Source organism: Gudongella ferriphila (assembly GCF_046224405.1).
GTDB lineage: Bacteria > Bacillota > Clostridia > Tissierellales > Tissierellaceae > Gudongella.
On sequence record NZ_JBJXRK010000008.1, the window covers coordinates 1 to 56810 of the forward strand.

General features: G+C 43.8%; 63 protein-coding genes, 1 tRNA gene and 1 riboswitch (1 of these 65 running past the window's edge). Of the genes, 12 read left to right on the plus strand and 52 right to left on the minus strand.

Going from position 1 to position 56810, the window contains the following annotated elements; genetic code table 11:
- Positions 1-103: 103 nt before the first annotated feature.
- The 6 genes from amrS to ACKVDP_RS06565 all read right to left on the minus strand — a co-directional run bounded on the left by amrS (position 104) and on the right by ACKVDP_RS06565 (position 5466).
- Positions 104-1078 (minus strand): AmmeMemoRadiSam system radical SAM enzyme, encoded by a 975-nt coding sequence (gene amrS, locus ACKVDP_RS06540; protein ID WP_409228012.1) that lies wholly within the window; start codon positions 1076-1078, stop codon positions 104-106.
- Between the two features lie 11 nt (positions 1079-1089).
- A complete protein-coding gene (gene amrA / locus ACKVDP_RS06545; RefSeq protein ID WP_409228013.1) occupies positions 1090-2496 on the minus strand; it encodes an AmmeMemoRadiSam system protein A in 1407 nt (468 codons plus the stop codon).
- A gap of 67 nt (positions 2497-2563) precedes the next feature.
- Entirely contained in the window at positions 2564-3196 is a 633-nt protein-coding gene (locus ACKVDP_RS06550) for a 50S ribosomal protein L25 (protein ID WP_409228014.1), read from the minus strand.
- 79 nt (positions 3197-3275) lie between these two features.
- Complete coding sequence (locus ACKVDP_RS06555; protein ID WP_409228015.1) at positions 3276-3404, minus strand: hypothetical protein; 129 nt, start codon at positions 3402-3404, stop codon at positions 3276-3278.
- Between the two features lie 162 nt (positions 3405-3566).
- Positions 3567-4736, minus strand: a complete 1170-nt coding sequence (locus tag ACKVDP_RS06560; RefSeq protein WP_409228016.1) for a YibE/F family protein — start codon at positions 4734-4736, stop codon at positions 3567-3569.
- 52 nt (positions 4737-4788) lie between these two features.
- Positions 4789-5466: a hypothetical protein gene (locus tag ACKVDP_RS06565; RefSeq protein ID WP_409228017.1), complete on the minus strand. Its 678-nt coding sequence runs from the start codon at positions 5464-5466 to the stop codon at positions 4789-4791.
- Between the two features lie 143 nt (positions 5467-5609).
- Here ACKVDP_RS06565 and ACKVDP_RS06570 point away from each other — a divergent pair.
- Positions 5610-5685 (plus strand) — tRNA-Val (locus ACKVDP_RS06570).
- 555 nt (positions 5686-6240) lie between these two features.
- Here ACKVDP_RS06570 and ACKVDP_RS06575 read toward each other — a convergent pair.
- The 29 genes from ACKVDP_RS06575 to ACKVDP_RS06715 form a co-directional block, all read right to left on the minus strand.
- Positions 6241-7416: a M24 family metallopeptidase gene (locus tag ACKVDP_RS06575; RefSeq protein WP_409228018.1), complete on the minus strand. Its 1176-nt coding sequence runs from the start codon at positions 7414-7416 to the stop codon at positions 6241-6243.
- A gap of 37 nt (positions 7417-7453) precedes the next feature.
- The gene (locus ACKVDP_RS06580; RefSeq protein ID WP_409228019.1) at positions 7454-8185 is read right to left on the minus strand and encodes an aspartate/glutamate racemase family protein; all 732 of its coding nucleotides are present in this window, start codon (positions 8183-8185) and stop codon (positions 7454-7456) included.
- Positions 8186-8215: 30 nt separating this feature from the next.
- On the minus strand, positions 8216-9493 hold the full coding sequence (locus ACKVDP_RS06585; protein ID WP_409228020.1) for a TRAP transporter large permease: 1278 nt from the start codon (positions 9491-9493) through the stop codon (positions 8216-8218).
- Between the two features lie 15 nt (positions 9494-9508).
- Positions 9509-10180 (minus strand): TRAP transporter small permease, encoded by a 672-nt coding sequence (locus ACKVDP_RS06590; RefSeq protein ID WP_409228021.1) that lies wholly within the window; start codon positions 10178-10180, stop codon positions 9509-9511.
- 68 nt (positions 10181-10248) lie between these two features.
- Entirely contained in the window at positions 10249-11391 is a 1143-nt protein-coding gene (gene dctP / locus ACKVDP_RS06595; protein WP_409228022.1) for a TRAP transporter substrate-binding protein DctP, read from the minus strand.
- A gap of 86 nt (positions 11392-11477) precedes the next feature.
- Complete coding sequence (locus tag ACKVDP_RS06600; protein ID WP_409228023.1) at positions 11478-12656, minus strand: M20 metallopeptidase family protein; 1179 nt, start codon at positions 12654-12656, stop codon at positions 11478-11480.
- Positions 12657-12686: 30 nt separating this feature from the next.
- Positions 12687-13508, minus strand: coding sequence for an IclR family transcriptional regulator (locus tag ACKVDP_RS06605; RefSeq protein WP_409228024.1), 822 nt, complete (start codon positions 13506-13508; stop codon positions 12687-12689).
- 116 nt (positions 13509-13624) lie between these two features.
- A complete protein-coding gene (locus ACKVDP_RS06610; RefSeq protein WP_409228025.1) occupies positions 13625-14860 on the minus strand; it encodes a Glu/Leu/Phe/Val family dehydrogenase in 1236 nt (411 codons plus the stop codon).
- A 15-nt stretch (positions 14861-14875) separates the two neighbouring features.
- Positions 14876-15814: a hypothetical protein gene (locus ACKVDP_RS06615; protein ID WP_409228026.1), complete on the minus strand. Its 939-nt coding sequence runs from the start codon at positions 15812-15814 to the stop codon at positions 14876-14878.
- Positions 15815-15881: 67 nt separating this feature from the next.
- Positions 15882-16730, minus strand: coding sequence for a 3-methyl-2-oxobutanoate hydroxymethyltransferase (gene panB / locus ACKVDP_RS06620; RefSeq protein ID WP_409228027.1), 849 nt, complete (start codon positions 16728-16730; stop codon positions 15882-15884).
- 527 nt (positions 16731-17257) lie between these two features.
- Positions 17258-18436 carry a M20 metallopeptidase family protein gene (locus tag ACKVDP_RS06625; protein ID WP_409228028.1) on the minus strand — a complete coding sequence of 393 codons (1179 nt, stop codon included), beginning with the start codon at positions 18434-18436 and terminating at the stop codon, positions 17258-17260.
- Positions 18437-18571: 135 nt separating this feature from the next.
- Complete coding sequence (locus tag ACKVDP_RS06630) at positions 18572-19456, minus strand: VOC family protein (RefSeq protein ID WP_409228029.1); 885 nt, start codon at positions 19454-19456, stop codon at positions 18572-18574.
- 162 nt (positions 19457-19618) lie between these two features.
- Entirely contained in the window at positions 19619-20260 is a 642-nt protein-coding gene (locus ACKVDP_RS06635; protein ID WP_409228030.1) for a V-type ATP synthase subunit D, read from the minus strand.
- The gene (locus tag ACKVDP_RS06640; protein WP_409228031.1) at positions 20261-21649 is read right to left on the minus strand and encodes a V-type ATP synthase subunit B; all 1389 of its coding nucleotides are present in this window, start codon (positions 21647-21649) and stop codon (positions 20261-20263) included.
- Positions 21642-23405, minus strand: coding sequence for a V-type ATP synthase subunit A (locus ACKVDP_RS06645; protein ID WP_409228032.1), 1764 nt, complete (start codon positions 23403-23405; stop codon positions 21642-21644). Before ACKVDP_RS06645 ends, ACKVDP_RS06640 begins: the two co-directional genes overlap by 8 nt.
- 16 nt (positions 23406-23421) lie before the next feature.
- Entirely contained in the window at positions 23422-23730 is a 309-nt protein-coding gene (locus ACKVDP_RS06650; RefSeq protein WP_409228033.1) for a V-type ATP synthase subunit F, read from the minus strand.
- Positions 23723-24724, minus strand: coding sequence for a V-type ATP synthase subunit C (locus ACKVDP_RS06655; RefSeq protein ID WP_409228034.1), 1002 nt, complete (start codon positions 24722-24724; stop codon positions 23723-23725). Before ACKVDP_RS06655 ends, ACKVDP_RS06650 begins: the two co-directional genes overlap by 8 nt.
- Positions 24725-24734: 10 nt before the next feature.
- Positions 24735-25292: a V-type ATP synthase subunit E gene (locus ACKVDP_RS06660; protein WP_409228035.1), complete on the minus strand. Its 558-nt coding sequence runs from the start codon at positions 25290-25292 to the stop codon at positions 24735-24737.
- A gap of 21 nt (positions 25293-25313) precedes the next feature.
- On the minus strand, positions 25314-25793 hold the full coding sequence (locus ACKVDP_RS06665) for a V-type ATP synthase subunit K (protein ID WP_409228036.1): 480 nt from the start codon (positions 25791-25793) through the stop codon (positions 25314-25316).
- Between the two features lie 17 nt (positions 25794-25810).
- Positions 25811-27757, minus strand: a complete 1947-nt coding sequence (locus ACKVDP_RS06670; RefSeq protein WP_409228037.1) for a V-type ATP synthase subunit I — start codon at positions 27755-27757, stop codon at positions 25811-25813.
- A complete protein-coding gene (locus tag ACKVDP_RS06675) occupies positions 27744-28070 on the minus strand; it encodes a hypothetical protein (protein WP_409228038.1) in 327 nt (108 codons plus the stop codon). Before ACKVDP_RS06675 ends, ACKVDP_RS06670 begins: the two co-directional genes overlap by 14 nt.
- A gap of 128 nt (positions 28071-28198) precedes the next feature.
- A complete protein-coding gene (locus tag ACKVDP_RS06680; protein ID WP_409228039.1) occupies positions 28199-28645 on the minus strand; it encodes an MOSC domain-containing protein in 447 nt (148 codons plus the stop codon).
- A 71-nt stretch (positions 28646-28716) separates the two neighbouring features.
- Positions 28717-28971, minus strand: a complete 255-nt coding sequence (locus ACKVDP_RS06685) for a hypothetical protein (RefSeq protein ID WP_409228040.1) — start codon at positions 28969-28971, stop codon at positions 28717-28719.
- Between the two features lie 110 nt (positions 28972-29081).
- Positions 29082-29903: a c-type cytochrome biogenesis protein CcsB gene (gene ccsB / locus ACKVDP_RS06690; RefSeq protein WP_409228041.1), complete on the minus strand. Its 822-nt coding sequence runs from the start codon at positions 29901-29903 to the stop codon at positions 29082-29084.
- Between the two features lie 2 nt (positions 29904-29905).
- Complete coding sequence (locus ACKVDP_RS06695; protein ID WP_409228042.1) at positions 29906-31156, minus strand: cytochrome c biogenesis protein ResB; 1251 nt, start codon at positions 31154-31156, stop codon at positions 29906-29908.
- A gap of 56 nt (positions 31157-31212) precedes the next feature.
- The gene (locus ACKVDP_RS06700; protein WP_409228043.1) at positions 31213-32280 is read right to left on the minus strand and encodes a multiheme c-type cytochrome; all 1068 of its coding nucleotides are present in this window, start codon (positions 32278-32280) and stop codon (positions 31213-31215) included.
- Between the two features lie 33 nt (positions 32281-32313).
- Positions 32314-32583: a hypothetical protein gene (locus ACKVDP_RS06705; protein WP_409228044.1), complete on the minus strand. Its 270-nt coding sequence runs from the start codon at positions 32581-32583 to the stop codon at positions 32314-32316.
- Between the two features lie 39 nt (positions 32584-32622).
- Positions 32623-33585: a rhodanese-like domain-containing protein gene (locus ACKVDP_RS06710; protein ID WP_409228045.1), complete on the minus strand. Its 963-nt coding sequence runs from the start codon at positions 33583-33585 to the stop codon at positions 32623-32625.
- Positions 33586-33716: 131 nt separating this feature from the next.
- On the minus strand, positions 33717-35267 hold the full coding sequence (locus ACKVDP_RS06715) for a glutamate synthase-related protein (RefSeq protein WP_409228046.1): 1551 nt from the start codon (positions 35265-35267) through the stop codon (positions 33717-33719).
- A gap of 193 nt (positions 35268-35460) precedes the next feature.
- Here ACKVDP_RS06715 and ACKVDP_RS06720 point away from each other — a divergent pair, with 193 nt between their 5' ends.
- Positions 35461-35664 carry a glutaredoxin gene (locus tag ACKVDP_RS06720; protein WP_409228047.1) on the plus strand — a complete coding sequence of 68 codons (204 nt, stop codon included), beginning with the start codon at positions 35461-35463 and terminating at the stop codon, positions 35662-35664.
- 35 nt (positions 35665-35699) lie between these two features.
- On the opposite strand, the gene ACKVDP_RS06725 is transcribed toward ACKVDP_RS06720, so the two are convergent.
- Positions 35700-36317 (minus strand): GNAT family N-acetyltransferase, encoded by a 618-nt coding sequence (locus tag ACKVDP_RS06725; RefSeq protein ID WP_409228048.1) that lies wholly within the window; start codon positions 36315-36317, stop codon positions 35700-35702.
- 200 nt (positions 36318-36517) lie between these two features.
- Here ACKVDP_RS06725 and ACKVDP_RS06730 point away from each other — a divergent pair, with 200 nt between their 5' ends.
- Together ACKVDP_RS06730 and ACKVDP_RS06735 are read left to right on the plus strand one after the other, a co-directional pair.
- Entirely contained in the window at positions 36518-36907 is a 390-nt protein-coding gene (locus ACKVDP_RS06730) for a cytochrome b5 domain-containing protein (protein WP_409228049.1), read from the plus strand.
- 18 nt (positions 36908-36925) lie between these two features.
- On the plus strand, positions 36926-37318 hold the full coding sequence (locus tag ACKVDP_RS06735) for a hypothetical protein (RefSeq protein WP_409228050.1): 393 nt from the start codon (positions 36926-36928) through the stop codon (positions 37316-37318).
- A gap of 24 nt (positions 37319-37342) precedes the next feature.
- Here ACKVDP_RS06735 and ACKVDP_RS06740 read toward each other — a convergent pair whose 3' ends face one another.
- On the minus strand, positions 37343-38731 hold the full coding sequence (locus tag ACKVDP_RS06740; protein WP_409228051.1) for a dipeptidase: 1389 nt from the start codon (positions 38729-38731) through the stop codon (positions 37343-37345).
- An 18-nt stretch (positions 38732-38749) separates the two neighbouring features.
- Positions 38750-39961, minus strand: coding sequence for an L-lactate MFS transporter (locus ACKVDP_RS06745; protein ID WP_409228052.1), 1212 nt, complete (start codon positions 39959-39961; stop codon positions 38750-38752).
- Positions 39962-40097: 136 nt separating this feature from the next.
- On the opposite strand from ACKVDP_RS06745, the gene ACKVDP_RS06750 reads away from it, so the two are divergent.
- Positions 40098-41441 (plus strand): SLC13 family permease, encoded by a 1344-nt coding sequence (locus ACKVDP_RS06750; protein ID WP_409228053.1) that lies wholly within the window; start codon positions 40098-40100, stop codon positions 41439-41441.
- A gap of 72 nt (positions 41442-41513) precedes the next feature.
- Positions 41514-42524, plus strand: a complete 1011-nt coding sequence (locus ACKVDP_RS06755) for a DUF4349 domain-containing protein (RefSeq protein WP_409228054.1) — start codon at positions 41514-41516, stop codon at positions 42522-42524.
- Positions 42525-42547: 23 nt separating this feature from the next.
- Here ACKVDP_RS06755 and wrbA read toward each other — a convergent pair whose 3' ends face one another.
- The 5 genes from wrbA to ACKVDP_RS06780 form a co-directional block, all read right to left on the minus strand.
- A complete protein-coding gene (gene wrbA, locus ACKVDP_RS06760) occupies positions 42548-43156 on the minus strand; it encodes an NAD(P)H:quinone oxidoreductase type IV (RefSeq protein WP_409228055.1) in 609 nt (202 codons plus the stop codon).
- Between the two features lie 119 nt (positions 43157-43275).
- Positions 43276-43689 carry a Fur family transcriptional regulator gene (locus ACKVDP_RS06765; protein WP_409228056.1) on the minus strand — a complete coding sequence of 138 codons (414 nt, stop codon included), beginning with the start codon at positions 43687-43689 and terminating at the stop codon, positions 43276-43278.
- A gap of 75 nt (positions 43690-43764) precedes the next feature.
- Positions 43765-44484, minus strand: coding sequence for a thioredoxin-dependent peroxiredoxin (gene prxU / locus ACKVDP_RS06770; RefSeq protein ID WP_409228057.1), 720 nt, complete (start codon positions 44482-44484; stop codon positions 43765-43767).
- 169 nt (positions 44485-44653) lie between these two features.
- Positions 44654-44962: an AzlD domain-containing protein gene (locus ACKVDP_RS06775; RefSeq protein ID WP_409228058.1), complete on the minus strand. Its 309-nt coding sequence runs from the start codon at positions 44960-44962 to the stop codon at positions 44654-44656.
- A complete protein-coding gene (locus ACKVDP_RS06780; RefSeq protein WP_409228059.1) occupies positions 44955-45656 on the minus strand; it encodes an AzlC family ABC transporter permease in 702 nt (233 codons plus the stop codon). Before ACKVDP_RS06780 ends, ACKVDP_RS06775 begins: the two co-directional genes overlap by 8 nt.
- 167 nt (positions 45657-45823) lie before the next feature.
- Between ACKVDP_RS06780 and ACKVDP_RS06785 the strand changes: the two genes are divergently transcribed.
- The 5 genes from ACKVDP_RS06785 to ACKVDP_RS06805 are packed head-to-tail and all read left to right on the plus strand — an operon-like array spanning position 45824 to position 49073.
- A complete protein-coding gene (locus ACKVDP_RS06785) occupies positions 45824-46576 on the plus strand; it encodes a SagB/ThcOx family dehydrogenase (protein ID WP_409228060.1) in 753 nt (250 codons plus the stop codon).
- A gap of 17 nt (positions 46577-46593) precedes the next feature.
- Positions 46594-47043, plus strand: coding sequence for a YaiI/YqxD family protein (locus ACKVDP_RS06790; protein ID WP_409228061.1), 450 nt, complete (start codon positions 46594-46596; stop codon positions 47041-47043).
- Positions 47033-47911: a hypothetical protein gene (locus ACKVDP_RS06795; RefSeq protein ID WP_409228062.1), complete on the plus strand. Its 879-nt coding sequence runs from the start codon at positions 47033-47035 to the stop codon at positions 47909-47911. Before ACKVDP_RS06790 ends, ACKVDP_RS06795 begins: the two co-directional genes overlap by 11 nt.
- Complete coding sequence (locus tag ACKVDP_RS06800) at positions 47912-48508, plus strand: hypothetical protein (protein ID WP_409228063.1); 597 nt, start codon at positions 47912-47914, stop codon at positions 48506-48508. It begins immediately after the preceding gene.
- Positions 48462-49073 carry a DJ-1/PfpI family protein gene (locus ACKVDP_RS06805; RefSeq protein WP_409228064.1) on the plus strand — a complete coding sequence of 204 codons (612 nt, stop codon included), beginning with the start codon at positions 48462-48464 and terminating at the stop codon, positions 49071-49073. The genes ACKVDP_RS06800 and ACKVDP_RS06805 overlap by 47 nt, the downstream gene beginning before the upstream one ends.
- A 25-nt stretch (positions 49074-49098) precedes the next feature.
- Here ACKVDP_RS06805 and ACKVDP_RS06810 read toward each other — a convergent pair whose 3' ends face one another.
- The 5 genes from ACKVDP_RS06810 to ACKVDP_RS06830 form a co-directional block, all read right to left on the minus strand.
- Positions 49099-50391: a DUF4179 domain-containing protein gene (locus ACKVDP_RS06810; protein WP_409228065.1), complete on the minus strand. Its 1293-nt coding sequence runs from the start codon at positions 50389-50391 to the stop codon at positions 49099-49101.
- On the minus strand, positions 50375-50902 hold the full coding sequence (locus tag ACKVDP_RS06815) for an RNA polymerase sigma factor (protein ID WP_409228066.1): 528 nt from the start codon (positions 50900-50902) through the stop codon (positions 50375-50377). The genes ACKVDP_RS06810 and ACKVDP_RS06815 overlap by 17 nt, the downstream gene beginning before the upstream one ends.
- 99 nt (positions 50903-51001) lie before the next feature.
- A complete protein-coding gene (locus tag ACKVDP_RS06820) occupies positions 51002-51346 on the minus strand; it encodes a tRNA-binding protein (RefSeq protein WP_409228067.1) in 345 nt (114 codons plus the stop codon).
- Position 51347: 1 nt separating this feature from the next.
- Positions 51348-51854: a dihydrofolate reductase gene (locus ACKVDP_RS06825; RefSeq protein WP_409228068.1), complete on the minus strand. Its 507-nt coding sequence runs from the start codon at positions 51852-51854 to the stop codon at positions 51348-51350.
- Between the two features lie 10 nt (positions 51855-51864).
- Complete coding sequence (locus ACKVDP_RS06830) at positions 51865-52959, minus strand: RtcB family protein (protein ID WP_409228069.1); 1095 nt, start codon at positions 52957-52959, stop codon at positions 51865-51867.
- A 139-nt stretch (positions 52960-53098) separates the two neighbouring features.
- On the opposite strand from ACKVDP_RS06830, the gene ACKVDP_RS06835 reads away from it, so the two are divergent.
- On the plus strand, positions 53099-53677 hold the full coding sequence (locus tag ACKVDP_RS06835) for a GerMN domain-containing protein (RefSeq protein ID WP_409228070.1): 579 nt from the start codon (positions 53099-53101) through the stop codon (positions 53675-53677).
- 40 nt (positions 53678-53717) lie between these two features.
- On the opposite strand, the gene ACKVDP_RS06840 is transcribed toward ACKVDP_RS06835, so the two are convergent.
- From ACKVDP_RS06840 to thrB, 4 genes are all read right to left on the minus strand, one after another.
- Positions 53718-54569, minus strand: a complete 852-nt coding sequence (locus ACKVDP_RS06840; protein WP_409228071.1) for a VOC family protein — start codon at positions 54567-54569, stop codon at positions 53718-53720.
- A gap of 63 nt (positions 54570-54632) precedes the next feature.
- Positions 54633-54824, minus strand: a complete 192-nt coding sequence (locus ACKVDP_RS06845; protein WP_409228072.1) for a hypothetical protein — start codon at positions 54822-54824, stop codon at positions 54633-54635.
- A gap of 20 nt (positions 54825-54844) precedes the next feature.
- Positions 54845-56029, minus strand: a complete 1185-nt coding sequence (locus tag ACKVDP_RS06850) for a cation:proton antiporter (protein WP_409228073.1) — start codon at positions 56027-56029, stop codon at positions 54845-54847.
- A gap of 54 nt (positions 56030-56083) precedes the next feature.
- A riboswitch (Fluoride riboswitch) is annotated at positions 56084-56142 on the minus strand.
- Positions 56143-56186: 44 nt separating this feature from the next.
- Positions 56187-56810: the 3' portion of a homoserine kinase gene (gene thrB / locus ACKVDP_RS06855; RefSeq protein ID WP_409228074.1), read on the minus strand. It continues 231 nt past the right edge of the window; only the last 624 of its 855 coding nucleotides appear in the window; the start codon falls outside the window, past its right edge; it ends in the stop codon at positions 56187-56189.

The following is a 56810-nucleotide window of genomic DNA, read 5'->3' on the forward strand; positions in this document are numbered from 1 at the left end:
AGTCTATTGTTGAATAACGTAATTATTATAGCGTAGCTCACAATATAAGTAAACTATTATTTTACTATTTGTAAACTTTTTCTTGTTTTTTTGCATGCCTTTTTTAAAGCACCATTGAAACCTTCTCTCCGCAATTGCTGCAGTGACCATTCTCTATTCCAACCACCTTGGTTTCAGGGAATCTCCTTACCAAAATATTTTTACAGCTAGGGCAGGTGGTATCGTTGTTTATTCCCCATACATTCCCTATATATACATAATTGAGATGCTTTTGGGCAACATTCCTAAGCCTTTCCAGGGTCTCAATCTCCGTTGGGGGATTATTCATCCTGTTATGTGGAAAATACCTGCTTAAATGAAGTGGGATATCCCTGTCAATCTCACCGATAAAGGATGCCAGGTTTTCCATCTCCTCGCTGGTGCTATTCTCTCCATCGATTATTAGCGTGGTTATTTCAACATGTGTCTCTCCAGATACAAGTTTAATTGTATCCAGTACAGGTTCAAGGCTACCCTTGCAAAGTGTGGCGTAATAGCTTCTGCTCATGGACTTCAAATCGATGTTCATGGCATCAATATGGGGCAGCAGCTCCTTCATTGGTTCTCTGTTAAGAAAGCCATTTGTCACCATGACATTCTTTTTCCCTATTTTGTGGACCTCCTTGGCAAGGTCCAAAACCATTTCATAGAAGATGGATGGTTCATTGTAGGTATAGGCGATCCCAATGGACCCGTTGATGGATGAAAGCTCCAGAAGCTGAGAATTGTCCATTTCTACATAAAGATTGGAGTCTTCAACAATCTGCCAGTTCTGGCAGAAATCACATCTGAAATTGCAGCCAAAGGTTCCAAAGGAAAATACGGTACTTCCTGGATAAAAGTGAAACAAGGGTTTCTTTTCAATTGGGTCAAATCCATAGGAGGTGACCTTCCCGTAGTTAAGGGAATAAAGCTTGCCACCTATGTTTTTTCTGGCCATGCACCTTCCTGTTTCTCCCTCTGGCAGCTTGCAGTAATGGGGACACAATACACAGTAGACATACCCGTCATGGTTTGAACAATACATAGCTTCCTTCATGATATCAGCTCCTAATGGTGGCGGACCACCCTAAACCTTTGAATTGAAAAATCCTCATCTGGACCAATTCCTGCCTTGTTAAGGGCAATTCGCAGCTGCTCCTGTACAGTATCGACTCCATCCAGGTTTGGCAGCAGCAAACCTCTTCTATGTCCTTTTTGTACTATTACCCCAAATATGGAAGGGTCTAAACCTGACTCATCCTCAACAGGCTCCGGCTTCATAAGCACATCCACCGAATATGTCAAATCGTCAAGTTCCTCTTCCTCTATTGATGGAAATCTGGGATCTTTTGTTCCAGCCTGGACACTGTAATAGATTATCTCCTTTCCCAGGTTATCCATGGTGGGTTCAGTTGCCCCTATGCAGCCCCTCAAAGACCCGTTTTTCTTGACGGAAACAAATACAGGGTATTTTTCCTTCAGTAGCTCCTCAGGCAGATCCTCCGGCAGTTTCAGGTATTTACCATTCCTTATGAAGTGCTCAAGGCTTTTTCTGGCAAGTCTCACAAGGGAATCCTCCCCTTTTCTTCGCTCTTCTAAGGAACTCCTTTCCCTACTGGAAATCTCCTCCAGGATTTTCTTCTCCGATTCCCCTGCTATGGAGAATATTGCAGTTCCATATCCCACTCCAAAGGGTCCTTCGTATGAAAGCACCCTTGTGGATATCTCATAGACCGACAGAATTCCTGCCAGTATCTGAAGGGATCTCAAGCCACATTCTCCCGCCTTCTCTGCAAGATTTTGGGGGAAGCCTCCAATTTCCACCAGGTCCCCTTCTCTGATCGCTTCCATGATTCTCTTGTCAAACTCAGGTCCTTCCTTTGCAAAGGCATAGGGCCCCTTGCTTTTGAGCTTATGGGACAGATCACCGCTAGCTATTACGCATACATCATCCTTTCCAGCCTTTATGGCACTTTCAATAGACCTTCCGAAGACATGAAGGTCCACAGGGGATAAAAGACCGTAGGTTATGGGGATAACCTTGAAATCTGTATGGTGCTTATCCACAAAGTGTAAAGGTACCAGCACTCCATGATCCAGTTTTCCATCTACTCCGTATCTCTTGTTCATTTCCCTTGTCATCTGGGCAATTGATATCCCCTCATTCAGGGAGCTCTTTACAATCCCGTATGTAAGGTCCAGATTGTTGCGGAAGGAGTAGCTTAACTCAGGGTGTCCAAAGGCTCCAAAATCTCCCTTAAGATTCTCTTCCATGGCTATTGAGTGGGCATCGGAAAACAATGGACCATGGGGAGTGATTACAATTATGGTTTCCGGTTTTCTTTTCTCTATGTCCCTTCCAATTTCCTCCATTGCAGCCAGGGTATCTCCGGCAAGCTTTTCCTGCCCCTGGCCAATCTCATGGATCAACACTGGAGGATGTGGAGTCAGGTATGCTGACAATATTCTTCCCATTGTTATTTCCACCTTTCTCAATGTAAAAAAAAGACAGACACTATGGTCTGTCCCCGTTTCGCTGTTATTATTCCTCGTCCTCTTCACCAACAACTGGCACGGACATTGCATCTTCAACTTCTTCCTCTTCTTCCTCTTCCTCCATTGTAGGCTCGTTAAGAGTACAGATGATTGCCTCCGGATCTGAAAGAACTTCAACATGTTCCTCATTCATGATATCAAGATCCTTCACATAAAGTGGAGTCTCAAAGTCCATTCCTGATACGTCTATGCCTACAGACTCAGGAATGTCTCCTGGCAGACACTCGATCTCAATTGTATCAAGCATTTGCATAAGTACTGATGGCTGAAGCTTTATGCTGTCTCTGTGTAGAAGATACACTGGTACTGTAATCTTTATCTTCTGCTTCATGTCAAGCTTCTGGAAGTCTATGTGAATAACCTCTCCCTTGACCGGATCCCTTTGAACCGTCTTAACGATAACAGGTAGGACCTCTCCGTCAACCTCCAGCTCCATAAGGGATGATGTTCCAACGATTCTAAAGACCTTGATAAAATCAATCTGATCAACCTGCACGTGCTTTGTATCTTCACCCTTGCTGTACACGATACCTGGAACCAGTTTCTCTCTTCTCATTTTTTTTGCACTACCTGACCCTGTCTCTTCTCTCAGAGCGGCCAGCAATTTTTTATCACTCATACTATAATACCTCCTGGTTTTCTTATTTGATATAAGTCATATCTACCCTAATGAAAGGGCTGATAATCATATTTCTACCCTAGTAGCGAATGCCTTTGGCCGTTAGGCTCTTGGCAATTAAATAGTTTGTAAGGTTTATTTCAACCTTGTTGTCTGGTATCCTCATGCCCTTCATAAGGTAAACCTTGACCCCGTTGTCCTCATACATGTCAAACCGTTTTCCGTCACCTTGATTTCCTATCCTGACCGATAGTTGATTTGTCTGACATCAGCCGGATGCAACGGATACCACGGCAACTGTTACCTCAGCATCTCCCTCAGACTTGTTCCTGATGAAGTCCCTTGCCTTGTCCGTTACTGTCACTTTCATCTATATCACCTCATTTTCCTTGTGGCCTTTTTTCTTAGTCACCCGATTTTCCTTTGCATAATAGCTGGCTATCATGGCTGTTATTGGTATGGTCAAGATCAAACCGATGCTTCCCGAAAGAGACCTTACAATTTCGGTAGCTATCACATCCAGATTAAAGACCTTGCTAAGGTCTGTCTCATAGGCCATGAAAAGAAGCAGCATTGGTATTGACGTACCAGTGTATGCAAGAATAAGGGTGTTGACCATTGTACCCATTACATCCTTTCCCACGTTCATTCCAGACCGGAACAACCTTCTTGAGGAAAGTTTGGGGTTGGCCTTGTGTATTTCATCTATTGCAGAGGCTATTGAGATTCCAACATCCATAGCGGCACCAAGGGCACCCATGATGATCCCTGCAAATAGAAGATGTCTGAAGTTAAACTGTATTCCCTGTGGAATGTACATGAGCATGGTGGCTTCCTCCGCAGACAGCCCCGAAAGACTGGCCTGATTTCCTACAATGTAGGATATCACACCTGCCACTATTACGCCAATTGAGGTCCCTGCAATTGCAGAAGCGGATTTGTGATTGATTCCTGCCACCAGGAATATGGTCACCACTGTAACCAGTACTGCGGTGATTACACTTACAAATATGGGATTGAAGCCCCTGAGAATAAGTGGGAGCATAACAAATAAAACAGCTGATATTGTCACTCCCAGCGAAACAAGGGATTTGATCCCCTTGGATCTTCCCACCAGAACAACAAGGAGTATGAACGCCCCCAAAAGGTATATGATGCTGTCCATCCTGTAGTAGTCGGATATATATACGTTATAACCTCCGTCAGGGTATTCCTCGATCATAAGTGAAACCTTCTGACCCTCCTCCACTATTATATCATAATAGGCATGGTCAGACAGCACGTTTTCAATTTCATGGACCTCTCCCCTGAATTTCCCTGATTCGATTCTTACGGTGATGCTCTGGGTACTGAAATAGTCCTCCGGCCTTTGAACAATTTCAGATGCCTGGAGCACGAGTCCCTTTTCAGTGTAGTTTATAAATTCTGTCTCGGGTTCAAATCTATCCATATCCATATCCATATCCATGTCAGCCGCCATGGTTGTTTTACCTGATGTCAAAGCCATTACAAGAAGTAACAGCAAAATCACTCTTTTCATAATTTCTCCCTTCAAAGCAAAGGAAGGCTTTCGCCCTTCCTAAAAAATTTCACTAATATCTACTGAGTTCGTTGGCCTTTCTAACTTCCCTATATCCTATAAACACAATTCCCAGTAGCAGCAAGCCTCTTACAACTGACTTCATTAACAGCATGATATATGATGAATTCTCAATTAGCTCCGGTTCAACCGTAAAGCCCAGGGGGACAAGCATCATTGCAAGCAGGGGCATTCCCCTGACCCCTCTTTTCCATGAGCATATTATTATAACAATGGCTACTATTATCAGGTATGCAATCAATGGAATTGTTCTAAGCAAAAGAAAGGTTCTGTCCGGCTCCAGCTGAAAATGACCATTTTGCGGAAACACTCCTATTACAACCCTGAATACCAGGAGCCCGTAGAGTAGCTTGTCCAATGGGACCTTTCTTCTCAGTCCGAAGCATTCCTTGTTCAGATCAATCAGCATCGAAAAGAACAGCGTCATCACAACAAGGTGCCCGATCCTTCCCCAACCCAGCAGCATGAGGTTTTCTTCAAGTCCGGTTGTAATAAGGGCGTATATTCTAGGAATTAAGTAAATGCTTTCTCCGATGGCAAGGGTTATTGCCAGTGACCCAAAGGCCATATGGACCCTGTTGCCATTGTGGTTTCTGTATATGTATATTCCCATGTAGATTAGGATGACCATGTAAACAAGGAATCCCAACGGCTCTACTATCTTCTGCAAGAAAATCCCCCCTTGGCTTGTGTTCCTATGTTAAGTTTAATATTAATCACTCGCAATGTAAATACTTTCACCCATATTTAGTGGGCCAGGACAGTTTATTTTTGTTGAAAAGACGTTAAATTTATGCTAATATATGTTTACATGGGCGGTTAGTTCAGCTGGTAGAACGCTACGTTGACATCGTAGAGGTCGTTGGTTCGAGTCCAATATCGCCCACCAATTCTAATTCTCAATTCACGATTCACAATTCACAATTGAAAAGAAGCTGTCACCCCGACCGAAGTGGAGGGGTCTTTTTTATGTCTAAAATGCATGAGATGTCTCGACAAGCTCGACATGACAGAAAGGAAGCAAGATTCTTCGCCATGCTCAGAATGAGACATCCTACAAGGAAAGTCCTAATAATTGAGCGAACATATGGAAAGATTAGGTTGGGTTATCACACGAAGCAAAAAAATTGCTCTGACTTGCGTGATTTCCAACTATTCTACTGGCGTCTTAATAGTCAAAGAACGAAAAAGAACTTTAGGACTCAACTTCAGGCTTAATCGATAGCAAGTCAATTTTTGAAGCAAGTGTGTTAAACCACTAATCTTGAATCAGTGAGCGGTTTTATTATGACTTTCCGGTTCTCAAAATGACGTTCCAAAAACAAGATTCTTCGCCATGTTCAGAATGACACATAACACAGGGAAAGTCTTAATAATCGAGCGAAAACATTAGAAAAGATCCCATCACAAGTGGGATCTTTCCATATTAGGGGGTGCTACCGTTTTACTTTTTTACGAGAATCTCTCTTGAGTCGTCAAAGAAATGCTTCACTCCATCCTTTGTTACATAGAAGGATGCGTCAACTTCAAATCCAACATCATCGAGCCAAATACCAGGAATCAAGTGCAGAGCCATGTTTTCCTGAACGACAGTCTTGTCTCCAGGTCTAACGCTGATTGTCTGCTCACCCCAGTCAGGTGGATAGTTGACTCCTATTGAGTAACCGATTCTTGACTCCTTCACTAGACCAGTCTTTTCAATTGTCCTTCTCCAGGTTTCCTCTATCTCTTCCACCAGCACTCCTGGTTTTATCATATCAAGAGCTGCATCAAGGCCCTCAAGAACGGTCTTTCCTGTATCAACCATAAGCTTTGGTGGTTCCTCTCCCAGATAGAGGGTTCTTGCTATTGGCACGTGGTAGTGTCTATACACTCCACAAAGCTCCAGAAGTACAGCTTCGTCATTCTCATACTTCTTCTCGCTCCAGGTAAGGTGCGGGGTCTTTGTAGCCTCTCCAGCCATCATTAGAGGTACTATTGCAGGATAATCCCCACTGAACTCTCCAACGCCCTTGTACTGAGCCTTGGCGACCTCTGCTGCCACGTCGCACTCCCTTACTCCAGGTGCAATATGCTTCTGGGCAGTCTTCATGACATTGGATGCAATCTGTCCGGCTATCTTCATAAATTCGATCTCATTGTCGGATTTGATTACGCGAACCCAGTTTACCAAGGTGTTTGCATCCTTGAAGGTTGCGTTTGGAAGGGATTTCTCAAGCTCAACAAATGCTCTGTGAGTGAAGTAGAACTGGTCCATCTCAACTCCGATAACCTTCTTTTCCCATCCGTGCTTTTTGATTATGTCAGCCATGTAATGCATTGGGTGCTTTATCAATGAATGAACATAGTCGTCTGCATATTGGTAAATATTCTCGTCAGCCAGCATGCTGGTTATCCTGGCACCGTTTGCATCCATTCCACGGCCAATCCACACTGGCTCTTCTTTATCAAGGGAAACCAATAGGCACTGATGCACATAGAAGCTCCATCCATCATAGCCTGTCAGATAGTTCATATTGGCTGGCTGAGAAACGAACAGAAGCTCTATTCCCCACTCCTCCATTTTTTTCTTGGTTTTTGCAATGCGTTCCTGGTACTCTTCTTTTTTGAATACATGCATAAAATTATTTCCCTCCTCGTAATTTGTAAATTGCAACCTACATAAAACCTCTGCCTGACTCCCGTACAACCGCTGAAAACACATACTTTATCATGGTTACAAAGTCAAACACAGGCAGTCCAGTGGCCCTTTGAACGGCCTCCGCATATGGGGGTAGGACACTGCATTCCAGAAGAATGGCTCCAATATCCGGATTTTCCCTTTGAAGCCCAAGAGCCTTGTCCACCACTTCCCTTTCAACCTCGACCGTGTCAACATAACCCTCCTCAAGCAGGAAGGCGCTGGAGAAGTTGGGCTCATTCTCAAGACCGGCAATGACCAGATTGCTTACATCTTCAATGCCACACATTCTGATCACATCCGCTGTCAAGGAACTGCCGTTGGCAGTAATTATTCCAATCTTCCTTCCACTTGGGATTATTTCTCCAATAAATGGAATCTGCAACAGACTGGATAAGAATACTGGTATATCAAGCCTTTCCCTCAAATCTTTTTGGTAAAGAGCCATAAAACCGCAGTCGCTAGTTATGGCTCTTACTCCTTCTTTCTTAAGCAGCTCTGCCGCTTCAATTACCTTTTCAAGACTGGACCTGTCATGGTCCATCATCTTCTGGACAGTAAGCCCCTCTACCCTTTGAAACCTAACAGGAAAGTCGTAGGTTGTTGCATTGGCAACATCTCCTGGGACATAGGGGGCCTCGCTATCAAGAAGAATAATCCCTATGGCCTCTCCGTAGCTTACCTGTCCTTTTTTTCGGTGATACTTCATCCGATACACCTCCCATATTTATACCCTCTCTTAGATAAGAGCGGCATTTGGCAAGAACAGCGCAATCTGTGGGAATGCAACCAAGAGTGCAGTTACTAGCAACAGAATAAATATAAAGGGTGGTGTATGACTTATTATTTCCATGTATGGCCGCCTGAATATTAGTTGTGCTGTAAATATGTCACATCCAAATGGTGGTGTAGCTGAACCGATTGCAGCCTGTAGTACGACAAGTACTCCAAGAAGAACTGGGTCTACGCCAGTCTGTAGTACATATGGTGCAAATATTGGACTAAGTACGTATATTGCAACTATTGGGTCTACAAACATACATGCTATGAAGTAAGCAACCACTACAATGAATATTACATATAACTGTGATGGATTTTCACCAAACAGCGGTGGCAGGTATGTCTGTGGAATACGTAGGAAGCTAAGCAGGAAAGAAAATGCATTACCCGCTCCAACAAGAACAAATACTACACCTGTAACTACTCCCGTTTGCAGGAAGTGGTCAATCATGTCACTGAACTTGATAGTCTTGTAGATAAGCCCTTCCAGGATCAATGCATAGGCAACTGAAGCCGCCGCTGCCTCTGTAGGACTGAAGATTCCTCCGTAGATTCCACCTATTATTATTACAGGGAATCCCATAACAAGTATGCCGCTTTTTACTGAGTCAATCTTTTCTCTCCAAGTGGCCTTGGCAGGACTTACAATATTGTTTCTTTTTGAATAGATGTATGCGTACAAGGAAAACAGTAAAAAGATTAGAATTCCAGGTCCAACCCCTGCAAGAAACAGCTTTCCTACAGACGTTCCTGTAACAACTCCATATACTATAAATCCAATACTGGGTGGTATAAGAAATGCTATGTCACTTGCATTGATTATCAGCGCAAGGGTGAAGGGGCTTGAATATCCCGCTTCAAGAAGCATTGGTCTCATGGTTCCACCGATAGCGGCCACTGTCGCTTGGGTTGATCCTGATACAGCTCCAAACATTGTACAGGCAGCATTTGTAGTTATTGCAAGTCCTCCCGGGATATGTCCCAGAAAGGCCTTGGTCATTCCTATAAGTCTCTTTGCAGCCTGGCCTGATGTTATTATGTTTGCGGCCAGAATAAACATTGGAACTGCAACCAGTGAAGGTGGAATGATTCCTGTGACCACCTGCTGGATTATTACATTCATGCTAAAATTCGGCATATATACTGTCAGGTATAGAATCAGCGATCCCAAAAGAACAACCATAAAGGGAAAGCCAAAGAGTAATTGGATAATCATTGATGATACTAATAGTAACATATGGCAACCTCCCCCCTAAGTGTCAAACTCGTCTTCGGAATCATCTGAAACATCCTTTCCAGTTTCCTCCTTACCATCAAACAGCTCCTTTGACAGCTGTTCTCCTGCGTTCCCGTATTCCTCCGCTATATGAGCCAGCTCCTCTGCTTCGTACTCTCCCTGCTGCTCAGGTGAAAGCCAAACATCATACTCGGATATATTCTTGATTATGGTACGAAGGTACTGTACTCCAGCCAGGAAGAACCCCACAGGAATAATGATCAGAGTATACCAGTATTTCATCCTTAGGGCTGGAGTAACGTGTCCCATTACCCTGGCCTGGTCCATATATGAATATGAGTAGCTGGCGAGCAGGAACATCACAACGGCACTTACACCGCATATTATGAATATCATTGCCTTTTGTACCTTGTATGGAACAGCATCGAAAAATGCTCCCATACGAATGTGCCTTGCCTTCCGAACAGCATAACTTACTCCTGTAAAGGTTATGAGTATTGTGAATACCTCAGTTAGTTCCTCTGCAAAGTAGATGCTCCTGTAAAAGGTTCTGGCTATGACATTGACTATAACCAGACTGGCCATTGCAAAGACAGATATCGATAATATAAATACCTCAAAGTTCTCCACTAGTCTTTCAAACTTTTCATAGACCAATAAGAGACCGGATGATCCTTTGTCTTTCATGTCAACACCCCTTTCTAAAACCTCTGCAACCACCTGGGTGGTTGCAGAAATTTAAAATCCTCTTGTGATTAATCAATGCCTAGTTCAGCTTTTGCATTCTCTATATCATTAAGAAGTGTATCTAGTATCTCTTGACCTTGTGGTCCTCCAATATTAGCAAAATTCTCATGAACTTTTCTTCCAGCTTTCTTGAACTCCTCAAGCTCAGCACCTTTTACCTCATGGTATGTGATACCAGGTCTCTCAGCAAGCATTTCCTCTAGCTCTGCTTCATGACGAGAATCTATCCACTCAGCTGCAGGAATTATAGCGTCTGCCCAGTAATTCAACATTTCCTCTTGTATTTCTGCAGGAAGTGAGTCAAAATGCTGCATGTTTATAACTGGAATTCCAAGGAAAGGCTCAGCATAAATCTGTGTGAAATAATTCTGAACCTCGTAGAAGTTCATACTCTTTATTGCGAAAATAGGGTTGATTTGTCCGTCTATAAGATTTGTCTGTAATCCACCATAAATCTCGCCGTATGCCATTGGTGTTGGGTCTGCTCCATATGAAAGGTAGTTTTGTGTCAGCAGTGCGGATCCCATGATCCTAACCTTGAATCCATTCATGTCTGATACGGTTTCAATTGGTTTGTTTGATGTGATTGTCTGCCATCCTTCATAAAGTACTCCCAATGGAACCAGCCCGTTTCTTCTAAAGGCCTCCTCCAAAACATTCATGAATTCACCGTTCTTTACTACCCACTCAAGGGTCTCAGGCATTCTCTCCTCTGGCCAGATATAGTGAAGAGCCAGTACCTGAGCCTCTGGTACAAATGAACTTATCCAAGCGTAATCAGAGAATACGTACTCAACTACTCCAAGCTGTGCCAACTCGTTTATATCTCTTGTGCCCCCAAGAGTACCGTAAGGATACACATCAAGATCATACTTTCCATCAGTAACCTCTCTCATATGATCTCCATAATTTTCTGCCCAAACGGTCATGAAGTCTCCTTCAATCTCCTCCGATGCAAGTCTTGGCATAAGTGGTGTAGTGATAAGATCCCCCAAGGTCGCTTCCTTCGGCTCCCCGCTGTCTGCAGGCTCCTCAGCTGGTGTTGGCTCCTCTGCCGGTGCCTCTCCGCCACCACATCCTGTAAGTAATAGCATCCCCATTAACATCAGACCTAACAACATCATCAGTAACTTCTTGTTACTTTTTTTCATCCTACTTTCCTCCTTTGAATTTTGGACTACAACATACTTTATCTTTTTTATGTTTTAGGCATATTGCGACTATTTGTAATGTTCTGTTAATTCTTGCTGCGATCTTCCATGTATTTTAGGCTCCCCCTAACAAACATCTCAACACCTAGATGCAATACGGATTCATCAATATTGAATCTTGGGTTGTGGTGGGGGAAATGAGTTCCTATTTCCTCATTTCCCGTACCCAGGAAGAGAAAAACACCAGGTATCCTGGCAGTGAACTCAGAAAAATCCTCGCTTGCCATGGACCAATATGGAATTACGTTGTCTTCTCCAACAACTTCAATTGCGGTTCTTTTCATATATTCAGTCATGGTCTCGTCATTGATCAGTGGGATATTCTCCCTGACCCATGAAATTTCACACTCACATCCGTGAGTTTTTGCTACATCGTTTGCAAGTCGCTCCAAACGATATATGGGAGGGTCTCCCGCATCGTCATAAAGGGTCCTGATTGATCCCTCAAGAATAACCTCATCAGGTATTATATTTGCCTTGGTTCCACCATTTATTTGACCAAAGGTCAAGGTGATTGGTCGCATAGCGCTTATCTCTCTTGTAAGTATCCTCTGGGAGGACAATACAATATCTGAGGCTGCTATTATTGGGTCAATTGCCGTTTCAGGATAGCCTGAATGGCCTCCATAGCCCTTGACCTTTATTTTGAAAATATACAGGCCAGACATTACTCCTCCGGCAGATATCCCAACAACTCCTGATGGCAATGGAGTCCATATGTGAACTCCCACCGCTGCATCCACCTTAGGGTTGTCAAGAACCCCTTCCTCTATCATGGGTAAAGCTCCTGCGTTTTCTTCATTAGGTTGAAAAACCAATTTTATTTTTCCCTTTATCAGCTCTTTGTTCTCTGATAAAATCTTTGCTGCTCCCAAAAGCATTGCCATATGGGCATCGTGCCCGCATGCATGCATGACTCCTGGATTGGTTGAAGCGTAGGCAACCGTGTTTTCCTCCTGTATTGGCAATGCATCCATATCTGCCCTCAGCATCAATACCGGGCCTTCTTCATGTCCCTCAATCATTGCAACCACACCGGTCCCTGCAACCCTTTCGGTTTTCAGACCTAGGTTCTGAAGGTACTCCTCAACCTTCCTGCTTGTTCGGTGTTCCTCAAATCCAAGCTCCGGATGGGCATGAAAATCTCTTCTAAGCTCAACCAGCTCATTTTGCAGTTCTTCGCTTTGTTCCTTGATCCAATCCATTTCCTAAAAGTCAGCTCCCTTAATGTGACTTTACTTAGTATCCGATGTCTCAGGAATTGTTCCTTCCCAGCCCAGGAAATATGACAGTTTTTCTGTCGCTTCCTTCAAGCCTTCCTTGATTTCGTCTATTTTGCTGTATGTCTGTCGGATACTTGCGCCGCTTACACTGACCGCAGCCACGATTTCATTCTTGAAATTCCTCACTGGCATGGCTATGCAGGTAAGTCCTGGTGCGAACTCTTCATCATCAATGCTGAATCCCTGCTTCCGGATCTTCCTTAGCTCCTCCATCAGTGAATCAATGTCTGTGAAGGTGAAGCTGGTATATTTTGTATAAGGTCCTTCCCCAAGGATCTCAATTACTTCTTCCCTTGTCATATCTGACATCAAGGCCTTTCCCATTGCAGTGGCGTGGAGTGACTCCCTTGCACCTATCTGCAGGTTGGCAATAAGACTCGACTTGGCGTTTACCTTTGAAATGGTCACGACGCTGTCCTCAACACGCACTCCTAAATTTACTGTTTCCTGATACTGGTTACATAGCTTCTGCAAAATACCGATGTCAAAATTATAAAGATTACGCTGTTGAGGTATCACATTTCCAATTTCAAACAATCGCCATCCCAAACGATATTTCTTGGTTTCGTGATCCTGCTCCAAGTAGTTTCTTGCCGCCAAAGTATCCAATATCCGGTGTATTGTGCTTTTTCCAATATCCAATTTCGTGCTGAGTTCGCTTACACCCATTCCTTCATGGTAGCCTTCCTCTGCCAATATCTCCATTACCTCCAAAGCCTTATCTATGGTCAATACGGGATATTTTGGAGTATGCTGGGATTTATTTGTAGCCATCTTATTCACCCTTTCCAAAATTCTTAGTACATTTTCTATTGATATAGGTCCATTGTACCAAAGAACCAGGGCTGGAGAAAGGCTCTCTTAACCAGAAAGCCTTCTTCCTTCATTTTCTATACCCAGCCTCGAGCTTTCATTGATTTTTCAATTTTTCTAAGTGCATTGATCCAAGCTGCATTACGCATTGATGTTTTTTCACTTGCTGCAGTTTCAACTGTACTCTTGTAAGCCTTGGTTATCTGCTCTTTAAGCTTCTCATTTACCTTGTCAAGCTCCCAGTAGTCATCAGTCAGACCCTGTGTTCTTTCAAAGGAACAAACTATTGCACTTCCGCAGTTTGTAAGAACATCAGGAACCACCAGGGTGCCCTTCTTCTGGAGCATCTTTTCAGCCACTGGTGTCACAGGTCCGTTTGCACATTCCATTATAACCTTGGCTTTTATTTTGTCTGCATTATCCTCATGTATTACACTTTGAACCGCTGCAGGCATAAGTATGTCCACATCAAGTTCAAGAACGCTGTTCACATCAACTTCCTTCTCACATGGGAAGCCTTCTATCTTCTTGTTTTCTGCAACGTATTCCTCAAGCTTTGGAATATCCAGCCCATTGGGGTCGTATACTCCACCTGTAAGGTCAGCTATTCCGACAACCTTGTAGCCTTCATCATGCAAAAGTCTTGCAGCAATTCTTCCAACGTTTCCAAATCCCTGCATTGCTATTGTTGCACCCTTGGGAATATTATTGTCCTTCATAACCTCCATGGTCACAAAGTATGCACCTGTTCCTGTAGCTTCCATGCTTCCAAGGGTTCCACTAGTTTCTGCAGGCTTGTCGTTGATTGCTGCTGGGCTGTGGAAGCCATTGATCTCTTCGTACTCATCAAGCATCCAGGCCATGGTCTTGGCACTGGTTCCGATGTCGGCACCAGGTACGTCAACCCATGCTCCCTTAACGGGCAGCTTTCTTATATAAGCTCTTGATAGTCTCTCAAGCTCCCCTTCTGAAAGCTTACGGGGGTCAACCTTTACTCCGCCCTTACCGCCGCCTGCAGGTATCCCTGCAACCGCGTGCTTGACTGTCATCCAGAATCCCAATGCCTTAACGATATCAAGGTCTAGGTCAGGTACAAATCTCAAACCATTCTTCACCTGGCCCAGAGCGTCATTGTAATGAACCCTGTATGCATCAAATATTTCATAGTCTCCATTGTCCATTCTCATTGGAATGGTGAACTGGAATATTCTCTTTGGTTTTGATAGATACTTCACTACATTGGGATCAAGCTTTGCAAGCTCACTTGCTTCCCTTAAGGTAGTTAAAGCCGTTTCAAAAGGATTATTACTCATTTTTAACACCTGCCCTTATGGTTTTGGAATTGCCAAGTCTTCTTTATAATCATTGAATACCAGTTCAGTATCACTTTCATCGCACCATTCCTTAGCGATCTTAGCCATACGCACCTTGACTGGAATCAGTCTATCCAATGGCTCATCATCATGCCAAGCATTATAGATATCCATTTCATTCTTTCCAGGCTCAAACTTGAAGTAGACTGGAGCACATATTCTCGCTATCTCATCTGCATCAACATGTCTTTGAACATTACCCATTGAATCAACAAGACTCATGTATACATCCATTGGAATGCTTGTTGCACTTCTTATTGCGGAAAACATTGGAAGGGTAAGGTCAGCAAGTGGGTTAAAGCTATCTGCTCCCATATCTTCCAGCATCTTACCTGCTATTGCATTTCCATGGCCGGCAAATACAGAAACCTTGAACTTGGTCTCAGCAGGTATTAGGCCTGCAGCTCTCATTTTAACAACCGTATAAAGTACACTTTCATCAGTGATCAGGAATCCTCTGATTCCTGCGTTTAGGCAACGATCAAATTCCTTTAGCCACAGACGCATGTTGTCCTGGCCTCTTAATCTCATTCCTGAAACATATCCCTCAGGAGTCTTGTATTGATTTCCTCCGTCCCATGCTCTTGAAGCCATTGGGTTTACCAGAGCCTCAATTTTTGCATCAGCTGATATCTGAGCATACTCTTTCAACTCGGCCTTGTCTATGAGGGCCGAACCGCCCACCAAACCGATTACTCTGTGTACTACAGCCTTTTGCTTGTCAATCTCCTTAACAAGGTTGGCAAAGTTGTTGGCACTTTCGATACCTGTGATTTCCATTCTATAATGAGCACCACCTTCGAAGGTCTTGTCTGAAGTAGGCAGGTCATATTTATCCCTTATAGGAAATTTCATTTCATTTTGCATATAATCCATCATCTGTTTAAAAGCCATCTTTTTACCTCCAATTAGTAAGTAATTTTCTTGTAATGTTCTCCCTATTATCTATCCTGCTTGCTTGTTATTTGTATTCCTTGAACAATTCTTCAAATTCCTCCATCGGATCGGTTACATGGTAAACGTATTCATCTGATGGGAACACGCCTTCCTTAACGTCCTTGATGTATTCCTTGTATGCATTGGTCTCAACTTCTGCAACGTTTGCATACTTCTTGACGAATTTTGGTGTGAAGGCTTGGAATTTACCAACCATGTCACTGCTGATAAGAAGCTGTCCGTCACAGTCTCCTGCTCCGATTGAATATACTGGAATCTCCAATAGGTCTGCGATGAACTTTGTCACCTCAGGTGGTACTGCCTCTACAAGAAGCATCATTGCTCCAGCTTCCTGAACTGCCAGTGCGTCCTCAATAACTCCCCTTGCACTTTCAACTGTTCTTCCCTGTGCCTTGAATCCACCTAGCTGGCCTGAGCTTTGAGGAGTAAGTCCGATATGACCAAATACTGCTATACCTGCATCAGTGATTGCACGGATTCTGCTTTGAATTCTGACTCCACCCTCTAATTTGATTGCATCAACATCAGCTTCCTTTAGGAATCTTACTGCATTGTCAACAGCCTGCTCGTCTGAGCTTTGATAAGAACCGAATGGCATGTCTCCAATAACAAATGTATTGGGAGCCCCTCTTCTCACAGCCTGGCAGTGTGATATGCAATCTTCCATTGTTACAGGTACTGTTCCGCTGTAGCCAAGAGTTACCATACCCAGTGAATCTCCAACCAGAAGCATGTCCATTCCAGCTGCTTCAGCAAACATGGCTGTCGGATAATCATACGCTGTGATCCAAGCCACCTTCTCTCCGGCTTTCTTCATCTTGTACAGGTCCAACACACTTTTCTTCTTTGGCATCCTAAATCTCCTCCTCTTCTTTTATAACCATTTACTTCCAACGTTCTTTTCAATATGATTCCATCTATTGGAATGGTGGTCCACTTATATGTGGTCTTCTTTCTATCATGCTCCAGCTCTGCCTTGCAGCAATTGATCCATGAAGCAACCACAATCTTTGACCACTAGCTTTGAAAGCTTTTCTGATTTATTAGAACGTTGTTCTACTTTTGATACTATAGTAACTTTTTTTATGTGTCAAGAATATTTTTCAGAAATTTATGAATAGACAGGCTTCTGATTATGCAGCTTTTATCAGTATTGGGTTTATTGCTTGTATCCGAGGAATATCAATGAGTATATGAATTTTTTTTCATAAAATTACAACTATAAGTCCTCCTCTGCAAGTCTAGGTTGTATTTTTGTAAAACACAAGTTTTTCTGGAACAGTATTCTATTTGTTGCATAAAACATAAAAAACCGAGGGAAATTAACCCCTCGGTCTCCTATTGAACAAGCTGATTCAATTTTGTCTTAGAATATAAAAACTAAGCTGACTTTTCCTCCAAATATTCCATGGCTGTCTTAACAAGGAGCTCCACTCCAATTGGAAGAACATCCTCATCGATATTGAATTTGGGGTGATGATGGGGGTAATCCGTTCCCTTCTTCTGATTTGCTGTTCCCAGGAAAATAAATGTGCTGGGAACCCTTTTGGAAAACTCCGCAAAGTCCTCCCCAAGCATGACGCTGATATCCGAGGTGATAAGGTTCTCTCTGCCAACTATCCCTTCTGCAATCTCCTCTGCAAGACTTGTCATCTCCTCATTGTTATAAAGCAGATCATTCCCACACTTAAACTCCAATCTAAAGGTGGTGCGGTGAACCCTGGATATTCCATCTACAACTTCCCTTATCCTATCCTGAACCTGGAGTGTGTCTTTGTGAAGACACCTTAGGGAGCCTTCAATTTCCATCTTTTCAGGAATTATTATCGGGTAGGTCCCGGCACTTACCTTTCCAAATGAAATTATTGTAGGCTTTAGAGGGTCAGTTTCATTTAACACCATTTCCTGCAAGGCCTTAATCATGTCAATTCCAGAGAGGATTGGACTTATTGTGGTGTGAGGAGCACCCCCATGTCCTCCCCTTCCATGTACAATAATCTTGAAATAGTAGCTTGATGCCATCAACGGACCCTTGGCAATACCTATCTTCCCTGACTGGATAGGCGACCACAGATGCATGCCAACTGCAGCATCCACCGTTGGATTCTCTAGAATGCCTTCCCCAATCATTATTTCAGCACCGGCATCCTCCTCATTTGGTTGAAAGATGAACTTTACGTTTCCACGCAATTCATCCTTAATGCCTGAAAGTACCTTGGCTGCAACCAACATCATGGCAAGGTGTCCATCATGGCCACAAGCATGCATAACACCTTCGTTTCTGGAAGAGAATCCCAACCCTGTCGCTTCACTTAGAGGAAGAGCATCCATATCCGTCCTCAGTGCTATGGTTCTTCCCGGACCTTTTCCCCGGAGCAATCCCACAACACCTGTCTTTGCAACATTTCTCCGAACCTCTAGCCCAAGTCCCTCAAGATAATCGGCAACTACTTTTCCGGTCCTGAACTCCTGGAAACCAAGCTCGGGATTCTCGTGAAAATCCCGTCTCAATCCTATTAGCTCTTCCCTTAACCTCTCTATTTCATTTCTGATTTCCATCCTCTAAATCACTCCCTGACCAATATTAAGAATTCTCTATGACTTAAATCTACCCTTAAAATCAAAAACATACCCATGTTTGCAATTTGAATTCCAATTGATTGTTCCATTGTTATGACAGGAAAGAAGCTGGGGTTATTCCCCCAGCCTTGCCTTCTCAAGCTCCTCCAGATTGAACTTTTTCATCTGCAGAAATGCTTTAGTATACCTATCCCTCTCCTGGGGACTTCCATTTAGCATCACCTGGGACATATTATCAGGTACAATCTGCCATGAAAGCCCATACCTGTCCTTCAGCCACCCACATACCTCAGCTTCGGGATCAGCAGATAGCTTGTCCCAGTAATAGTCTATTTCCTCTTGATCCTTGCATAATACCTCAAATGAGAATGCCTCGTTGAATGTGAAGTCTGCACCCATGGCATTGTCCATGGCAGACATTTCAAGTCCATTCAATTTGAATGAAGAGAAGTTAACAACCGCCCTCTCATCAGGTGCTTCCCCTTCAGAGTATTTGCTAATAAGCTCAATGGCTGAATCCCTGAAGATATCAACGTAGAATTCCACCGCCTCTTCAGCCTTCCCACATACTTCATCCGAGAACATCATCACCGGGGTGATCTTCTGAGCTTCTTTACTTTCCTTGTCATAAAGCAGCTGCCAGTTCAATCCATACCTGTCCTCTACCCATGCGTACAGTTCACTGAATGGATACTCTCCCAAGGGCATCCGCTCTTCTCCTCCTTCTGACAGCGCTTCCCAAACCTCTCCTAGCCTCTCCTTGCTGCCAAATCTTACAAGCAAATTGATTGACGGATTAAAGCTGAAATAAGGTCCTGCGCTTATTGCCTCAAATTTAAGTCCTGCCAGCCTGAAGCTGATGGCTTCAGTGTCCCCTGATGGAGTATCATTTATGACTACACTTCCCTCTATGCCCGAGTCTTCGAAAAGTCCTGTATAAAACTCCGCTGCCTCCTTTGCCTCCTTGTCAAACCATAGATGTGGTACTATCTTTTGCATCATCACCACTCCTTAAAACTCTTTGACAACTTCCTGCACTTTGTTTTTACCCGTAATTGATATGTCTTATCAATTACTTTTAATTAAGGTATGAGGTCGATATTCCTCTCTTTTAAATCTTTAAATTGTGAACTAAAAAAGCAGAGGCGATCGCCTCTGCTTTTAAGCTTCCTTGTTTATGATATCCTTTACCTTCATTATTCTGGTAATGGTACTTCGTTCATTCTCATCCAGCTTCATACGTATAAATCTGATTGTTTCTTCAAGCTCAGGAATCGTCCGATACTCTAGTGCATTTACTCTACGTCTAGTCTTTTCAATCTCATCGGCCATCAGCTGACATGCCTTCTCAACCTCTGCCAGTTCAAGCAGTTCAGGCATGATGGTATACAGCTTTGAAATTGCATCATCCAGCTCCCCGGATGTCTGTGAAAATCCGTAGGGGTATATGCTTCCCTCATCTCCCTCAAGTTTTCTGATGAAATTCATCACAGGAACGTGAACACTCATTACGTTCTTCTTCTTGATGTCGACGCTGATGGTCTCCTTTGGAAAGGCTACTGCCTCCTGGAGAATTTCAGGGGACATCACAGCACTTGCAAGTAGAAATTCATTAAATGCATCCTTCAGATCCTGTTCAACCTGGGTACGAAGCTTCTTGTTCTGTTTTATAAGCTCAATAAACCTTCTCATAAGCTCATCCTGCTTATCCTTTAAAAGCTTGTGACCTCTTGTGGCTGTCTTAAGACGTGCCTTCAGTCGGGTGAGCTCCATACGAGTAGGGTTAACATTCAAAACAGCCATCTACTCATCCCCTTCGTCTTCCAATGGAAGGTATTTGTCAAGATACTCCTGACGAATTCTCTTAAGCTCCCCTCTTGGAATAATCTTCAGCAGTTCCCACCCAAGATCAAGGGTGTCTTCTATGCTTCTGTTGTTTTCATATCCTTGATTTACATACTGGTTGTCAAAGGCCTCGGCAAACTTTGCAAAGGCTTTGTCTGCATCTGAAAGTGCCGACTCACCTAGTATGGTTGCAAGCTCCCTTGCCTCGATACCAGAGGTGTATGCAGCATATATCTGGTTCATTGTATCCGCATGGTCCTCTCTGGTCTTGTTATCCCCTATACCTTTGTCCTTAAGACGGGAAAGTGAAGGTACAACGTTTATCGGAGGCTCGATACCCTTTTTGTAAAGTGCACGGGATAGTATGATCTGTCCCTCGGTGATATACCCTGTAAGGTCTGGTATTGGGTGGGTTATATCGTCCTCAGGCATTGTAAGGATTGGAATCTGGGTTATTGAACCCTTTCTTCCCCTGATCCTACCCGCTCTCTCATATATTGTGGAAAGGTCGGTGTAAAGATATCCCGGATATCCTCTACGTCCTGGTACTTCCTTTCTGGCAGCTGATGTCTCACGAAGAGCCTCAGCATAGTTAGTCATGTCAGTAAGGATAACAAGCACGTGCATATCCTTCTCATATGCAAGGTATTCTGCACAGGTAAGTGCCATCCTTGGTGTTGCGATCCTCTCGATAGCAGGGTCATTTGCAAGGTTTACAAATAGAACCGCCCTATCGATCGCACCTGTCTTTGTAAAGTCTTCAATAAAGAACTGTGCTTCCTCAAATGTTATACCCATGGCAGCAAACACAACTGCAAAGTTCTCTCCTGTACCAAGAACCTGTGCCTGTCTTGCAATCTGCGCTGCAACCTCTCCATGAGGTAGTCCTGAACCGGAGAAGATCGGAAGCTTCTGCCCCCTTACAAGTGTATTCAGTCCATCTATACATGAAATCCCCGTCTGGATGAACTCCTCTGGGTAATCCCTTGATACTGGGTTTATTGGAACCCCGTTTATATCAACCTTTTTCTCCGGGATAATCTTAGGTCCGTCATCCTTTGGTCTTCCAAGACCATCGAATATACGCCCAATCATATCCTCGCTTACTCCAAGCTCAAGAGGCTTTCCTAGAAACTTCACCCTGGTTTTTCCAAGGTTGAACCCGGAGGATCCTTCGAAAAGCTGAACCATGGCCTTGTCGCCGTTTACCTCAAGAACTCTACCACGCCTTTTTTCGCCTGTGCCTAGCTCAATGTCCACAAGCTCCTCGTACTTGACACCCTCAACTCCATCAACTACCATCAAGGGTCCAACTACTTCTCTAACAGTGTTATACTCTTTACGCATCCAGGATACCTCCTTCCTCTATGAGTTTATTTATTGCCTGGGTAAGCTCAACGCCTATTTCATCTATCTTATCTAGCTCTTCCTCTTCAATGTACTTGCTTCTGGCTATGTTTTCCCTTATTGGCATATGCTCTATGTCCTTAAGGTATACTCCCTTTTCCAAAGCCTTCATTCCAAGGTCATAGAACTGTAGTATAAGCTTTAGCATCTTGTTTTGCTTCTCCAACGAACAGAAGGTGTCGATGTCATGGAAGGCATTCTGCTGAAGGTAGTCCTCTCTAAGTGACTTGGTCGCTTCAAGCTTTAGCTGATCCTCCTCAGATAGTGAATCTCTACCAACAAGTCTAACTATCTCCTGAAGGGATGATTCTTCCTGAAGAAGGTTCATTGCCTTTGCCCTGTTCCTTGCAAATTCAGGGTCTATGTTACCTGCCATCCACTGGTCCATCTTGGTCTGATATAGTGTGTAGGAGTTTAGCCAGTTGATTGCCGGGAAGTGTCTCTTGTATGAAAGTGCATGGTCAAGACCCCAGAACACCTTAACTATCCTTAGTGTTGCCTGCGATACAGGCTCGGAAATATCTCCTCCAGGAGGTGAAACGGCTCCGATGACTGTGATGGCTCCTTCTCTTTTGTCTCCTCCATTACATATTACCTTTCCTGCTCTCTCATAGAAGGCTGCAGCTCTTGATGCAAGGTATGCAGGGTATCCCTCATCACCAGGCATCTCCTCCAGACGTCCGGACATCTCTCTAAGAGCCTCTGCCCATCTTGATGTTGAGTCTGCCATTATGGCAACTGAATATCCCATGTCCCTGAAGTACTCAGCAATTGTAATTCCTGTATATATTGACGCCTCTCTGGCGGCAACAGGCATGTTTGAGGTGTTGGCAATAAGAACCGTCCTCTTCATCAGTGACTCCCCTGTTTTAGGGTCGATGATTTCGGGGAACTCCATCAGTACGTCGGTCATCTCGTTTCCACGCTCACCACAGCCTACATAGACCACTATCTCAGTGTCAGCCCATTTTGCCAACTGGTGCTGAACAACAGTCTTACCTGAACCGAATGGCCCTGGAATAGCTGCAGTTCCACCCTTGGCAACAGGGAAGAAGGTATCGATTACCCTTTGCCCAGTTAGAAGAGGTACATCCGGGTTAAGTTTCTTTGTAAAAGGTCTTCCCTTTCTTACTGGCCACTTCTGCATCATCTGAAGCTTTTTCTCTCCATCGAGGACACAGATGTCTTCCACAACTGTAAATGAGCCCTCCCTTATTTCAGTGACCTCTCCCGATACTCCAGGAGGGACCATTACCTTGTGCAAAATCAGAGTTGTCTCCTGTACTGTACCAATTATATCTCCGGATTCAACCTTATCCCCAACCTTTACAGCTGGTGTGAAGTCCCACTTCTTTTCCCTGTTAAGGTTGTCTACCTTTGTACCCCTGGTCATGAAGTCACCGGATTTTTCCCTGAACTCATTTAGAGGTCTCTGGATTCCATCAAACATGGCTTCCATCATTCCAGGGCCAAGCTCAACCGACAGTGGCTCTCCAGTGGTATAAACCGGGTCCCCGGGACCAATTCCCGTGGTCTCTTCGTATACCTGTATTGAGGCTCTGTCGCCTCTCATCTCTATTATCTCACCGACAAGCTTGTAGTCGGATACTTGTACAACGTCGTATACATTCGCTTCATCCATCCCCTCGGCAACTACCAAGGGTCCAGATACTTTTACTATTTTCCCTACTTTCAAGATAAGCCCTCGCTTTCTATAAAATATTTGATCCTACGGCCTTTTCAACATTCTCGTTTATCCTGTCCATCCCTATATTCAGGGTCCCCTGGTTGCTAGGGATAAGAATAACCGCAGGGATTATCTCTTTGTCATATCTATCCACAGTATCTGGTATCAAATTGGCAATCTGCTCTGTGATAAAGATAACGCCATAATTATTTTTGGCCATGGTATCCACTGTTTTTCTGGCTTCCTCTTCCTCCCATACGGTATACACATCTACACCTAGAGCCTTGAAGGCCAGAACGGAATCCTTGTCGCCAATTACTCCCACTTTAAACATAAAGATCACGCAACCTTTCTCTTATGGCCTCCGGTGAAAGATTGTTCGTCTTAGAAACCATTATAATCCTTAATATCTTAATTTCCATTTCCTTGGCCACCAGATATGAAAAGAGGGGCTCCGGTCCGAATGTAACGGATTTGGAATCCTTGTTCAGCTTGATCATGTAGTTGTCCATATACTTTTCAAAAGCGGACAGTCTACCTGTCTCCTGATAAGCCTGGAGACCCTTAAGAAGCTCCTTGCTGATCCTGGCATGCCTGAACTTGTTCATCATTACATCGATTGAATCGTTCATTGTGAGGAGTATGTCATCCCTTTCAATGTTCCCGTTGAAAAGAATCACTTCCCTGAAGAAGTTAAGGTCCTTGCCTTGCTTCTTGAGCCTGATTGCAGCAGATACATTTAAAAAATCGATGTAATCCTTGACATATGCCTTGAACAGGTCTATTCCAGTGCCTTCGGCTACTTTATATAGATGCTTGAAATAGTGTCTGTCTGCAAGTATGTCTATTCTCTGAGGATCCTCCTGCTGGTCATAGTCCTTAAGTATCTCTTCAATGGCCTCTTTGAACTGGAGGGGAATGTCCCTCATCTGCTCTGCATTGAACATCGCCTTCAACTTATTGAAATCAACCGTTCCCACCTGGATGTACAGGTCGGACAGGTCCTTCTGCATCACGTGCTCCTTAAGCATAACCTTAAGGTTGTGGTAGTCGTACTTAAGGGCCATCAGATCCACAACCTCTTCCCGAGGTGAAATCTCTCTCATAAGATCGTATACCCTTTTCAGCTCATGGGACAAAATCTGTTCGTAATCCTCACCTTTCTCCACAGCTGATACTGCACCTGCATATTCTGTATCTCCAAGGGTTCTCAGTACCTCTTCAAGATCCTTTGCATCGACCATCTTGTCAATGGTCAACTGGTCAAGGAGCTTGGTTTCAAGGACTCTGGTACGGGTTACCCCTTGGGTAAATTCCATTCTATCCATGAACTCACTCCTATTCTTCAAAGAGTTTCTGTGCTATCTCCCCTTCGAGGTCCTCCCTGATTTCATCCACCAGGGCATCAAACGTATAGTTGTAAACTATTTCTCCATCCTTAAGTATATATCCTGACTTTACAGATTCATCCTCCACAAGCTCCATCTCCTTGGAAAGCTCCTTAAGCTGGTCCATTTTACCGGTTGGTATTAGAAGTGTGGGCTTGCCATCTGTCTTGATCTTTTCAAAAGAAGATTTTACATAGTCCAGGTACTCATTCTTGTCAAGGTTTGACAGCTTATCCTTTGCCATCTGAAACACCTTGTCCATAACCTCCTGCTTTGCAGAAAGCTTTTCATCCCGAACCTTGAGCTCAGCGCTTGAGATCACTCTGCTCTTTAGCATTTGTGCCTCGGCTGCTGCTTTTTCAATGATCTTCTCCTTTCTCTCATTTGCTTCCTTTACCCTGTGGTTGATATGGCTTTTATTCTTCTTTTCAGCCTCTTCAACCATCTCACTTGCCTTGTTTTTGGCATCCTCAAGAATCTTTTGGGTAAGGTTATCTAAATTTGACATAGCTTCACATCCTTACTTTTTCTAGAAACTTACAGCATTTACAAGAATTAGTGAGATTACAAATGCCAGCAGGGCATATGTCTCAACCATTACCGAGTAGATGATACCCTTTGTTGAATGCTCTTCGTTCTTGGCAAGAATTGAGATACCTGAAGCCGCAACCTTACCCTGAGCGATTGCTGATTGCCATCCAACAAAACCGATTGGCATACAAGCAGCCAATAGATACATACCATGAGCAAGGGTCATACCTGCATCAAGCTGTCCAAGAACCAAAAGTCCGATAACAAAACCGTAAAGACCCTGTGTACCTGGTAGAAGCTGAAGTACAAGCGAACGACCGAATTTCTCCGGCTCCTCGATTATCAAGCCGCTTGCTGCCTGTCCTACAATTCCAATCCCGATCGCTGAGCCTATCCCTGAAAGGAATACAGCCACCGCTATACCTAGTCCTGCGAAAAATACCCCACCATATGAAACAATAAATTCAGTAAATATCATTTACATTTCCTCCTAACCTATTTTAGATTGATATATTTTGGTTTGCTTCTAAACTCCTTGAACCTCTTTCCTCCACCTTCGTAGAATTTGCTGAAGAACTCAACGAAAATAAGTCTTATGGCATGAACATAAGCTCCAAGGAGCGTCAGTCCAAGATTGAATGTCTGCCCGAAGATGAAGATTATAATGGCTCCGATAAATCCCAGCACTCCACTTCCTGCAACCATTCCTGCCATCATATTGACCGCACCGGCTATGAATCCGCCGGCAAGTCCCAGGGCCATAAGCCTTGAATAAGATACAAAGTCACCTACATAGCCTGATATTCCATACAGGGAGTAGATTCCTCCTCCTATCTTACCTACCATTCCTTCTGCATCCCTTCCACCTGTGAGAACAATTCCAGCCATTCCAGCTATCATAACTATGAAGCTTATGGTTTTTACAATCTCAGGTAGGGTCATGACAATATTCAGAAGGTAAACTATCGCTCCGGTCAATGCAAGATACCAGAAGCCCACATCAAAGAGAGCATCCTTGGTTTTTCCATTATGCACAAGGACGTAAGCCTTTATTCCCAGTGCAAAGTATATGTGGATCAAACCAAATATGATCGATAGTATCAGAAGGGAATTGTAATCCTCCGCGGGCTCAAACAATCCCGGCAAAGGTATTATCCCTCCAAATAGAGACCCGTAGAGGAATCCCCATATTATAACTGAAAAGCTCAGATAATAGAAAAACCTTACGAAAAGCTTAGTGTTTTCCTTAAGATTGAAATTCTTAAGAACGTACATGGTTCCTATCAGCATAATAAGACCGTATCCAACGTCGGCAGCCATCATGCCAAAGAAGGCAAGGTAAAATGGCGCCAAAAGAGGCGTAGGGTCCACTTCACTGTATTTGGGCAGTGCATACATCCCAGTTAGGGACTCAAATGCCTTTGCAAATTTTGAATTCTTCAAAAGAATCGGAGTGTCATCACTTTCCCTCTCCGCTTCCTTCATTTCCATATAGTAGATATTATCAAGTCTATCTCTTACATTTCTCTCAAACTCCTCCGCCTTGTCTGAAGGTATGTAGCCTTTTATGACGTCGACGTTGTCTGTTGATACGAAATTTTCAGCAGCAGCTGTCCTCAGCTTTTTGTTGCTAAGGTAGTCGTATACAAGCTCCAAACTGGATTTCTGAGAGGTCATTGATCTAAGTTCCTTTTCGACCTCATCCATCTGGGAAGTCAGTTCCCCGATTCTTTCATCTATCTTTTCCATCTCCTGGGCGGGTTTTTCATCCCCATGGATTACAATTTTGGAAAAGCTCGTATTCCTAAGGCTGTCTATTGCCTTCTTTACTTCGTCTCCATAGGACATGGCCACAACGTACAAATTGTCCTTGTCCTCTTCCACGATTTCGTAATAGGTATTTTCGAAGCCTGTCATTTCCTCATCAAGTCTCTCCCTGAGCTTTTTAGGTACAGTACCTGTGAAGATCTCAGCTCTGTTTATCCCATTGATATCTGATATTGGAAGATCTATTGATTTCCAGGGCTTAAGCTCCAACAGTCTTGCTCTTGCCTTTTCCTTCTCATGCTTAAGGGATTCCATCCTTCCCCAAAGCTCTTCAACCCCATCCAGGGCCTCTTTGTAATCAATGGACTGTGCCTGCTCTTCAAGCTCATCGAAGGTATAGGTGCCAACACCCTCCTTCATGGCTTTGATGCCAGTTGGTTTTTCGTGGAATTTCGACAATATCTTTATGGCGCTCCCTACTCTGTTGATGTCGTCATCGATTTCCATAATCCTTTCCGGCACTTTGACATTTCTTAATCCCAATTCTGAAAGGGTTTCGTCTACACCAAGATTTGTGAAATGGACATATTCAAACTTCTGAAGCTCGTGGAGAAGATCTTCCTTGGATGAATCGAAGGCAAATAAGCTGAATTCGTTCATCTTAACTATTGCCATTACTGTTCACGATCCTCTCAATTATTATATTAGCCACCTTTTCCAGCTTCTCGCTTTCCATCCTCTTCAGTTTCTCAGCCTCTGCACTACCCTTTTCAAGAATCGGCTTTGCTTTGGCTTCCCCCTCTTCAACAGCAGCCTTCTTAAGGCTATCAGCCTCCAGGTTAGCTTCATCAAGAATCCTCTTAAACTCTTCCTCCGCTTTCTGGGATGATTCCTCAGTGGATTTTTTAACTTTGTTACTGGCTTCCTCTAGAATTTCCCTGGCCTTCTCCTCTGCTTTTTTTACAGCCAGTATAGCATCTGTTGCCATCGCTTCACCCCCTACAATGTATATAGTTAAATAATCTTAAATACTACGACTATACTAACTAATTCTATAATAATTATTCTGATAAATCAATAATTTGAGAATAATTTATCAATTTATTTGCAGATTTTCTACAACTTTCCCTTGCCCTTAACGCCTGTAAATGGCTGTATCTCAGCGTTTATTCCCACTATTCCCGTTGAAATAATTTTTGCATAAGTGACGGATTTCACTAAAGTACAAGACTTATTTTTGATAATATTCTCGCACTGTGAAAAGCATTTTTTTCTGATTCCACTGATCTCTATCACCGCTTCTCCCAAGGTGTACCTTTCTCCCTCCTTGAATCGGGCATCATCCGTATGGGTAATGTTCTCGGTAAACCTTGGTATACACAATCCTGTAATTTCTTCCTTTTCAATGTCCTCCCTCACCTTTAGAGGAAGAAGGGACAGCTGTCTCTCCCCACCCTTTGCGTTCTTATCCCCCTCTATGCCCTTGTCCTTGACAAGCATAGCCTCCTTAAGACCTAGGGTCTCACCGTCTGTAGTTCTTATGTTGATCCTCGCAACCTTCAACCTATCACCTCTTTGCCAGTTCCATGGACTTCCCAATGAAAAAGAAAAGACCAACATAGTTGATCTCTCAATTATCTCTTACCAGGCATCTTTCTCTCTATGAACCGTTTCTTATCCGCATTATCCTTCTCTGTAAGCTGTTCATGAACTTCCTTCAGACGGTCTATTTTCTCCTTTATCCTCTTGCCGTCATTGGAAAGCTCCTTAACCGTCCTTTTGCTCTTTTTCAGGTCAAATTCTCGTTTTGTAATGGAAAAATCTCCAGACTTGAGATCCTCCACCAACTCCCTGGGCTTTTTTATCTTTTTCTTTGTAAAGTTATCCATCATATCACCCCAAGATATATCTACCCTATGGAGGGTTTTCTGAATCTGTATATTTCCTTACTATATATATGGAAAGGACAGCTTGTAAGTTTCCTTAAGCTGTCCCTTTCCTATCTGTAGCTATGAATACTTGGCAATATGTTGTTGACGCCTATAAATGTGAATATGACACTTATAAAACCTATCACCGCAAACCATGCAGCTGGTTTTCCCTTCCATCCCCTATTGAATCTCAGGTGGATGTACACGGAATAAATCAGCCAGGTTATAAGGGACCAGGTTTCCTTTGGGTCCCAGGCCCAGTATCTTGACCAGGCATATTTTGCCCATATGGCTCCGGTCACTATTACCAGGGTCAGCATAAGGTACCCGAAGGCAATAACCCTGTAGCTTAGATAGTCACACACCTCTGACTTGGGCAGCACAGTTTTGCCATCTCCAGTTTCCTTCTGCCGCTCTCCAATAAGATACATTGCTGCAAGTCCAGCTGCCACTGCAAAGGACCCGTAGCTTATGACTGCGGTTCCAACATGTATATACAGCCAACCGCTTTGAAGGGCAGGCATAAGAGGTTTTATTGCCTTGGGCAGCATTGAGGCATATCCCATCACAAGAAATGCAATGGGCATGACAAAGGCACCAACTCCAGTGAACCTGTATGCAAAGTGGAGCACAAGATAACAAAGGACAATACCCCAGGCAAAGCTGGTGGCGAATTCAAACTGATTTGTAAAGGGGAGTCTGCCCGATTCAATCACCCTTAAAATTATTGCAACGGTGTGTATTCCAAAGCCTGCCACCGTAAGTGAAATGGCAATCTTACCTATACTTTCCTTTTTCATGGCTACAAATATGAAAAAGAGAACTGCTGAAAGGGTGTACCCCGCAAATGCAAGGGTGAACATCAATTCCTCAAAATATACAAGATCCATCCTTATTCCTCCTTCTCAGTTGATTGTTGAACCAGCTGTCTTACCTGATAGTCAAAGCCCCAGGTGTTCTGTCTTGTTATGGTTCTTATGCTTTTTTCCTCCACCTGAATATGCTTGGGATAAAAGTAGAAGGAGAAAATCAATCCCAAGGTCATTAGGAGACTTCCCAGCATTACAAAAATATACCCGAAATCCTTTCTGAAAGTCAGTCCAGTGTAAAGGCTCGAGTCGGTAAAGGTCAGTTTGAAGTCCTTGTACTGAATTGACTGCCCAGGCTCAAGGATATCAGAAGATACGTGGTTTCCGAATTCATAAAGGATTACGGCATAATATGGATTAAGCTCCTGTTCTGTCATGGTAATTGGCTCTCCCAATGATGTTATGGTCATGTTTGGGAAGTAACCGTACAAATAAACCGTTAGATGACCAGGTTGGTAAAAATATGATTCTCCGTTTCTAAGAAGTGCATTTTGCTCCTCTCCTTCAGGCCCAAGGATGGAAAGGCTGCTTGCCCAGCCATAGCTGGTTTGATAAAAGTCTACCTTATCCACCTTAAGGGGATTATTGACCCACATTGTATCGCTCCATTCCTCACCTTCAGGTCTTAACACGGTAACATCGCTGTAGTACTGGTCCACTGTTCCGTTATCCCTAAATCCCAGTCTGAAATCATCAAGCCTCAATGAAAATCCGTATTGGGGAAAGCCCTTAACATCTCCTGGCAGCATATTGAAAAAGCCCTCCTGTGCAAACATGTTCCCTATAAAGCTTCCAAGAATAATTATGATAATACCAAGGTGGGTAACAGAGGAACCAATATTGCCAATTCTGTGTTTACTGGCCCTGAATCCCTTTTCACCCTCCACTATGGTATACCTTTTTCTCTCCAGAATTCCCCTGAATTTCTGGATATCCATATTTTCAGCATGCAAATTATCCCCATCCGGCTTTGGTTTGGGGAAATGGTCCTTTTTCATTTTTTTAAGCTGTCCAGGCAGTATCCTTAAGGTACAACCTGCAAGATTCACTATGAACAGGAACAGCAGAATTCTAAATATCCATGAGCTGTAGACCTGGTCAAATTGGAGTGCGGTAATTATACTTCCCATAGCGGGATAGCTTTCTATGTAGAATTCCCTTTGTAACCCCTGAGGTAGAACGGTTCCTATGATTGAATATGCTGCTATGAAGATAAACAGTATTATCGCCAGCCCAAGGCTGGTCAACCTTCTGATGAACTTATCTATTGTCATCTACCTCCCCTGATGTTGATTTTTAAAAAAGGGGAGCAAGCTCCCCTTTTAATGTGCTAATAATCCAATGACGGTGGTAAAGGTGGTATGAGTCTGAAGTTTGCCTCGCTATCTGTCTCTCTGAAGTCATCTTCACTCAACCAGATTCTTGTGTTTCCATGGCAGGATTCACAGCTTTCATTCTGGAATGTACTTGCCTGTACATTGTGAGTCGGCGAATACTTCCAGTTTGTAATTTCATTGAAGTTAGGCATCATGTTCTCACCAACAACATCAAGCATTGCCTCCTGTCCAGGAACATGCCTCAAGGCTACGTATTTGTATGGCCTTTCCTCTGTTGGATTGGGGTTAAGACCAACCCTGAACATAATCTTGCTTTCAGATGAGCTTTGTAATGCGGTTCCATCCTCATTTGGATCTAGATGACACTCAAAGCAGTTGTTGTTTGCCTGTGCATGGCATACCTGACATGAAAGAGAGTCTCCATGAACCTTGTGATTTACATCCGTTGCAACAGCTGGATCCTTATCGGTGTGACAATCAGTACATGCCGGAAGGTTCTCCTCCCACATATTCTTGGTCTCTTCCCCAGATCCATGGAAGTTATCAACCGGATGGCAGTCCATACAGGTCATTCCTGCATCAAAATGGGCATCTCCTCCAAAGCCTATCAACCCCATATACTCCCCGGCGTTTCTGGCATTATGGCATGCGTAGCAATTCTCCTCCATTGAAGGAGTCCCAAGGAATGTGTGTTGATCAACAAGACCATTTGAAAAGTTCTTTGCCCTGCTTACATGACAATCTCCACAGGTTGCATGACACTTGTAGCAATCCTGGTCAAATACCTCCTCATGATGAGGTGATTCAGACAAGGACATCACATCGGCAAATGCCGCCAAACCGTTTTCCATCCCGTGTAGATTGTAGTGGATGGATGTTGCATATACATCAGTTACATTGCTGTGACAAGCTCCGCAGTTTGCGTCGAAGTTCCTTGATGGATATGGATCCATCCCTTCATGGGCAACTGCCTTGTCAACCTCGTTTGCTCCACCGTGACAGGTTATGCAGCCAAGGCTTCCGTGTGTGGAGTCTACAAACTCCAGTGATACAAGAAACATCTCCACAGCTTCCAGCTGTGGTCCTGGGGCGCCTCAGCCCCCTGTGTCTTCCGCAACAGGCTGTTCCTCAACCCAGGTAGATGCAGCTATTACTGCTTCGCTGGTATGGCAGGCCACACAGCTTGCGCTGTCAACTGATGGAAACTCAAAAGGCTTGTCTTCTCCCCCGCCAACAAGCGTGTACTCCTCCTCAGGCAATCCAGGTAGAATTCCCATCTGATATATTCCAATAGCAACCACTGCAAGTACTGCAACGATTGCAAGGCTGCCTATCCAGCTATTGAAGATTTTGGGTTTTGACATAGATCTCACCCCCTGTTAAGTAGATCTTTATTGCCTCTTTTAATCAGTTACCTTTGGAAGCTCAGCTCCGTCCCAGCCTGTCATCCCTCTGTTAAGGCTTATTGCATTATAGCCCATCATTCTCAATGGAGCTATTGTTATGCCCGCTGTCTGCCCTGTGTAACAGGTTACATATGCAGGTCTGTTCATAGGTATCTGGTCTACATTTGCACCAACCTCTTTGAATGGTATATGGATTGCACCTTCTATGTGCCCTTCAGCGTAAGCGTCAGCCTGTCTTATATCAACTACAGTTATTGCATCGGGATTCTCCTCAACTAAAGCCAATAGGTCTGCCGGTGCAATTATATAGTTGTCAGCAGAGAAATAATCAACCGCTGCATCCCATATGATCTGCTCCTTTTCATCAAGCTCTGGTGCCTTTGCTTCAGGCAGTTCATTGGCTTCCATTTCTAGAGTGTCTTCACCGAGCTCCAGTGGGGCCCATCCAAAGTTCATGCCACCTCTAAAGGAAACTGCATTAAATCCAAGCATATTTGCCAGTGATGTAACCTGAGCGGATGTCTGGCCTGAATAGCATTGGAAAATTATTTGTCTGTTTGTTGGTAGAACTTCCCAGTGATTTCCCATTTCTCCATATGGAATATTGACTGCACCAGCAATGTGTCCTGCGGCATAGTCATCAGCCGATCTTAGGTCCACCCAGAAGACTGCTCCTGGATTCTCTTCAAACAAAGCCAAAGCTTCATCTGATGCCATTATAAAGTTATTGTCTGGAATGTTGTTAAGTAAATCAAGCGCTGCTTCCTTAAGTACCTCTTCTGGATCCAGTGCTGGCTCCTCTGCCGGCTCCTCTGCTGGCTCCTGGGCAGGCTCTTCTGCTGGTTCTTCCGCTGGAGGTGCTGGCTCTTCAGCCGGTGCAGCTGGTGAACATGCTGTAAGTACAGAAAGTGACATCAACAGTACCATCAGCATGCTTAAAAACTTTGTCTTGCTTCTCATAGAAACTCCCCCTTAAATTTGTGTTAGTTAAATTTTTAACTTAGTTTGGCAGGATTGATGACATACTCCCGTTACTCTAAAGTATAGCATTTTGTGGTCATATGTCAACATCTGTTGTAATTATCACATAATTACAACAATTCCATTCCTTCCTGAAGTAGCTCGTTATAATCCTTTAGGCCTGTAGCTTCCTTTGCCTCAAATGTCAGGGGGACAACATCTTCACGTGCTATGCTCTTTAAGTCAAATTTTCTGTTTAAGGCCATAAGCTGCTGGGTTCCCGCCTTTATCCTCCCAAGATAGGAATATAGTCCTATAGCTCCCGTGGAGAAGGTATCCGCATCATCATAATACTGTCTCAGCTCTCTAAGACCTTCAAACAGCTCTTCCTTGGTCTGTCCAAATCTTTGGAAATCCTTGGGTACATTCCCCTCCTCAACAAGGTCCCCCACCGTCTTTCCTACCATTGCCGCAGTCATTGCAGCTCTTCCGATTCCTACAATATTAATATATGGAGCTCCCAGTGCAAGCGCCTTGAAAACCTGATCCTCCATGGCAATCCCACCTGTGATCGCAACCTGTGGAAGTCTGTACCCCTTGTTATCCATCTCCTTCAATAGTGAATAGAGAATGCTCTCAAGTACAATTGTCGGTATTCCCCATTCATTCATCATCTTCACAGGGCTGTTTCCGGAACCACCACCGGCACCGTCAAAGGTGACAAGGTCAACCCCAGCCTTTGAAGCGATCATGAGAATCCTTGCAAGATCTCCTGGGTCAAATGGACCGGTCTTGAAGAATACCCTCTTGGCTCCCATTTCCTTCAGCTCCCTTACCCGACGCACAAGGTGGTCCTCATTCCATATTGGTAGCTTTCCTACCTTCTCAAACCTCTGGCCAATTCCGACCTTATACTTCTCTGAAATCTCCTCATCCTCAGGATCCGGGTGGACAATGTATCCCCTTTCCTTAAGCTTTAGAGCCTCTTCAAGGGTGTTGACCATTCCAAGACCCTGAATCCCCTTTGCAGCCTGAGCGAACTTCAGCTCCACGGACGTTGCCCCAAGCTCCTTGATTGCATAATCCAGTACGCCATTGTACTCATCATCGTAGTTGCCCTGAAGGACAATGTCTCCGTAGCCCCTACCATACTTTCTGAAGGAATCAAGCATTTCACCGATCAGCGGAGCCTTTTTCACCTTGCCATTCTCCAAAACCAGTTCAGGATCCTTCATGATTACATCCTCGCCAATTACCACAAGGACTCCAGCCATTGCCGCACCTGCATAATAATCCCTCCAGTTAAGCTTTGCCATTGCAGGCAGGATAATGGGCAGTTTAAGCTTCACAGGATTTTCGATTCCAACTGATGTTTCCATGTTCGCATTTGGGTATGTAGCCTCGTAGGGATCCTCCTTGCAACCCCAGGCACCAAAGACCCTTCCATTGATGTTCAGATGAGAATAGTCCACCGGGTAATCCTTCTCCGATGCAAACTGATTCCTATCTGTCTGAAATGGGTAGGTCGCCTCTTTTCCCCTTAAGGCAGAGAGTCCAATTTCACACATTCCAGTGCAGTTTGCCGTACATACAGAGCACATTCCCGAAAAGGGAGAAAGATTATCTGGTGTTCTCATTCTGGTGTTTGTTACTGAGCTTCCCAAGCTGGGACTATAAGTCATTGATATTCCTCCTTTACTTTAACCTGATACAGTCTATGTCTTAATATTACGCCTTTTTATAACATATGTCAATTTCAAAAGGTTGCTAAAATGTGATATAATCTAGTCAGCTTAAGGAGGTAGATCTATGAAAAAGATAACTGTTTTTGGAAGCCCGCTTTGACCGGAGTGTGAACCACTGAGAGAGTTTCTCTTGGAAAATGGAGTGGAGTTTCAGTATATCGATATAACCGACAGCATGAGAAGCCTAAAGATTTTCCTGGCCTTCAGGGATAAATCCGATTATTTCGATCCAATAAGAAAGAAGGGTAGCGTTGGAATACCAACAATTATGATAGGACACGGCGAGAAGTTTCTTGAGGGTGTTCCTGGAATGGACCTTTCTGAACTAAAATAAGGCCCGACAAATTTGTCGGGCCTTATTTTAGTTATCTATACTTTTTTATAAAATATCATATCGGAATAGATTGTACCCCTGTGCTCCTCATATCTAAATCCAGCCATGATGTAGTTCTGCTTTTGCCTGAAGGCCAGGGATGCAAAGTTAGGCAGGGGATTAACCACGGTTTCAGAGAATATGTAGTGAATATCATTCTCCTTCATGTCCTCTATGATCCTCCTGTAAATCTTACTACCTATACCCTTGCCTGTATGCTTGGCTTCTATGGCTGTCTTGTCGATAAGGATGAAATCATCAAGATGTGACATCTCAAAGGATGGGTGCCAGTATATGTCCTCTATCCAGGTTGGATTGTACTTCAGCCACATTTCCTTTTTGTAGGCAAGTGAAAACCCAACTATTTCATCATTTAACTCTGCAACATAAAAATATCGAAGGTTCTCTATCCTATCCTTGTACTGGTCGATGTAATAATCCGGATACAAATGAAAATCATCTATCAAGAAGCCCTGATACGAGTCCCTACCACCTTCCGTAACACTGCAGGCAATTTTGTAGACCCCTATTTCATCACCTTTATGGGCTCTTCTTATGTTTATCTTATCTAGATTTATATCATGTTCTTTAACAAATTTGACATTTGAGTTCATACAGCCACCTCCCAATAATAAACCTACTCACCATCTATTTTTTGATGCCTAAACGCCTTTAACTCTTTTATTTTACACCAAAAACTCCAATAACTGAAGCTAATTGGAGATATTTGATGAAATACTGATATATTTAAGGTTTAATTGCCAAATATTAACTTTTACCTCAATTCCTATAATTTTTGTTGGGAATAAGCCCAATGTGGGTAATATATTATATAACCCTTGGAAGAAAAAAAGGAGTGATTTTGATGAATAGGAAGTATTTAAGCATATTGATCCTCGTGCTTGTTGCAGCAATGGCGCTTGTAGGCTGTTCCTCAGGAAACGAATCAGAGGCACCCGCCGAAGAAGGCGACAGGGTTTTCACCCTGGAGGAGCTTGCAGAGTACGACGGAACCGATGGCAACGATGCATATATCGCAGTTGACGGAGTTGTGTACGACGTGACAGATTCCGACATGTGGGATGCAGGTGGCCACAATGGATACCAGGCCGGACAGGATTTGACTGAAGAGATCAAGAATGTTTCTCCTCATGGCGTTTCTGTTCTTAGCAGAATGCCCGTAGTTGGAACTTTGGAAGAATAATCTGCTTGGGGGTGTTGTATGTATTCAGTATTGGGATGGCTTAATGTAGTTATACTGGGAGTAATTCTATCCCCTTTTGCCCTGAACTTTCTAAACAGGAAGTTTTTCAAAACCCAGAACAGACTCTTTAGGGATACTGTGAAGTTTCTACGAAGATTGCATAAGCCATTTGGTGTTGCAATGGCTGTTCTTGCCCTTGTTCATGGTTATTTGGCAATGGGAGGAATAAGGCTTCATACGGGAAGTCTTCTTTACGCTTCCATTTTCGTGACCGCTTTGCTTGGAGGAAGCTTCTATAAGCTTAAAAAGAGATCCTTGTTTGTTTGGCATAAGAGGATGGCATTCTTGTCATTCCTGCTGTTGCTGCTTCACCTGTTTTACCCCAGCGCACTGTTTTATTTGCTCAATTGAAAAATCCCGGGAAACCGGGATTTTTTAGTTTTCTTCAATATATACAATCCTTGTCTCCCTAAGCTCTCCCCTTGATGGGTGGACTGCCGCAAAGGTAACAACATGAAACTTCTCCTTAAGCTCAGCTGCAGGAATCAAGATCAGTTTACCCTTGTCCATCTCTACGGGGTGTCTCAGTCCATCGATTACACCATAAATCTCAACGTCTTTATGGTTTCCAACAATATCCGCAGAAAATACAGGTCTGTTATTCCCAAAAATCTCTCCCATACTGAAGTCAGGTGATATTTCAACCCCTTCAAGCATGGACCTTCCTTCAGCAATCCGGTCGTTATGCTTTATGACTCTTAGGATGTTAAGGCCAAGGATTTTCTTTACCTCCTGGTCAGTATAGCCTCTTCTAGCCAGCTCCTCAGTTATTCTGTACACCTTTGAAGCATCCTCCATATCCACAGGTAGATATGCCCCGTCAAAGTCAGAGCCAAGCCCTACATGGTCTACTCCCACAAGGTCGATTATATGATCCATATGGTCCACGATATCCTTCACATAGGTGTTGCCTCGCTTACCCACAAATTCATCATGGTATACAACCCCAATTACTCCACCATTCTCTCCAATTGCTTCAATCTGATCGTCCTTTAGATTTCTTGGGTGAGGTACAACTCCATATGCACCCGAGTGGGAGGCTATTACAGGACCTCTGGTGTTACCTATAACATCCCAAAAACTTTCCTGGGACAGATGACTAACATCTGCAATTATTCCCAGACTGTTCATCCTTTCAAGAGCTAGGATGCCAAGAGCCGTTAGACCGCTTTCACTTGGTGTCCCGTTGTAATCTCCGTAGGCACTGTATAGCCCTTCTGCCAGATCATTTGAGTAGTTCCAGGTGAACCCAATTGATTTCACCCCAAGATCCCTGTATTGAAGCAGCAGGTCTTCCCAGTTCATTTTCGTTATTGAATATGCACCTTCAATGGAGGGGATTGCTGCAATCTTTCTTTTCAAAAGAACCTTCTCAATTTCATCGTAGCTGGAGGCAATTTCAAGAATGTCAGAGTTGTTCCTTTCAGTCCAGTACAATGCATTGAAAAGCGCCAGGGTTCTGCTTAGGCTCCTTTCAGGCTGCCCATAAAATGGAGATGAGTAAGCTGCAAAAAAGGGTACGCTTATGTTTCCCGCCCGCAGCTTCCATAAATCTGCATGGAGGTCAGTTCTTTTTCTGATGTCCTTATGAGGCAGCCAGCTGCTTTCATCAATTATCCTAAGCATTGTGTCATTGTGTCCGTCCACAACCACTGAGTCAATATGAAGCTTAAGGGGATTACTTATGTGATTAAAAACTCCCTGGGCAGTAGAATAACCTCCTGCAATTATCACTGCCACAAGAAGTACCATGATTTTCTTCATAAGGTATTCTCCTCTCTGCTATTCCAAAGCCTTCTTCTTACTGAAGGTAAGAGTTATCAGGAAGGAAACAAGCAAAAGACCAAAGCTCACAAGAAACGCAGGCCCATAGGCACCTGTGGAGTCATAGATTGCTGCACCGGTCATTGGCCCGATTATTCCTCCAAGTCCCCAGCCTGAGAAGAGGAGACCATAGTTGAATCCAAAGTACTTTGTTCCATAATAGTCTCCAACAGCTGCAGGAAACACCGAGAATCCCGCTCCATAGCAAAGACCGGCAAGGGCCGCTGCAAGAACCATGACAGGTACTGAAACGGCATTTCTGAACAGGAGCATATTTGCAGCCTGAAATAGAAACAATACCCTCATTGTGTTGATCCTTCCTATTCTATCTGAGACACTTCCGCCAAGTATTCTTCCAGAACTGTTGAATATTGAAATAACCATCACTAGGATAAATCCAGCCTGCCAACCAATCTGAATGTTTGCTATGCTGGATATGTGAGATATTACCATAAGTCCAGCTGATGACGAGAGCCCAAACATTAGCCAAAGCCTGTAGAACTCACTTGTTCTAAGCATTTCTCTCCATTGTATATCCCTTGAGTGAATGTAGTCCGCCCTTGCCTTGAATCCTTCAAAGTCATAGCCTTCAGGAGGATTTTCAAGCTTCAATGAAAGGATCAGGGTTGTTGACAGCACCAAAACCCCAATATATAGAAGCGTCCTGGCAACTCCCACGGTTCCCACCAGGAAGGTTCCCAGGGGAGAGTACAGCAGTGCTGATAATCCAACACCTGCAACTACAATTCCGGTTATCTTTCCCTTCATGCTGGGATGAAACCATTTTATGGCTGGGGGGGCGGTTGATATGGTAATGATTCCAACTCCTGCTCCAGCCATAACCCCTATGGTAAGTAGCATCAATACTGGGTCCAAAAATATTCCCGAAAGAATAAATCCCAAGCCAACAAGTACACTGCCCAGTAGACCGGATATCCTGGGCCCCTTCTCATCCTGAAATTTTCCAAAAACAACCATGGCCAAGGGGAATGCGATTGTGAATATTGTGTATGGAAGCGAGGCTTCCTTGCTGCTCCAGCCGTGATTCTCAACCAGGGCCTTGCTGATTATACTCCAGGCATACATCATACCTGTCATGAAGTTTATCAGGGCAGCAGCTATTACAACCTGCCTACCCCTGTTTGTTTTGCCAGTAATATTATTTATCATACCTGTCTCCTTTATATTTGCTGTAAATATTATAACATGATTCAAAGGTTTTTTTTGAATATGGACAAATTTTACATATATTGTGCTATTATTAAATATATTCAGTACATACAAATGAAATGATGGTGATAAAATGATGGCATCAACCAAAAGCTTGCTATTGAGTCTTGTAATTCCAATGATTATCCTATTGACCAAGCCCCTTGGTCTGTCACTTGATCAGTCAATAATTCTTGCAGCCCTTATCTTGACACTTACCCTATGGGTGAACAAGACAGTCAGCCGAACCTATTCTTCACTGTTTCTGATACTTGTTTTTCTATTGTTTGGCAATACGCCCGTGGATAAGGTATTTACATTCCCACTTTCGGACAACTTTCTGCTTATTGTGCTGTCTTTTCTGTTTTCCGAAGGTATTGTTAAGAGCAGAATGATTGACAGGCTCTTAAAGCCCTACATAGGTTACCTTGCAACCTCAATACCTAGGCTTTTCCTATCCATATGGCTCATGTCCCTCATTATGATCTTTGTCATTCCCCAGCCCTTCATAAGGCTTATTCTCCTGGGTACCATCTTCAGGGAGTACCTAAACGGAGAAGGGATAGATGAGGATGCCAAGGAGCCGATACTTCTTGGGGTTTTTCTCATTGCAATAATCACAAACACCTTCTCCCTCAAGGGTGATATAATCATGAACCCAGCCCTTATTGCCATGTCAGGAATCGATATTAGCCAAGCCCAGTGGACAAGGTATTTTCTGCTTCCTGGACTTATACACCTGATATTTCTGATGTCAATTTTCCTTGCTATGAACAGATATGATTTGGCAAAATATAAAAAATCAAAGGGAAGAATCCCATCAATTCAGCTTGACGGGGACGACAAGAAAAAGCTTCTGCTTGTCCTTCTGCCACTTGTTTTCTGGGCTTTTGAACAGCTGCATCCAGTTCCTGGTACGGTGGTGATCCTGATAGGAATAATCCTTATGTACATAGGCAGGATCCTGTCCTTCAAGGACCTTGGGAGCATACAGTGGTCCCTTTTGGTATTCCTTACTGCAACCTTTTCCATAGGCCCTGTCATGTCTGGAAGCGGCACTGCCCAGATCCTTTTCGGACAGATGAAGCCAATATTTCCACAGGAATATTCCCTCCTGATGGTCCTTGCGGTAATACTCTCCTCAATGGCCATACACATGATCCTTGGAAGCATCGTTACCACAATGTCTGTTGTTCTGCCAGGCATGGCCTTGCTTACAGAAGGTATAATGTCTCCCATCCTGGTGGCCCTGATTGTATTTGTAACACTTGCACTTCATTTCATTCTACCATTTCACAGCGTCCACCTGGTAGTTGGAGAAGGCTACGGCTTCTTCTCCCAGAAGCGGGTCATAAAGACCGGCATTGTACTTACAGCGGTGATACTTTTATCACTTTTTGCCATTTATATACCTTGGTGGCATTTTGTAGGTCTTTCTTAACCTGATTGTAAACGGATTGTATTACTTTGAACATTTTTCTGGGGTATAATTACTCAAAAGGAGATGAGATAAATGAAGAAAGGCTTAAAATTCACAGCTCTGCTTCTTGGAATCCTAATGATGGTGCCCCTCTTTGGAGGCTGCGGCTCCATGATAGCAAAGGAGGAGTCCTCCATGGACGGAGCTGCCCCCTATCCTACAGAAACACCTGCAGAGGCTCCTGCATATGAAGAGGCCGGAGAGCCCCAGCGTGACAATGGACTTGGAACTCCCAGCTATTCGGAATCCATCGAGCCGGACAAGATCATAACCACAATTAGCATGACCTTTGAGACAACTGAATTCGATCAATCACTGGAAAAGTTGTACTTACTTATAGATGAAGCTGGAGGTTATCTTTCAAGCTCAAATGTGTACTACTCAAGCTACTACAACTCCCAGATGTATCAGCGTGGAGACTTTGCAATACGAATCCCCAGAGACAAGGTAAACCAGTTTAAGGGATTGGTCCCTCAGGTTGGTAACCTTACAAACGAAAGCACCTCCAAGGAGGATGTGACCAGATACTATACCGATACAGAGTCAAGACTTAATGTCCTGGAGATAAAGGAGGAAAGGCTTCTTTCATTACTTGAGAGGGCTGAGGAAATTGAGGACATCATAAAGCTTGAGGACCAGTTGAGCGAGGTCATCTATGAAAAGGAAAACCTCAAGGCCACACTTGTCAACCTTGATGACAGGATTGACTATTCAACCTTCCATATATCACTTATTGAGGTTGGGAAGGTTAGTACCACAGAAACCAAGGAAACACCTTTCCTCACAAGAATACAGAATGCATTTGAAAATTCACTATACCAGTTTAGAATATCCGCTGAAAACTTTGCAGTATTTATGGTCTACAACCTTCCAGGACTTCTTGTTCTTTTGATTGTTGCCATAATCCTTTACAAAATAATCAAAAGAATAGTCAGTGGACCTAAAAAGCCTCCAAAGGAAAAGAAACAGAAGAAGAATAAAGATGACAGATTTGTTGAAAAAGAAGACAGCAAGGACGAAAAAAAAGATGATTCCCAGGCCTAAGGCCTGGAATCATCTTTTTCAATTTATTTTCCCTTCTTGATCCATTCTGCCACCTGGACAGTCCTTCTTGCCTGGTGCTTGACCGCTTCCTCAACATCATCTATGATGTCACCCTCCTGGGAAACCGTTGCAGTTGTTCCGTATGGGTTTCCACCAGCGGCAAACAGAGATCCATCAGTGTAACCTGGAGCTGCTATGATCGCTCCCCAGTGCATGAAGGTTGAATACATTGCCTTTACAGCACCCTCCTGTCCACCATTTGGGTTCTGTGCTGAGGACATTGCAGATACAACCTTGTTTGCAAGCTTACCTTCAGCCCAAAGACCTCCCTGCATGTCAAAGAAGTTTTTCATCTGTGAAGGTGCATTTCCAAATCTTGCTCCTGCGCTGAAGATAATTGCATCTGCCCAGTCAAGATCCTCAGATGAAGCTATCCTGACGTCCTTGGTCAGCTCAGCTATTTCCTTCATTCTCGGATTTCCGTCAATTATCTCCTGGGGAATGAGCTCCTGAACCTTCAATAGCCTAACCTCCGCACCAGCCTCCTTGGCAGCCTCTTCAGCCCACTTGGCCATTTTGTAGTTGGCACCATTTGCACTGTAATACACTATAGATAGTTTTACCTTGTCCATTAAATAACCTCCTATATATTAACTTCATAATTAACGCTCGTGAAGACCTTATACCCGGTAGGTTTTTCATTAAAACAAAAAGATACCCTTTTGGGGTATCTTTTTTATAATCATTACAATTATTTGCTCATATTGCATTTAGGGCACAGGCCGGTGATAAGAACCTGTTCGTCATTGATCAGATAACCCTCTACATTATCCATAAAGGTAATCTCCGATACGGCTATATCGTATATGGAATCACACTCCTGACACTTGAAGTGCCCGTGAAAACCACGTTCCGCTTCATATCTCAGCTCATTTCCCTCGATATTGATGGCCTTGGCCAGTCCCTTTTCCACAAGAAGCTTCAAGGTATTGTAGACTGTTGTCTTAGATAGGGTCAAAATCTCTTTACCTAGTTTCTCATATATTTCGTCCACCGTAGGATGGATTCTTTCCTCAAGAAGGTAATTCAAAATTCTCACCCTTATATAGGACGGCCTAATTCCCTTTGACTTTAAAGTTTTAAGTTCCGTATCGAATTTTTTCATGAATCAACAACTCCAATTAATATTTATACCATTTACATAATACCTCATTTAATGGTATAAATCAACACATTTCATTTAGTCTTCAAAAGCCTCGCTAACCTTCCACTCTTTCCATACATTACCTACAAGGTCAGGTCCCGGCTTAAGGGTTTTCTTTCCAGGTCTCCATCCTGAAGGAGCGACTTCAGCACCCTTGGTCTCCCTAACAAGCTGGAATGCCTTGATTTGTCTGATTGTCTCCATTACATTTCTTCCTACTGGAGGTGTAAGTACCTCGAAACCTTGGATTATTCCATCTGGATCTATCAGGAACCTTCCTCTTGTCTCCACTCCACTGCCCTCGTCATAGATTCCATACATCTTGCCAACGTATCCATCAGAATCCGATGCCATTGGGAATGGAATATCCTTTCCGATCATCTTTGAAAGCTCATTGTCATTCCATACCTTGTGAACAAACTGGCTATCAACGCTCATTGATATAACCTCTACCCCAAGCTTCTGGAACTCGTCAAATTTTTCAGCAACTGCTGAAACCTCAGTAGCTCAGACAAAGGTGAAGTCTCCTGGATAGAAGCAAAGCACTACCCATTTGCCCTTATAGTCCTCCAACTTAACATTTGTAAATTCTCCCTTATAAAATGCTGGTGCCTCAAAAAGTGGTGCTGGTTTTCCTACTTTAACCATAGACTGTTCCTCCTTTTTAACTTCAGTGATACTTACTGTCCCTTCCTCAACTGGCTTGTTCTTCTTGATCTCCGGTCTTGCACAGCCGGAATTAGGTTGTTCTGTCAAATGGACACCTCCTTAATTGTAATTATAATATTATTGTAATCATTACATTTATGTTGTTATGATAACATATAGCTGTCAATACTGTAAATACCCATTTGCAAATTCATGGAAACTATTTTTATGGGATTATGTTTATAATTATAAAACCTCCCATATGGGAGGTTCCCTATCATCCTATATATGTTATGACTAAAAATGAAACTGCAATTCCAGAAAGTACAGAAAGAACAAGATTTCCCTTCCAGTAAGCAAGAGCACCAGCAACTCCTATTCCAGCGATTGCTGCAGGAACCATATCCGGATCCGAGGTGAGTATGCCTCTGACAATCAGTATGCTCAGGGATGTATAGGGCACAAGCTGGAGAAATCTCATCATGGAGGGTCTAAGCTTAAGCTTCTGCAGGAGCATCAGGGGCAGAAGCCTTGGGAGATATGTCACAAGTGCCATTCCAAATATAACAGGTAAGTAACTATTCATCATTATCCTCCTTCCCCATAACCACCACACCCAGGGCGGAGGCTATTATGATCCCGGCAATTATATCCCAACCCGATGAGAGCATACCAGTCCTGAAAATTGCAATATAAGTAACCGCTCCCAAGAGTGCAGGCTTGAGATAGTCCTTGTTTACCTTGAAGGAAGGAAATAAAAGGGCTGCAAACATTGCATAAAGACCCAAGCCCAAGCTTTCCTGGAGAGCCTGGGGTATGACTTCTCCCACCAGGTATCCAACAGCTGTTCCACTGGCCCATGCTCCATATGCAATCAGATTCACTGTTAGGATAAAGGGTAGGGATAGCTTGTCCTTGTTGAAGGAAAGTACAGAGAAGGTCTCATCGGTTATTCCAAACCCGATAACGGGAAGAAATCCTGCTGTATCCTTTTTTAGGTTTACAGACAGGGATGCGCTCATCATCATATGACGAAGATTAAGCAGAAATGTTGCAAGGATTATGCTTCCTGCACTTACGCCTGCCCTTACGAGATCCAGAAACATAAACTGACTTGCACCTGCATAGACCAGCATTGAGGTCGCTGAGGTATCCACTATTGTCAGGCCTGTATTCTTGGCAAGCAATCCATAGGCCATTGCTATGGGAAAGTAGCCAAGTATCAGTGGCGATCCGGCAACCATTCCATCTCTTATCAATTCTTTTCTGTCATGACTCATGCTAAAACCTCTTTTCATTTACATTAGATTAATTATAACCAATATTTCGGGTTTCTAACATAATTTTGTCTTTATTGGCAAATTTAAGCAATTGAAAAGGGTTTGTAACTCATTTTCCCCATCCGGTATGTTATACTTTTAGTATATTCTAAAATGGAGGGATAGATATGGATAGAGAACGACTGGGAAAAAATAGATATTTTCTAAAGACTACCATAAGAGACCAGATTGACATATCAGACAACGACCAGAACAAGGGCGTTCCAATGCCTGAGATTCAAAAGCCTCATAGCGATGGGCAGCAGCTGTTGGACCTGGTTCCAGCGGAGGAACTAAAGGAGATGTCAGGCATGAAGCTTACAGAGGCCATCGGAGACAGAAGAACCAGAAGAAAGTTTGATCCAGAAAGCATGATGACCCTCAAGGAACTATCCTACCTTCTGTGGGCGACACAGGGAGTGAGGAAGAATTCGGGAACTACCATTTTTAGAACTGTTCCTTCCGCTGGCAACAGACATGCCTTTGAAACCTACCTGGCAGTCTTCAATGTTGAAGGGTTGGAGCAGGGAATCTACAGGTATCTTCCACTTGACCACAGGCTGGTTCTTGAGAGGAAGGTTGAGGATCTAAGGGAAAAGGTCAACCTGGCATCAAAGGGACAGGTTTTTGTGGGAGCTGGTTCAGTTGCTTTCATATGGGCTGCAATTCCCTACAGGATGGAATGGAGATATACCCTGGCGGCGCACAAGTCGATTCTTCTTGATGCCGGGCATATCTGCCAGAATCTTTATCTAGCTTCAGAGGCTCTGGGCTATGGAACCTGTGCAATTGGAAATTACAGTCAGGAGCTTGCCGATAAGCTTGTGGGCGTTGACGGAAAAGAGGAATTTGTGGTTTATATGGCACCTGTTGGAAAATAGATTGGAGTAGATATGCTATGAGAATTTTTGTTGATGCAGATGGCTGTCCTGTAGTACAGGTGGCCATCAGGCTGGCCAAGGAATTTAATGTTCCCATCACCCTTGTAAAAAACTATGCACATGTGCTTAATGATGACTATGCAGAAATCATTACGGTTGACACAACTGCCGACAGTGCCGATTACTACATTGCAAACCACCTTTCAAAGGGAGACATTGTGGTGACCCAGGACAACGGCCTTGCCGCCATGTGCCTGTCCCGTCAGGCAATACCCGTAAACCAGAACGGTCTTGTTATAGACGATTCCAACCTTATCACCATGCTCTCAGGAAGGCATCTTCACAGGGAGCTTAGAAGCCAGGGAATCTACACATCTAAGGCAAAGAAGAGAAAAAAGGGAAGCGACAGGGCATTTGAGGAGTCCCTAAGAAAGCTGCTATTGGAGGTGAGCGGTAGTGAAGCTTAACAAGAAGCTTATTAAGGGTGTAATAATCCTGACAGGCCTTCTGGCACTTGCATCCCTTGCTGCTATGCTTCACCTGAGGCTTGACAACCTGGTTTTTCTGGAGCATTACTACGACCTTAGGGTCCACCAGGAAGGGGACTATTACCAGGAGTTCAGGCTGATGTATATCACAAACGCCCATGACAAGAGGGTTGTGAACCATGTAGAGTTTCCCGAATATCCCTATATAAGCCTTTCTGCCACTGAGCAGGGGTTTATGAACCACTTCCCATGGGAATCATCCAACGGGCAGACACCTGGAGAAATTCACGGCAGGTACAGCACAAGGACAATCCATTGCCGGATCAGCCAGGTTCCAAGTGCGGATGAACTGGACGGAGCAGTTGTAAAGACTGCGAGGGTATTCTTCAATGACGGTACCCAGATGGATGTAAACATAGGAGAGCTTCATTTCTACGTATTTGGATTTGAGGACAGGTCCTTTGAAAGTGTTTCCTCATCAGGCTCATCAGATGGATCAAGCTCCTCCAGATACAGGGCAATTGAGGATGTTACCCTGGCTTCTGTTAAGAATCCAATGCTTGAGAGATTTGAACATAGACTGGACTTGAAGGTCAATGACCATGTAATCGATGGCATAGATGGCTTGGAAATAAAGGAGAGGGAGTACCTGGAAATCAGGTCTAAGCTTTATCCAGGTTCCGACCCCAGGGATGTCTATACCATGGTGGACATTCACCCTGAGCTAACATATGAAAAAAGTGATGGGGAAATGGGTAAAATGAGGTTCTACAACATTGACAGCATCTATCACGGATTCAATTTCATGGACCTATACAGATACCTCAACGCCAGGGAGGTGCTTTAGATGAAGGATGGATACAAGAAAATATTCTGGGGAGTATTCATAGCAACCTTCAGTATTAATCTGGGAATGGTTAAGATCCTGCCTGCATTTATTGGCTGGATGGTTGTGGCATCTGGAATATCCATATTGGAGGTTAAGTCGGATTCAGTGGATTATGGAACCGCCAAGACCATATCCTATGTATTGGTTGCCATAACCCTTGTGGGAGGATTGCTGAATGTCTTTGGAAAAATCAATCTCTCATCACATTATATGCTGCTTTTCTATCCCTTGATGGTTATGCTGATTGAATTGATCCTGCTTCACAGGATATTTGAAGGCTCGGTACAAAGCCTGGAGAGTATGGAAAATTATTCTGCAAGTGGTGTATATGTTGGAAAGGATAGAACCTATATAATACTAAGCGGGATAAGCATTATTCTGGTTTCCATCACCTTGTTTCTTAACCTGGATACCTTGGGTTTTTTTGCTGGCATATTTGCGCTTGTCACAAGAATATACCTTCTAGCTGCAATCAGCTCCCTTGGCAAGGAGGATTGGGGCGGTACTGATGAAATGGAGGAGAATGATTATGATCCTGAACATACTTCTGTTTGATGATTTTGAAACCCTTGATGTCTTTGGACCTGTTGAGGTCTTTGGCAATCTTCCCACATACTATGAACCAAGATATCTCTCAATGGACGGCGGGAAGATAAAAAGCCGCCACGGTGTCCAGGTCCAAACAGAATCCATTGAGGTCTTCTCACCTGATGGAATTCTATTCATACCTGGTGGATATGGAATTAGACCACTTGTAAAGGATCCGAAATATGTGGATGCGGTCAGGGACCTTTGTGAAAAAAGCCTGTTTTGCCTTACAGTCTGCACAGGCTCGGCCCTTCTGGCCAAAACCGGCCTCCTAAAGGGCCTGCAGGCCACTTCAAACAAGCTTTCCTTTGATTGGTTGGTTTCAGTTGACCCGGCTGTACTTTGGTTAAAAAAGGCCAGGTGGGCAGTCCATGGAAAGTACTGGACCTCTTCTGGAGTCTCGGCGGGAATTGATATGGCTCTTGCATTTGTGGAAAATATAAATGGTAGGGATGAAGCAGAAAGGGTTGCAAAATTCATGGAATATATATGGAACGAGGATATTGATAACGACCCGTTTTCTTCTATATAAGGACCGGCTTTTGCCGGTCCCATTTTTATTCTATTGATTCCTCATATAGGTTCAGATTATAGGTTTTAGTATACCTGATATCATTTATCTGAAGCCTTAAATCCTCTCCAGTTCCTTCAAACTCCAGGGTTCTGGTATTGAGAATATCCTCGTCCTTCTTCTCATAGGTGGACTCGGATGTTTCAAGAAGGTCGTAATAGTCTCCGTCCGCCTGGAGCTTAACCCCTGGAATCCTGGTTCCCTCTTGTGTTGTTATTGTGATGTATGCCTTTCCATTTCTATTTTCAATAGAATTGATAAATATCTCATTTCCTCTTATCTCAAGGGTCTTCCCCTCCCAGATTTCCATCTCCACATCCAGCTTTTCGTGGACGCTTACAGAATTGAGGTCTAGTCTCAGGTCCTTGGTATCCTTGGGGACTGCATCAAACCTTACATCGAATCTTGTCCCCTTCATGTCCGTGCTCATACCTGCACCTTTTCTATCAATTTCAATTCCATCAGCATATAGGCTCAATTCCATATTATGTGGCATCATGTATTCCTCATTTAGCCTATCCATACCAAGTGATATAAGGTCCTGGATCTCCCCCTTCACAACTGTTGATGTGGATGACATGCTCATATCTTCAATTGTCATTGTTCTTCCTGCAAGCTCCACCTTATTGCCAATTGATACTCTGATTGTTTCACCCACAGCCTTGTTTCTATCCAGCTTGAATTTTATCTCTCCCTGTTCCCAGATTCCGTCGTTCTTTTCATGAGTGAGCTCCAAAACGACCGTCCTAATAAAAAATGGTGGTGCTTCATCAGTTGTAAATACCCACTTTTGCATATGTTCTTCTTCAATGATTTCACCTGCTCCGCTTGAACCTACATTCATGAATGGAATATCCGGCGAAACCCGTACGTAAACATCGTCAATATTACCTGATTTTGTCTTATCCTCAATGGTGTAGAAGAAGACCATTCCATTCCCATCAAGCATAACTCCATCCACCTGAACCTGGATACCATCACTGAAAAGATAACTTTTGTCTATGATCTGTCCTTCACCCATTCTGCTAAGCTGGAGTAGAGTTCCATCCATAACGGTCTCGTACCCAATCAGCTGCTTCCCATAGAAGGCAAGAGTTGAGCTGTTGTAGGTAAGTATTGCTCCCATGAGAAATATTGCGGCAATCCTTCTAATTGATAATTTTCTTTGGACTTTTTTCTCATCAAGTGTAGCCTTAAGCTTTTCCTCAAGTGAATCAGGAGCGTTAAGATCTTCATATTCATTTCTTTTTTCCTCAAGCATCCTATCTAGCCTGCTCATCCAAATTCTCCTCTCCCATTGCACTCCTAAGTTTATCCATGGCAGTATTGATTCTTGATTTCACAGTTCCAGGGGGAATCTCCAGAAGCTCTGAAATGGAATTGTAATCCATATCAAGGTAATACCTAAGCCTTATTATTTCCTGATGGTTTTCCTTTAGTTTCCCAAGGTAACGGTCCAGGTCCATCCGATCTTCCCCTCCTGTAAATTCTAGAGACTCCTCCTTTACAGCTTCCACAGGAATTGCTCTCTTTCTGCTGTCCAGGCTTCTTCTGCAAAGATTAACCAGGATTGTCTTGCTCCAGGAAAAGAAACTTTCTTCCTTCCGAAGATTCCTTATATTGTCATAGAGGCTTAGGATCATCTCCTGAACCATATCCTCTGCATCCTGCTGATTTTTCATATAAACATAGGCAAGCCTGTAATAATTGTCCTTTTCCTGAAGGATAAGCTTAAGAAGGGCTTCCTTGTCTCCCTTTTTCGCCTTTTTTACAAGGTATTTCAATTCCACCATTTCACCTCATTTCATCACTAAGAGTATTTGGAGACCAAAAAGGTTCATTTTATTTCAGAAAAAAATTTTGCACCTGTACACAGGTGCAAATTTATCCTAGCCTAATATGTCTCCCGGTTGTACCGGCTTGTCTGGAGTTATGAGGACAACTCCACCTTCAGAGTAGGTACCCATTACAAGGATTTCAGACTGAAATCCTGCAATGTTCCTGGGAGGAAAATTAACCACCGCAAGTACCTGCTTCCCAATAAGCTCCTGTGGTGTGTAATGCTCTGTTATCTGGGCGCTGGAATTCTTTTTCCCGATCTCAGGTCCCATGTCCACCACAAGCTTATATGAAGGCTTTCTTGCCTTTTCAAAGGGCTTAGCCTCGATGATTTTCCCAACCCGGATATCAAGCTTCAAAAAATCGTCAAAGGTCACCTGACTCTTCTCTGTCATCCTACCACCTTACCCTTTCATAGTTAATGTATCTGTAGTATATGTCATCCTGCCTATGAACCTCCGATTCCCATACGGCCTCCCAATCATTATCCAGGTCAAGGTTTGGAATGAAGGTGTCGGTAGCCCTGAAATCCTTGAATATCTTGGTTATATAAGCCTTGTTGCAGAAAAGAAGCAGCTGTCTTGCAATTGTTCCTCCGCCTGTTACAAACACCTCCATCTTCTTGTCAGGGTTCACTTCCTTTAAAAGAGGAAAAAGATCCTCCAGTGAGTTGACTACAAGAAAACCCTCCGGCTTGTAATCCTTGTTTCTGGTTACAAGGATGTTGATCCTGTTAGGTAGGGGCTTCTGGTCTGGAAGGGCCTGGAGGGTCTTCCTCCCCATTATCACAATATGCCCCTCCGTAATCCTTCTGAACCTGTGCAGGTCCTCCTCTATCTCAACCAGCATCTGGCCGTTAAAGCCAATTTTCCAGTTTCCGTCTACAGCAAATATCAAATTCATCATTTTCCCCCTATGCCTTGAAATTATATATTGGTATTATCCTCTCCACAACCTCCACAGTTTCATCCAGTCGCTGAAGTATTTCCTCCAGTGGCTTGTATGCAAATGGGCTTTCGTCCAAGGTGCCCTCATGGACAGAGGTCGAGTAGATTCCTTCCATCAAGCTTCTGAATTCCTCCAGTGATGCCTTCTTCTTTGCATCCCTTCTGCTCCTTAGCCTGCCTGCCCCATGGGGAGCTGAAAAGTTCCAATCTGCATTTCCCTTGCCCCTTACTAGCAGGGAACCTTCCCTCATATTTATGGGGATTAGCAGGTCTTCTCCCTCATAGGCTGAAATGGCACCTTTCCTTGTGATGTTGTCCCTGAAGTCGATATAGTTGTGAATAGTGTGGAAGTGCTGAAAATCATCCAGCTTTTCTCCAAAAAATTCCCTAAGGATAATCTCTGCAATGCCTTCCCTGTTTATTTTAGCATAATTCTGGGCAATTTTCATATCATGAAGATAGTCATCCTTTTCCTTGCCGGTAAGGTAGCAGAGATCCTTTGGATAATCTCCCTTGCAGGATTTCTGGGCAAGCCTTTGATAATGGTCAGCTATTTGCTTTCCAAGGTTTCTGCTTCCCGAGTGAATTGTAAGATAAAGCATTTCCTTTGAATCCCTGCCCAGCTCGATGAAATGGTTTCCCCCTCCCAGGGTCCCCAGACTCCTCTGAAACCTCTCCCTTCCCTTAAGGTGCTTAAGGCATTTCAGCTTTTCAATCTCAGGGTCAGTAAACACATTGTCCCTGTGTGTCTTTGTTCCCGATGGGACTTTTTTCCTGATGAACCTGTCCAGTTCCTCCAGTGGCAATTCCCTGTCTTCCAGCTTCACAAGAAGCATTCCACAGCCAATGTCAACACCAACAATATTTGGAATCACAATATCGCCCATCTGGGCAGTGAGTCCAATGACACAGCCCATTCCCTGATGGATGTCAGGCATGATTTTAACCTTCTTGTTTTTCATATAGTCCTGGTCAAGAAACCTTTCTATCTGTTCCTTGGCTCCATCCTCAAGGTTTTCCGTAAAAATTTCAGCCTCTCCATACTTACCATTGATTATCATGCTATCACCACCTGTCCTTAATATCTATACCCAAGGTAGTCCACCCATTGTCACCAAATTGTAAATTGAAACATCCTCCCGGTAGTGCTAGAATTAACATAAGGAAATCTATCAATTTACCTTACGAAAGGAGCAAGCTATGAAAAAGTTGATTATATTGATGTTTGCATTGATAATGGCAGTTGCTCTTGCAGCCTGTGGAGGTTCACAGGAGCCGGAGGAGCCAGCTGAGCCACCTGCTGTTGAAGAGCCTGCCCAGGAGCCTGAAGAAGAGCCAGAGGAGCCTCAGGAACAGACTGCAGAAGTGATCCTCTATTTTGCAAACAACGAGTATGTTGAAACTGGTGATGAGCAATACGAGTGGATGCTTACGGAAACAAGAACAGTTACCTACGATGATGAGGTGTGTCTTGAGGAGGCCGTTGTAAGGGCCCTTATGGAAGGACCTGAGGATGATGAGAACCTTAGTACCGGATTCCCGGATTCAGTCCAGCTGATCGGTGTAAGCGTACTTGATGGAACCGCATATGTAAACTTCTCAAGTGATGGGCTGGGAGGCGGCTCCATGCAGGAAAGCTATGTAATCAGCCAGACGGTTCAATCCCTTGGCGAACTGGGCTCTGTCCAAAGAGTACAGTTCCTGGTGGACGACCAGGAAGCTGAAAGCCTCATGGGTCATATCAGCATTGAGGACCCCATTGAAGTGACAGTAGAATAGTCCAGAAATTCAATAATCCAGGCAAAGGCCTGGATTATTTTTATGCTATGATTATTCTTATTCTGTTTCCTGACGGGTCCTCAGTGAAGAGTACCCCATCCTCAATTTCAGCCTTATAGTTTCCTTGCTTAAGCTCTTCAAATATCTTCTTCTGGGCTTCCCCATCCGGTGCTGCAAGGGTGTAGTATCTCAGTCCCGTTGCATTTTCAGGAGCGGCCTTTGCTCCTTTGCCGTTCCATACGTTAAGGCCAATGTGATGATGGTAGCCACCGGTTGAAATGAAGTTTGCTGAGCCTGCCATTTGGGCAACCCTCTTAAATCCAATCCTCCTGTAGTAGCTAAATGCCTCCTCCAGATCACCTACATGCAGGTGCATGTGTCCAAGTTTTGTCCCTTCAGGCATTCCTGTCCAGTCCAAATCCCTTCCAAGCTCCATCAGCCCCCTGAAATCCAGGGGATCCGTACCCATGAGGACCTGGTCTCCGTCCCACTCCCATTGGCTATCTGGAACATCCGCATAGACCTCAATTCCATTGTCCTCGGGATCCTGCAGATAAAGAGCCTCGCTGACCTCGTGGTCCGCACCACCGGTTAAGGGAACGTTATTATCCCTTAGGTGGTTTATGAAGCTCCCCAGATGCTTTCTGTCCGGAAGAAGTATCGCGAAGTGGTAGAGTCCCGACCTTCTTGGAGGCTTCTGGATCACATTTTCTGGCCTCTCCAAGGTCAGAATTCTTCTTCCTGATGTGCCAAGATGGACAACATCATCCTTCTTTTCAAGTATTTCAAACCCCATGCTGTCCCTGTAAAACCTGGTCATCTTTTCCATATCCATTACATTAAGGCTTAGGTTCAATGGATATATCAATGGATCTGTGTGAAATTTATTCATATTTATCACCTTCTATATGTTAGTGGTGTTTATTTACCCAAGGCAGGAAATATTAAACTCTTATCATTGCCCCCACCATGTTCTATACACCACATAGGGTATTATTGCAAATATGAATACAAATTCCCTGGGTGCGTAGACGAAATCTCCCGTAAGCCAGAAAAGCACCGCGAACCTGTCTGGAAGAACCAGGTATAAAAGACCCAGGACAGCCAAGGAAATGACCAGCACCAATATTCCTTTCCTGTTCTTCACCCTTCTCACTCCTTCGGTCTCTAGTCAGTCAATGTGCTAAGATACCTCTTCATGTATCTTATACCCACCGCTCCCAAGGGAGCTGTCAGAACAATGGAAAGAACAGCCATGGACAAGATCACATCTCCCCCTTGTACTCCATAGGCAAGGGGCACAGCGCCTATGGCAGCCTGAACAGTGGCCTTTGGGGTATAGGCAACAGCGCAGAACAGCTTTTCCTTACTGTTAAGGTCAGTTCCCAAAAGAGCTATATAGACTCCAAGTGACCTTAGTAAAAGTCCGGCAGCAATTATGATAATCCCCACTCCCCCTGCATTCAGGGTTACCCCAAGATCCACCTGTGCTCCAACAAGGACAAAGAGAAGTATTTCCGCAAGTATCCAAATCTTGTTGAACTTTACAGACAGCCTCTTTGCAACTATTCCCCTTTTCAAGAGGATTGCAAAACCGATTGTCATGACTCCAAGAAATCCCGAGAAGGGAACAGTCTCCTTTATCAAATCCTCAAATCCCATAAGGACTATAGCAGCACCAAGTATCATCAGGACCTTTTTTGTGTCTCTAATATGGTGGGTCTCAAAAATTCTTACAAATACAAGTCCAACAACGAATCCCACGCCAATCCCCGTCAAGATAGAAATCGGTATGGTCATCATCTGGAACCCAAGATTAATATCCTTTCCCCCATATAGACCGAGAAAGCTGGTGAAGATTGTTATTGCAACAATATCATCAAGGGAGGCCCCTGCCAGTATCAATGTTGGTATGTTTTTATCCTCTCCCCTTCTTTCATCCTTCATCTGCAGCATTGCTGGTACAACTACCGCAGGTGAAACGGCGGCAATTATAAATCCCATTATCCCACCCTGGATCAGTGAAAAATCGAATAATACCGTTGAGACCAGCATTACAGTTGCACCTTCAAGAACTCCAGGGATAAAGCTAAGTCCCAAAGCTGGCCTGCCTACCTTTTTAAGTACATCCCAATCCAGTCCAAGGCCTGCCCTTAAAAGTATTATTATCAGTGCTATTTCCCTGAAGTCCGCAGATACCCTCATAAGCTCCGGACTCATCAGATCCAGTCCGCTTGGACCCATCATTATTCCCACAAGTAGCATACCCAAGAGTCCCGGTAGCCTTAACTTCTCCATTATCCAGTTGGCCGCAAGACCAAGTATCGTTATTATTCCCAAACTGGTTGCCATAGTTTCCTCCTCTAAATTGACATAAAAAAACTCCCGCCAGGGACTCATTTAAAGTCCCGGGCAGGAGTCATTAGCCGAAGCAGTCAATGGTGAACCCCATCACCTATTATCATTTGTTTCATGTATGATTATAACCTTTAAAGTGTCCAAAGGTCAATTATAATATTCTTTTCGCACCTTCGTTCTCAAGTTTGTGTCTGTACACTTTCCAGCTTGGAAATTCCTTTCCTATGAACTTGGAGACATTGTCAAATACCTGGTCGTCCCCCTCCTTGGCAATGCACATGATTGTTGAGCCTGCTCCACTTAGGTATGAACCTAGAACCCCCAATTCCTGTGACTCGGCCATTACCTTGTCAAAGCCCGGAATCAGGTCCCCCCTGTAGGGCTGGTGCATCTTATCCTGAAATCCTATTCTGATCATCTCATCCTGTCCTGTCATAAGGGCAGATACAAGGAGGGTTGCACGACTTACATTGTAAATGGCATCCTTTCTAGGAATTCCTTCGGGCAAGGCCGCCCTTGCCTTCTCAGTGGGAAGGTGATAATCAGGGACAATGGTTATAAAATCATAGCTGTTCTTTAGGGGGATCCTGATGCTGTACACCTCTCCCTCCTCCATGGCCGAGATCACAACACCTCCAAGTAGAGCCGGTGTGACATTATCCGGATGACCTTCCATGTAGGTTGCAATCCTTAAGATATCCTTTCTTTCAAGAGGACAACCCAGCACTTCATTGGCACCCATCATCCCTCCGATTATACATGCGGAGGATGATCC

Bases quoted from the DNA above. Each gene is read 5' to 3' on its own strand.
- amrS (WP_409228012.1), bottom strand. From the start codon at position 1,078: ATGAAGGAAGCTATGTATTGTTCAAACCATGACGGGTATGTCTACTGT.
- amrA (WP_409228013.1), bottom strand. From the start codon at position 2,496: ATGGGAAGAATATTGTCAGCATACCTGACTCCACATCCTCCAGTGTTG.
- ACKVDP_RS06550 (WP_409228014.1), bottom strand. From the start codon at position 3,196: ATGAGTGATAAAAAATTGCTGGCCGCTCTGAGAGAAGAGACAGGGTCA.
- ACKVDP_RS06555 (WP_409228015.1), bottom strand. From the start codon at position 3,404: ATGTATGAGGACAACGGGGTCAAGGTTTACCTTATGAAGGGCATGAGG.
- ACKVDP_RS06560 (WP_409228016.1), bottom strand. From the start codon at position 4,736: ATGAAAAGAGTGATTTTGCTGTTACTTCTTGTAATGGCTTTGACATCA.
- ACKVDP_RS06575 (WP_409228018.1), bottom strand. From the start codon at position 7,416: ATGCATGTATTCAAAAAAGAAGAGTACCAGGAACGCATTGCAAAAACC.
- ACKVDP_RS06580 (WP_409228019.1), bottom strand. From the start codon at position 8,185: ATGAAGTATCACCGAAAAAAAGGACAGGTAAGCTACGGAGAGGCCATA.
- ACKVDP_RS06585 (WP_409228020.1), bottom strand. From the start codon at position 9,493: ATGTTACTATTAGTATCATCAATGATTATCCAATTACTCTTTGGCTTT.
- ACKVDP_RS06590 (WP_409228021.1), bottom strand. From the start codon at position 10,180: ATGAAAGACAAAGGATCATCCGGTCTCTTATTGGTCTATGAAAAGTTT.
- dctP (WP_409228022.1), bottom strand. From the start codon at position 11,391: ATGAAAAAAAGTAACAAGAAGTTACTGATGATGTTGTTAGGTCTGATG.
- ACKVDP_RS06600 (WP_409228023.1), bottom strand. From the start codon at position 12,656: ATGGATTGGATCAAGGAACAAAGCGAAGAACTGCAAAATGAGCTGGTT.
- ACKVDP_RS06605 (WP_409228024.1), bottom strand. From the start codon at position 13,508: ATGGCTACAAATAAATCCCAGCATACTCCAAAATATCCCGTATTGACC.
- ACKVDP_RS06610 (WP_409228025.1), bottom strand. From the start codon at position 14,860: ATGAGTAATAATCCTTTTGAAACGGCTTTAACTACCTTAAGGGAAGCA.
- ACKVDP_RS06615 (WP_409228026.1), bottom strand. From the start codon at position 15,814: ATGGCTTTTAAACAGATGATGGATTATATGCAAAATGAAATGAAATTT.
- panB (WP_409228027.1), bottom strand. From the start codon at position 16,730: ATGCCAAAGAAGAAAAGTGTGTTGGACCTGTACAAGATGAAGAAAGCC.
- ACKVDP_RS06625 (WP_409228028.1), bottom strand. From the start codon at position 18,436: ATGGAAATCAGAAATGAAATAGAGAGGTTAAGGGAAGAGCTAATAGGA.
- ACKVDP_RS06630 (WP_409228029.1), bottom strand. From the start codon at position 19,456: ATGCAAAAGATAGTACCACATCTATGGTTTGACAAGGAGGCAAAGGAG.
- ACKVDP_RS06635 (WP_409228030.1), bottom strand. From the start codon at position 20,260: ATGGCTGTTTTGAATGTTAACCCTACTCGTATGGAGCTCACCCGACTG.
- ACKVDP_RS06640 (WP_409228031.1), bottom strand. From the start codon at position 21,649: ATGCGTAAAGAGTATAACACTGTTAGAGAAGTAGTTGGACCCTTGATG.
- ACKVDP_RS06650 (WP_409228033.1), bottom strand. From the start codon at position 23,730: ATGTTTAAAGTGGGAGTAATTGGCGACAAGGATTCCGTTCTGGCCTTC.
- ACKVDP_RS06655 (WP_409228034.1), bottom strand. From the start codon at position 24,724: ATGGATAGAATGGAATTTACCCAAGGGGTAACCCGTACCAGAGTCCTT.
- ACKVDP_RS06660 (WP_409228035.1), bottom strand. From the start codon at position 25,292: ATGTCAAATTTAGATAACCTTACCCAAAAGATTCTTGAGGATGCCAAA.
- ACKVDP_RS06665 (WP_409228036.1), bottom strand. From the start codon at position 25,793: ATGATATTTACTGAATTTATTGTTTCATATGGTGGGGTATTTTTCGCA.
- ACKVDP_RS06670 (WP_409228037.1), bottom strand. From the start codon at position 27,757: ATGGCAATAGTTAAGATGAACGAATTCAGCTTATTTGCCTTCGATTCA.
- ACKVDP_RS06675 (WP_409228038.1), bottom strand. From the start codon at position 28,070: ATGGCAACAGATGCTATACTGGCTGTAAAAAAAGCAGAGGAGAAGGCC.
- ACKVDP_RS06685 (WP_409228040.1), bottom strand. From the start codon at position 28,971: ATGGATAACTTTACAAAGAAAAAGATAAAAAAGCCCAGGGAGTTGGTG.
- ccsB (WP_409228041.1), bottom strand. From the start codon at position 29,903: ATGGATCTTGTATATTTTGAGGAATTGATGTTCACCCTTGCATTTGCG.
- ACKVDP_RS06695 (WP_409228042.1), bottom strand. From the start codon at position 31,156: ATGACAATAGATAAGTTCATCAGAAGGTTGACCAGCCTTGGGCTGGCG.
- ACKVDP_RS06700 (WP_409228043.1), bottom strand. From the start codon at position 32,280: ATGTTTCTTGTATCACTGGAGTTTGTAGACTCCACACACGGAAGCCTT.
- ACKVDP_RS06705 (WP_409228044.1), bottom strand. From the start codon at position 32,583: ATGTCAAAACCCAAAATCTTCAATAGCTGGATAGGCAGCCTTGCAATC.
- ACKVDP_RS06710 (WP_409228045.1), bottom strand. From the start codon at position 33,585: ATGAGAAGCAAGACAAAGTTTTTAAGCATGCTGATGGTACTGTTGATG.
- ACKVDP_RS06715 (WP_409228046.1), bottom strand. From the start codon at position 35,267: ATGACTTATAGTCCCAGCTTGGGAAGCTCAGTAACAAACACCAGAATG.
- ACKVDP_RS06725 (WP_409228048.1), bottom strand. From the start codon at position 36,317: ATGAACTCAAATGTCAAATTTGTTAAAGAACATGATATAAATCTAGAT.
- ACKVDP_RS06730 (WP_409228049.1), top strand. From the start codon at position 36,518: ATGTGGGTAATATATTATATAACCCTTGGAAGAAAAAAAGGAGTGATT.
- ACKVDP_RS06735 (WP_409228050.1), top strand. From the start codon at position 36,926: ATGTATTCAGTATTGGGATGGCTTAATGTAGTTATACTGGGAGTAATT.
- ACKVDP_RS06740 (WP_409228051.1), bottom strand. From the start codon at position 38,731: ATGAAGAAAATCATGGTACTTCTTGTGGCAGTGATAATTGCAGGAGGT.
- ACKVDP_RS06745 (WP_409228052.1), bottom strand. From the start codon at position 39,961: ATGATAAATAATATTACTGGCAAAACAAACAGGGGTAGGCAGGTTGTA.
- ACKVDP_RS06750 (WP_409228053.1), top strand. From the start codon at position 40,098: ATGGCATCAACCAAAAGCTTGCTATTGAGTCTTGTAATTCCAATGATT.
- ACKVDP_RS06755 (WP_409228054.1), top strand. From the start codon at position 41,514: ATGAAGAAAGGCTTAAAATTCACAGCTCTGCTTCTTGGAATCCTAATG.
- wrbA (WP_409228055.1), bottom strand. From the start codon at position 43,156: ATGGACAAGGTAAAACTATCTATAGTGTATTACAGTGCAAATGGTGCC.
- ACKVDP_RS06765 (WP_409228056.1), bottom strand. From the start codon at position 43,689: ATGAAAAAATTCGATACGGAACTTAAAACTTTAAAGTCAAAGGGAATT.
- ACKVDP_RS06775 (WP_409228058.1), bottom strand. From the start codon at position 44,962: ATGAATAGTTACTTACCTGTTATATTTGGAATGGCACTTGTGACATAT.
- ACKVDP_RS06780 (WP_409228059.1), bottom strand. From the start codon at position 45,656: ATGAGTCATGACAGAAAAGAATTGATAAGAGATGGAATGGTTGCCGGA.
- ACKVDP_RS06785 (WP_409228060.1), top strand. From the start codon at position 45,824: ATGGATAGAGAACGACTGGGAAAAAATAGATATTTTCTAAAGACTACC.
- ACKVDP_RS06790 (WP_409228061.1), top strand. From the start codon at position 46,594: ATGAGAATTTTTGTTGATGCAGATGGCTGTCCTGTAGTACAGGTGGCC.
- ACKVDP_RS06800 (WP_409228063.1), top strand. From the start codon at position 47,912: ATGAAGGATGGATACAAGAAAATATTCTGGGGAGTATTCATAGCAACC.
- ACKVDP_RS06805 (WP_409228064.1), top strand. From the start codon at position 48,462: ATGAAATGGAGGAGAATGATTATGATCCTGAACATACTTCTGTTTGAT.
- ACKVDP_RS06810 (WP_409228065.1), bottom strand. From the start codon at position 50,391: ATGAGCAGGCTAGATAGGATGCTTGAGGAAAAAAGAAATGAATATGAA.
- ACKVDP_RS06820 (WP_409228067.1), bottom strand. From the start codon at position 51,346: ATGACAGAGAAGAGTCAGGTGACCTTTGACGATTTTTTGAAGCTTGAT.
- ACKVDP_RS06825 (WP_409228068.1), bottom strand. From the start codon at position 51,854: ATGAATTTGATATTTGCTGTAGACGGAAACTGGAAAATTGGCTTTAAC.
- ACKVDP_RS06830 (WP_409228069.1), bottom strand. From the start codon at position 52,959: ATGATAATCAATGGTAAGTATGGAGAGGCTGAAATTTTTACGGAAAAC.
- ACKVDP_RS06835 (WP_409228070.1), top strand. From the start codon at position 53,099: ATGAAAAAGTTGATTATATTGATGTTTGCATTGATAATGGCAGTTGCT.
- ACKVDP_RS06840 (WP_409228071.1), bottom strand. From the start codon at position 54,569: ATGAATAAATTTCACACAGATCCATTGATATATCCATTGAACCTAAGC.
- ACKVDP_RS06850 (WP_409228073.1), bottom strand. From the start codon at position 56,029: ATGGCAACCAGTTTGGGAATAATAACGATACTTGGTCTTGCGGCCAAC.